Annotated in this window: 67 protein-coding genes and 5 pseudogenes (1 of these 72 only partly in view); 39 read left to right on the top strand and 33 right to left on the bottom strand. The window is 44.7% G+C overall.

Annotation, left to right across the window (positions count from 1 at the left end; genetic code table 11):
• A pseudogene (locus tag BP688_RS01095) lies at window positions 1-235 on the bottom strand (hypothetical protein); the annotation flags it as partial.
• A 140-nt stretch (window positions 236-375) separates the two neighbouring features.
• Between BP688_RS01095 and BP688_RS01090 the strand changes: the two are divergent.
• The 18 genes and pseudogenes from BP688_RS01090 to pyrI all read left to right on the top strand — a co-directional run bounded on the left by BP688_RS01090 (window position 376) and on the right by pyrI (window position 7,072).
• The gene (locus BP688_RS01090) at window positions 376-600 is read left to right on the top strand and encodes an antitoxin family protein (protein ID WP_290624469.1); all 225 of its coding nucleotides are present in this window, start codon (window positions 376-378) and stop codon (window positions 598-600) included.
• Window positions 578-1,033 (top strand): PIN domain-containing protein, encoded by a 456-nt coding sequence (locus BP688_RS01085; protein ID WP_290624467.1) that lies wholly within the window; start codon window positions 578-580, stop codon window positions 1,031-1,033. The genes BP688_RS01090 and BP688_RS01085 overlap by 23 nt, the downstream gene beginning before the upstream one ends.
• A 50-nt stretch (window positions 1,034-1,083) precedes the next feature.
• Window positions 1,084-1,287 (top strand): antitoxin family protein, encoded by a 204-nt coding sequence (locus BP688_RS01080; protein ID WP_290598018.1) that lies wholly within the window; start codon window positions 1,084-1,086, stop codon window positions 1,285-1,287.
• A 1-nt stretch (window position 1,288) separates the two neighbouring features.
• A complete protein-coding gene (locus BP688_RS01075; protein WP_290598017.1) occupies window positions 1,289-1,738 on the top strand; it encodes a type II toxin-antitoxin system VapC family toxin in 450 nt (149 codons plus the stop codon).
• Between the two features lie 39 nt (window positions 1,739-1,777).
• Window positions 1,778-1,961 (top strand): annotated as a pseudogene (locus tag BP688_RS01070) (antitoxin family protein).
• Between the two features lie 271 nt (window positions 1,962-2,232).
• Window positions 2,233-2,361, top strand: a complete 129-nt coding sequence (locus tag BP688_RS01065) for a PIN domain-containing protein (protein WP_290598016.1) — start codon at window positions 2,233-2,235, stop codon at window positions 2,359-2,361.
• Between the two features lie 37 nt (window positions 2,362-2,398).
• Window positions 2,399-2,581, top strand: coding sequence for an antitoxin family protein (locus BP688_RS01060; RefSeq protein WP_290598015.1), 183 nt, complete (start codon window positions 2,399-2,401; stop codon window positions 2,579-2,581).
• Window positions 2,581-3,009, top strand: coding sequence for a type II toxin-antitoxin system VapC family toxin (locus tag BP688_RS01055; RefSeq protein ID WP_290598014.1), 429 nt, complete (start codon window positions 2,581-2,583; stop codon window positions 3,007-3,009). The genes BP688_RS01060 and BP688_RS01055 overlap by 1 nt, the downstream gene beginning before the upstream one ends.
• A 35-nt stretch (window positions 3,010-3,044) precedes the next feature.
• The gene (locus BP688_RS01050) at window positions 3,045-3,197 is read left to right on the top strand and encodes an antitoxin family protein (protein ID WP_290598013.1); all 153 of its coding nucleotides are present in this window, start codon (window positions 3,045-3,047) and stop codon (window positions 3,195-3,197) included.
• Between the two features lie 84 nt (window positions 3,198-3,281).
• Entirely contained in the window at window positions 3,282-3,482 is a 201-nt protein-coding gene (locus BP688_RS01045) for a type II toxin-antitoxin system HicB family antitoxin (RefSeq protein ID WP_290598012.1), read from the top strand.
• A complete protein-coding gene (locus BP688_RS01040; RefSeq protein WP_290598011.1) occupies window positions 3,475-3,708 on the top strand; it encodes a type II toxin-antitoxin system HicA family toxin in 234 nt (77 codons plus the stop codon). The genes BP688_RS01045 and BP688_RS01040 overlap by 8 nt, the downstream gene beginning before the upstream one ends.
• Before the next feature lie 45 nt (window positions 3,709-3,753).
• Window positions 3,754-3,860 (top strand): annotated as a pseudogene (locus BP688_RS13545) (antitoxin family protein); the annotation flags it as partial.
• A 199-nt stretch (window positions 3,861-4,059) separates the two neighbouring features.
• Window positions 4,060-4,365: a type II toxin-antitoxin system VapC family toxin gene (locus BP688_RS01030; protein WP_290598010.1), complete on the top strand. Its 306-nt coding sequence runs from the start codon at window positions 4,060-4,062 to the stop codon at window positions 4,363-4,365.
• 152 nt (window positions 4,366-4,517) lie between these two features.
• Entirely contained in the window at window positions 4,518-4,709 is a 192-nt protein-coding gene (locus BP688_RS01025) for an antitoxin family protein (protein WP_290598009.1), read from the top strand.
• On the top strand, window positions 4,710-5,150 hold the full coding sequence (locus tag BP688_RS01020; protein ID WP_290598008.1) for a type II toxin-antitoxin system VapC family toxin: 441 nt from the start codon (window positions 4,710-4,712) through the stop codon (window positions 5,148-5,150).
• Between the two features lie 72 nt (window positions 5,151-5,222).
• Window positions 5,223-5,306, top strand: a pseudogene (locus BP688_RS01015) (antitoxin AF2212-like protein); the annotation flags it as partial.
• Between the two features lie 411 nt (window positions 5,307-5,717).
• Entirely contained in the window at window positions 5,718-6,614 is an 897-nt protein-coding gene (gene pyrB / locus BP688_RS01010; RefSeq protein ID WP_290598007.1) for an aspartate carbamoyltransferase, read from the top strand.
• Window positions 6,611-7,072 carry an aspartate carbamoyltransferase regulatory subunit gene (gene pyrI / locus BP688_RS01005; RefSeq protein WP_290598006.1) on the top strand — a complete coding sequence of 154 codons (462 nt, stop codon included), beginning with the start codon at window positions 6,611-6,613 and terminating at the stop codon, window positions 7,070-7,072. The genes pyrB and pyrI overlap by 4 nt, the downstream gene beginning before the upstream one ends.
• On the opposite strand, the gene BP688_RS01000 is transcribed toward pyrI, so the two are convergent.
• From BP688_RS01000 to BP688_RS00975, 6 genes are read right to left on the bottom strand one after another with little or no spacing between them, the layout of a single operon-like run.
• A complete protein-coding gene (locus BP688_RS01000) occupies window positions 7,065-7,862 on the bottom strand; it encodes a 2-amino-3,7-dideoxy-D-threo-hept-6-ulosonate synthase (protein ID WP_290598005.1) in 798 nt (265 codons plus the stop codon). The genes pyrI and BP688_RS01000 overlap by 8 nt on opposite strands.
• A gap of 46 nt (window positions 7,863-7,908) precedes the next feature.
• Entirely contained in the window at window positions 7,909-8,313 is a 405-nt protein-coding gene (locus BP688_RS00995; protein WP_290598004.1) for a YkgJ family cysteine cluster protein, read from the bottom strand.
• Window positions 8,297-9,028, bottom strand: a complete 732-nt coding sequence (locus BP688_RS00990; RefSeq protein ID WP_290598003.1) for a DUF2103 domain-containing protein — start codon at window positions 9,026-9,028, stop codon at window positions 8,297-8,299. The genes BP688_RS00995 and BP688_RS00990 overlap by 17 nt, the downstream gene beginning before the upstream one ends.
• Window positions 9,013-10,149 (bottom strand): GTP cyclohydrolase II, encoded by a 1,137-nt coding sequence (ribA, locus tag BP688_RS00985; protein WP_290598002.1) that lies wholly within the window; start codon window positions 10,147-10,149, stop codon window positions 9,013-9,015. The genes BP688_RS00990 and ribA overlap by 16 nt, the downstream gene beginning before the upstream one ends.
• A gap of 47 nt (window positions 10,150-10,196) precedes the next feature.
• The gene (locus BP688_RS00980; RefSeq protein WP_290598001.1) at window positions 10,197-10,412 is read right to left on the bottom strand and encodes a TFIIB-type zinc ribbon-containing protein; all 216 of its coding nucleotides are present in this window, start codon (window positions 10,410-10,412) and stop codon (window positions 10,197-10,199) included.
• A 34-nt stretch (window positions 10,413-10,446) separates the two neighbouring features.
• Window positions 10,447-11,178 (bottom strand): queuosine precursor transporter, encoded by a 732-nt coding sequence (locus BP688_RS00975; RefSeq protein WP_290598000.1) that lies wholly within the window; start codon window positions 11,176-11,178, stop codon window positions 10,447-10,449.
• Between the two features lie 87 nt (window positions 11,179-11,265).
• Between BP688_RS00975 and BP688_RS00970 the strand changes: the two genes are divergently transcribed.
• A complete protein-coding gene (locus BP688_RS00970; protein WP_290623780.1) occupies window positions 11,266-12,636 on the top strand; it encodes a PAS domain S-box protein in 1,371 nt (456 codons plus the stop codon).
• Here the strand turns inward: BP688_RS00970 and BP688_RS00965 are convergent.
• Together BP688_RS00965 and BP688_RS00960 are read right to left on the bottom strand one after the other, a co-directional pair.
• Window positions 12,633-14,042: an ATPase domain-containing protein gene (locus BP688_RS00965; protein ID WP_290623778.1), complete on the bottom strand. Its 1,410-nt coding sequence runs from the start codon at window positions 14,040-14,042 to the stop codon at window positions 12,633-12,635. The two genes, BP688_RS00970 and BP688_RS00965, sit on opposite strands and share 4 nt — an antisense overlap.
• A 71-nt stretch (window positions 14,043-14,113) precedes the next feature.
• The gene (locus BP688_RS00960; RefSeq protein WP_290597997.1) at window positions 14,114-14,956 is read right to left on the bottom strand and encodes a DUF166 domain-containing protein; all 843 of its coding nucleotides are present in this window, start codon (window positions 14,954-14,956) and stop codon (window positions 14,114-14,116) included.
• An 82-nt stretch (window positions 14,957-15,038) separates the two neighbouring features.
• On the opposite strand from BP688_RS00960, the gene BP688_RS00955 reads away from it, so the two are divergent.
• From BP688_RS00955 to BP688_RS00940, 4 genes are read left to right on the top strand one after another with little or no spacing between them, the layout of a single operon-like run.
• On the top strand, window positions 15,039-15,440 hold the full coding sequence (locus BP688_RS00955) for a YkgJ family cysteine cluster protein (protein WP_290597996.1): 402 nt from the start codon (window positions 15,039-15,041) through the stop codon (window positions 15,438-15,440).
• Between the two features lie 16 nt (window positions 15,441-15,456).
• Window positions 15,457-15,813 (top strand): DUF5658 family protein, encoded by a 357-nt coding sequence (locus tag BP688_RS00950; protein ID WP_290597995.1) that lies wholly within the window; start codon window positions 15,457-15,459, stop codon window positions 15,811-15,813.
• Between the two features lie 45 nt (window positions 15,814-15,858).
• Window positions 15,859-16,221 carry an AMP-binding protein gene (locus tag BP688_RS00945; RefSeq protein WP_290623776.1) on the top strand — a complete coding sequence of 121 codons (363 nt, stop codon included), beginning with the start codon at window positions 15,859-15,861 and terminating at the stop codon, window positions 16,219-16,221.
• Window positions 16,175-17,389, top strand: a complete 1,215-nt coding sequence (locus tag BP688_RS00940; RefSeq protein WP_290623775.1) for a class I adenylate-forming enzyme family protein — start codon at window positions 16,175-16,177, stop codon at window positions 17,387-17,389. The genes BP688_RS00945 and BP688_RS00940 overlap by 47 nt, the downstream gene beginning before the upstream one ends.
• On the opposite strand, the gene BP688_RS00935 is transcribed toward BP688_RS00940, so the two are convergent.
• Complete coding sequence (locus BP688_RS00935) at window positions 17,364-17,828, bottom strand: MaoC/PaaZ C-terminal domain-containing protein (protein ID WP_290597992.1); 465 nt, start codon at window positions 17,826-17,828, stop codon at window positions 17,364-17,366. The two genes, BP688_RS00940 and BP688_RS00935, sit on opposite strands and share 26 nt — an antisense overlap.
• Before the next feature lie 230 nt (window positions 17,829-18,058).
• On the opposite strand from BP688_RS00935, the gene yciH reads away from it, so the two are divergent.
• A complete protein-coding gene (yciH, locus tag BP688_RS00930) occupies window positions 18,059-18,364 on the top strand; it encodes a stress response translation initiation inhibitor YciH (RefSeq protein WP_290597991.1) in 306 nt (101 codons plus the stop codon).
• On the opposite strand, the gene BP688_RS00925 is transcribed toward yciH, so the two are convergent.
• Complete coding sequence (locus tag BP688_RS00925; protein WP_290597990.1) at window positions 18,354-18,806, bottom strand: hypothetical protein; 453 nt, start codon at window positions 18,804-18,806, stop codon at window positions 18,354-18,356. The genes yciH and BP688_RS00925 overlap by 11 nt on opposite strands.
• Window positions 18,807-18,871: 65 nt before the next feature.
• Here BP688_RS00925 and glyS point away from each other — a divergent pair, with 65 nt between their 5' ends.
• The 8 genes from glyS to BP688_RS00885 all read left to right on the top strand — a co-directional run bounded on the left by glyS (window position 18,872) and on the right by BP688_RS00885 (window position 26,492).
• On the top strand, window positions 18,872-20,569 hold the full coding sequence (gene glyS / locus BP688_RS00920) for a glycine--tRNA ligase (protein ID WP_290597989.1): 1,698 nt from the start codon (window positions 18,872-18,874) through the stop codon (window positions 20,567-20,569).
• Window positions 20,569-21,462, top strand: coding sequence for a 2-phospho-L-lactate transferase (gene cofD / locus BP688_RS00915; RefSeq protein WP_290597988.1), 894 nt, complete (start codon window positions 20,569-20,571; stop codon window positions 21,460-21,462). Before glyS ends, cofD begins: the two co-directional genes overlap by 1 nt.
• A gap of 23 nt (window positions 21,463-21,485) precedes the next feature.
• Entirely contained in the window at window positions 21,486-22,304 is an 819-nt protein-coding gene (locus tag BP688_RS00910) for a radical SAM protein (RefSeq protein ID WP_290597987.1), read from the top strand.
• A gap of 34 nt (window positions 22,305-22,338) precedes the next feature.
• The gene (locus BP688_RS00905; RefSeq protein ID WP_290597986.1) at window positions 22,339-22,803 is read left to right on the top strand and encodes a YfcE family phosphodiesterase; all 465 of its coding nucleotides are present in this window, start codon (window positions 22,339-22,341) and stop codon (window positions 22,801-22,803) included.
• Between the two features lie 43 nt (window positions 22,804-22,846).
• Entirely contained in the window at window positions 22,847-23,611 is a 765-nt protein-coding gene (locus BP688_RS00900) for an ABC transporter ATP-binding protein (RefSeq protein ID WP_290623771.1), read from the top strand.
• Window positions 23,581-24,678, top strand: coding sequence for a SufB/SufD family protein (locus BP688_RS00895; protein WP_290597984.1), 1,098 nt, complete (start codon window positions 23,581-23,583; stop codon window positions 24,676-24,678). Before BP688_RS00900 ends, BP688_RS00895 begins: the two co-directional genes overlap by 31 nt.
• 148 nt (window positions 24,679-24,826) lie before the next feature.
• The gene (locus tag BP688_RS00890) at window positions 24,827-25,948 is read left to right on the top strand and encodes a pyridoxal phosphate-dependent aminotransferase (protein ID WP_290597983.1); all 1,122 of its coding nucleotides are present in this window, start codon (window positions 24,827-24,829) and stop codon (window positions 25,946-25,948) included.
• Entirely contained in the window at window positions 25,929-26,492 is a 564-nt protein-coding gene (locus BP688_RS00885) for a GNAT family N-acetyltransferase (RefSeq protein ID WP_290597982.1), read from the top strand. The genes BP688_RS00890 and BP688_RS00885 overlap by 20 nt, the downstream gene beginning before the upstream one ends.
• Here BP688_RS00885 and BP688_RS00880 read toward each other — a convergent pair whose 3' ends face one another.
• From BP688_RS00880 to BP688_RS00870, 3 genes are all read right to left on the bottom strand, one after another.
• Window positions 26,493-27,314 carry a DUF362 domain-containing protein gene (locus BP688_RS00880; protein WP_290597981.1) on the bottom strand — a complete coding sequence of 274 codons (822 nt, stop codon included), beginning with the start codon at window positions 27,312-27,314 and terminating at the stop codon, window positions 26,493-26,495. It abuts the gene before it with no gap.
• Complete coding sequence (locus tag BP688_RS00875) at window positions 27,311-28,108, bottom strand: alpha/beta fold hydrolase (RefSeq protein ID WP_290597980.1); 798 nt, start codon at window positions 28,106-28,108, stop codon at window positions 27,311-27,313. The genes BP688_RS00880 and BP688_RS00875 overlap by 4 nt, the downstream gene beginning before the upstream one ends.
• Window positions 28,109-28,184: 76 nt before the next feature.
• Window positions 28,185-28,976 (bottom strand): SDR family oxidoreductase, encoded by a 792-nt coding sequence (locus BP688_RS00870; protein ID WP_290623769.1) that lies wholly within the window; start codon window positions 28,974-28,976, stop codon window positions 28,185-28,187.
• Window positions 28,977-29,055: 79 nt separating this feature from the next.
• Between BP688_RS00870 and BP688_RS00865 the strand changes: the two genes are divergently transcribed.
• A complete protein-coding gene (locus BP688_RS00865; RefSeq protein ID WP_290623767.1) occupies window positions 29,056-29,847 on the top strand; it encodes a DUF166 domain-containing protein in 792 nt (263 codons plus the stop codon).
• A 227-nt stretch (window positions 29,848-30,074) separates the two neighbouring features.
• Here BP688_RS00865 and arsB read toward each other — a convergent pair.
• From arsB to BP688_RS00845, 3 genes and pseudogenes are all read right to left on the bottom strand, one after another.
• A pseudogene (gene arsB / locus BP688_RS13505) lies at window positions 30,075-31,042 on the bottom strand (ACR3 family arsenite efflux transporter).
• Window positions 31,043-31,065: 23 nt separating this feature from the next.
• Entirely contained in the window at window positions 31,066-31,305 is a 240-nt protein-coding gene (hgcC, locus tag BP688_RS00850; protein WP_290623763.1) for an HgcAB-associated protein HgcC, read from the bottom strand.
• Between the two features lie 106 nt (window positions 31,306-31,411).
• Window positions 31,412-32,401 carry an NAD(P)/FAD-dependent oxidoreductase gene (locus BP688_RS00845; protein ID WP_290597974.1) on the bottom strand — a complete coding sequence of 330 codons (990 nt, stop codon included), beginning with the start codon at window positions 32,399-32,401 and terminating at the stop codon, window positions 31,412-31,414.
• 333 nt (window positions 32,402-32,734) lie between these two features.
• Between BP688_RS00845 and pheT the strand changes: the two genes are divergently transcribed.
• Both pheT and BP688_RS00835 read left to right on the top strand, forming a co-directional pair.
• On the top strand, window positions 32,735-34,378 hold the full coding sequence (pheT, locus tag BP688_RS00840; protein WP_290623760.1) for a phenylalanine--tRNA ligase subunit beta: 1,644 nt from the start codon (window positions 32,735-32,737) through the stop codon (window positions 34,376-34,378).
• The gene (locus BP688_RS00835; protein WP_290597972.1) at window positions 34,375-35,520 is read left to right on the top strand and encodes a cofactor-independent phosphoglycerate mutase; all 1,146 of its coding nucleotides are present in this window, start codon (window positions 34,375-34,377) and stop codon (window positions 35,518-35,520) included. The genes pheT and BP688_RS00835 overlap by 4 nt, the downstream gene beginning before the upstream one ends.
• A gap of 30 nt (window positions 35,521-35,550) precedes the next feature.
• On the opposite strand, the gene BP688_RS00830 is transcribed toward BP688_RS00835, so the two are convergent.
• The 4 genes from BP688_RS00830 to BP688_RS00815 form a co-directional block, all read right to left on the bottom strand.
• On the bottom strand, window positions 35,551-36,285 hold the full coding sequence (locus tag BP688_RS00830) for an MIP/aquaporin family protein (protein ID WP_290597971.1): 735 nt from the start codon (window positions 36,283-36,285) through the stop codon (window positions 35,551-35,553).
• 4 nt (window positions 36,286-36,289) lie between these two features.
• Window positions 36,290-36,499, bottom strand: a complete 210-nt coding sequence (locus BP688_RS00825; protein WP_290597970.1) for a DUF2180 family protein — start codon at window positions 36,497-36,499, stop codon at window positions 36,290-36,292.
• Window positions 36,500-36,534: 35 nt separating this feature from the next.
• The gene (locus tag BP688_RS00820; RefSeq protein ID WP_290597969.1) at window positions 36,535-38,037 is read right to left on the bottom strand and encodes a DUF2193 domain-containing protein; all 1,503 of its coding nucleotides are present in this window, start codon (window positions 38,035-38,037) and stop codon (window positions 36,535-36,537) included.
• 116 nt (window positions 38,038-38,153) lie between these two features.
• A complete protein-coding gene (locus BP688_RS00815; RefSeq protein WP_290597968.1) occupies window positions 38,154-38,804 on the bottom strand; it encodes a helix-turn-helix domain-containing protein in 651 nt (216 codons plus the stop codon).
• Between the two features lie 126 nt (window positions 38,805-38,930).
• Here BP688_RS00815 and BP688_RS00810 point away from each other — a divergent pair, with 126 nt between their 5' ends.
• Window positions 38,931-39,080, top strand: a complete 150-nt coding sequence (locus tag BP688_RS00810) for a 50S ribosomal protein L40e (protein WP_290597967.1) — start codon at window positions 38,931-38,933, stop codon at window positions 39,078-39,080.
• Here BP688_RS00810 and BP688_RS00805 read toward each other — a convergent pair whose 3' ends face one another.
• The 5 genes from BP688_RS00805 to BP688_RS00785 all read right to left on the bottom strand — a co-directional run bounded on the left by BP688_RS00805 (window position 39,081) and on the right by BP688_RS00785 (window position 41,233).
• Window positions 39,081-39,248: a hypothetical protein gene (locus BP688_RS00805; protein WP_290597966.1), complete on the bottom strand. Its 168-nt coding sequence runs from the start codon at window positions 39,246-39,248 to the stop codon at window positions 39,081-39,083.
• A gap of 256 nt (window positions 39,249-39,504) precedes the next feature.
• Window positions 39,505-39,921 (bottom strand): type II toxin-antitoxin system VapC family toxin, encoded by a 417-nt coding sequence (locus BP688_RS00800; protein ID WP_290623758.1) that lies wholly within the window; start codon window positions 39,919-39,921, stop codon window positions 39,505-39,507.
• Window positions 39,908-40,153 (bottom strand): AbrB/MazE/SpoVT family DNA-binding domain-containing protein, encoded by a 246-nt coding sequence (locus BP688_RS00795; RefSeq protein ID WP_290597964.1) that lies wholly within the window; start codon window positions 40,151-40,153, stop codon window positions 39,908-39,910. The genes BP688_RS00800 and BP688_RS00795 overlap by 14 nt, the downstream gene beginning before the upstream one ends.
• A 109-nt stretch (window positions 40,154-40,262) precedes the next feature.
• Complete coding sequence (locus tag BP688_RS00790; protein WP_290597963.1) at window positions 40,263-40,733, bottom strand: Mut7-C RNAse domain-containing protein; 471 nt, start codon at window positions 40,731-40,733, stop codon at window positions 40,263-40,265.
• Window positions 40,730-41,233, bottom strand: a complete 504-nt coding sequence (locus BP688_RS00785; RefSeq protein ID WP_290597962.1) for an HD family hydrolase — start codon at window positions 41,231-41,233, stop codon at window positions 40,730-40,732. Before BP688_RS00785 ends, BP688_RS00790 begins: the two co-directional genes overlap by 4 nt.
• Before the next feature lie 33 nt (window positions 41,234-41,266).
• Here BP688_RS00785 and BP688_RS00780 point away from each other — a divergent pair, with 33 nt between their 5' ends.
• The 3 genes from BP688_RS00780 to rtcA all read left to right on the top strand — a co-directional run bounded on the left by BP688_RS00780 (window position 41,267) and on the right by rtcA (window position 43,525).
• Window positions 41,267-41,812, top strand: coding sequence for an endonuclease dU (locus BP688_RS00780; RefSeq protein WP_290597961.1), 546 nt, complete (start codon window positions 41,267-41,269; stop codon window positions 41,810-41,812).
• 74 nt (window positions 41,813-41,886) lie between these two features.
• Window positions 41,887-42,492, top strand: a complete 606-nt coding sequence (locus BP688_RS00775; protein ID WP_290597960.1) for a TM7S3/TM198-like domain-containing protein — start codon at window positions 41,887-41,889, stop codon at window positions 42,490-42,492.
• Between the two features lie 31 nt (window positions 42,493-42,523).
• Window positions 42,524-43,525, top strand: coding sequence for an RNA 3'-terminal phosphate cyclase (rtcA, locus tag BP688_RS00770; protein WP_290597959.1), 1,002 nt, complete (start codon window positions 42,524-42,526; stop codon window positions 43,523-43,525).
• Here rtcA and BP688_RS00765 read toward each other — a convergent pair.
• The 7 genes in view from BP688_RS00765 to fbp are tightly spaced (at most 39 nt apart) and all read right to left on the bottom strand, a layout consistent with a single transcriptional unit that may run on beyond the window.
• Window positions 43,522-44,187: a flavodoxin family protein gene (locus tag BP688_RS00765; RefSeq protein ID WP_290597958.1), complete on the bottom strand. Its 666-nt coding sequence runs from the start codon at window positions 44,185-44,187 to the stop codon at window positions 43,522-43,524. The two genes, rtcA and BP688_RS00765, sit on opposite strands and share 4 nt — an antisense overlap.
• 1 nt (window position 44,188) lies before the next feature.
• The gene (locus tag BP688_RS00760; RefSeq protein WP_290597957.1) at window positions 44,189-45,115 is read right to left on the bottom strand and encodes a hypothetical protein; all 927 of its coding nucleotides are present in this window, start codon (window positions 45,113-45,115) and stop codon (window positions 44,189-44,191) included.
• Window positions 45,079-45,567, bottom strand: coding sequence for a YkgJ family cysteine cluster protein (locus BP688_RS00755; protein ID WP_290623756.1), 489 nt, complete (start codon window positions 45,565-45,567; stop codon window positions 45,079-45,081). Before BP688_RS00755 ends, BP688_RS00760 begins: the two co-directional genes overlap by 37 nt.
• Entirely contained in the window at window positions 45,501-46,616 is a 1,116-nt protein-coding gene (locus BP688_RS00750; protein ID WP_290597955.1) for an asparagine synthase family protein, read from the bottom strand. Before BP688_RS00750 ends, BP688_RS00755 begins: the two co-directional genes overlap by 67 nt.
• Window positions 46,617-46,655: 39 nt before the next feature.
• A complete protein-coding gene (gatE, locus tag BP688_RS00745; protein ID WP_290597954.1) occupies window positions 46,656-48,503 on the bottom strand; it encodes a Glu-tRNA(Gln) amidotransferase subunit GatE in 1,848 nt (615 codons plus the stop codon).
• A complete protein-coding gene (locus BP688_RS00740) occupies window positions 48,504-49,106 on the bottom strand; it encodes a hypothetical protein (protein WP_290623754.1) in 603 nt (200 codons plus the stop codon).
• Window positions 49,106-49,887 carry the 3' portion of a fructose-1,6-bisphosphate aldolase/phosphatase gene (fbp, locus tag BP688_RS00735; RefSeq protein ID WP_290597952.1) on the bottom strand. It continues 331 nt past the right edge of the window, so the window shows 782 of its 1,113 coding nt (coding positions 332-1,113); its start codon lies beyond the right edge, outside the window — the gene reads right to left on this strand; it ends in the stop codon at window positions 49,106-49,108. Before fbp ends, BP688_RS00740 begins: the two co-directional genes overlap by 1 nt.

Genomic DNA, 49,887 nt, shown 5'->3' with positions numbered 1-49,887 from the left:
TGGTTTCATCAATTCTTGCAGTCAAGGAATCCATTCTCCTATCTAAGTTATCCATTCTCCTCTCCATGCTGTCCATCCTTCTTTCCAAAGCATCCAATCTTTTGTTCATTGTTTCAACAGCAATCTTGAATCCCTCCAACTGCCCTCTAACCTCCGCCTTAAACTCCCTGAACTCCTCCCTTATAGACCCAACCACTAAGTCTCTGACCTTCTCTGCTATTTGCTGTGCATCCATATAACCCTATTTTTTGAGAATCATTATTTATTCCTTTCGTCGTGTACACTTTTGCATCCACCAATTCACTTTCTATTCAGCTGTTCGTAAATCACAACTGTCAGCGAAACCCTTTTCTTTGTCTGTGTTTACTCATATGTATGCCAAAGATAATCGAAGCCATCTATGAGGATGGAGTGTTTAAACCGCTGGAGAAAGTGGATCTGAGGGAGGGGGAGAAGGTTAGACTTAGAGTGGAGGAAAGGGGTGCTATAACACCCGATTTAATTGAAAAACTCAAACTCATGCTAAAGAATATTCCCGAGACGATGTCAGATGTCAAAGGTCTTGAGGAGCAGTACTATGCCGGAAAAATGCTTTATTGATACAACGGTACTTCTTGAGGTAATTCTGAGGAAGAAGTTCAGCGTTTTAGAAAGTCTGGCGAAGTACAGCGTCCACACATCTGTAAACGTTCTCGAAGAGGCGGCTTTCAAAATAATCTACGCAAGTGTAGTCGACGAACTCCAGACGGAGCATGCTGGCGTATTTAAAGTGAAAGGCAGCTTTGAAAAAGGCGCGGGTTCACATCTGATTGAAACAAGGCTCCACGCTCTGAACGTACTCAAGAGCCATCTTGTAGTTCTCGAGCTCGACGAAAATATATTTGACTTGGCGAAAGATATAATCCAGGTGTACAAATTTCTTCCCAACGACGCCTTAATAGCAGCAACCTGCAAGCACTACGGCATAGGAAAAATTGCAACCTTCGATGAGGATTTCAAGAGGGTTGATTTTCTTGAGGTTGTTGAAATTTAGCTCGTTCAGAGCAGCGAAACCCTTTTCTTTTTCCTCGACCAAATCAAGATATGCCCAAAATCATCGAAGCCATCTACGAGAATGGGGTGCTCAAACCCCTTGAAAGAGTGGATTTGAAGGAGGGGGAGAAGGTTAGGCTTAGGGTGGAGGAAGACATCCTACATTTGGCCGAGAGATACGCAGGTATCGGCGGCTACAAGGGTGATCTAACGCCAGATAAACTCTACAGAATAGAGGTGGATATTTTTGGATGAGGTGTTCGTCGACAGTAGCGTGTTCGTTACGCACTGCATGGCCGGAGACTCGACGCTTATAAAGCTGCTGAAAAGTTTCAAACTCCTGATATCGCCAAATGTCATTGAAGAGTCGTTCTACAAATCCATGTATTTACGAACCGAGACCATACACGGTAGAACGGGTAAGTACCTACTCAGGGATACGTACAAAAGAGACAAAAATGCCTATCGTGGGGTTTACCAGTACTTCCACGAGTTTATTCCAAAGCTCATCGAGGCCGGAGAGCTGAGAGTTCTCCCGATAAACGCCGAAATCGTTCTTGATTCCGTTAAAATCTCCTGGGAGTATTCACTTCTCCCAAACGATGCTTTGATAGCGGCAACATGCAAGCACTACGGAATCAAGAAGATAGCTACGTTCGATGAGGATTTCAAACGCGTGGATTTTCTTGAGGTCGTTGAAGTTTAACCATTCGAAACCCTTTTTTCCTCCTGACCTAATCAAGATATGCCAAAGACCATCGAAGCAATCTATGAAAATGGAGTGTTTAAACCCTTGGAGAAAGTTGATCTCAAGGAGGGAGAAAGTCAGAATAAGAATAGGCGGAATCGTGAGAAAAACGAAGGGAGTTATTGCGGGCAGTAAAATCGAAGAAATAATCGAGGAGATTGAGAGTGAGGGTATTCTTTGACTCGAACGTCTTTCTTCATCACTCTCCAATACACGGCAGAAAGCGACAGAACTTCTTGAGCAGGTTGAATCTGGCGAAGTAGTCGGTTACATCAATGACGTGGTCGTTTCCGAGGTGATCTATGGCTATCTTCGGGCTATCACAAACTTGAAACCTTTTAAACTTAGAAAAGAAATCACGAAAGTAAACATTGATCTCTCACTGGTGAAGGAGCTTCTTGATATGTTCAGTGTTCTTCCATGCAACTTTGGTGTTGGCGTTGTTGAAGTAATTGAAATATCGACTTCTCCCAAACGATGCCCTGATTGCAGCAACATGCAAGCATTACGGGATAAAAAAGATAACAACCTTCGATGAGGATTTCAAGCGCGTTGAGTTCCTTGAAGTCATTGAGGTCTGACGGCAAAAGCTTTTAGATTTGAAATTGAATTAAAAGCATGGGAAAGATAATCGAAGCAATCTACGAGAACGGGGTGTTCAAGCCCCTTGAAAGAGTAGATCTGAAGGAGGGGGAGAAGGTAAGGTTAAAGCTCGCCAAAAACCTTGCTGAGAGGCTGAAAAAGTATCAGATAGAGGTCGAGAGGGATTTAGTCGCAGAGTTCATAGCGGAGAGGAGATAATGAGCCTTGTTGTAGATACATCTCTCTTCGCCGATCTAGTCTTCAAATTCAATGAAAAAAGGACCAGGATTGCGGAAGAGGTTCTGAGTGCCGTTTCGGACATCGTAAACCCAAGGTTGTTTAAGGTTGAGATCGCTGGCATCTTGGCAAGGAGGCTGTCAGCACAGCAAGTCGAACAGATAGTTTCAGAGATCATGGAAGATGTGAAGCTCATCGATAACCCGGATGAACTTGCATTTCAAATCGCAGCCGAGACCGGTTCGAGAGCTGCAGATGCATACTTCATAGCGACGGCAAAACTCACAAACTCAATTCTACTAACCAACGACCGCATAATGGCTTTGAATGCAAAAAAGGTTGGAATAGAGGCTTACTACCTTATCGAGGAGTTCGATGCGGCTATGAAAAGAATTTCTGAGCCTGAATGAGCAAAACCCTTTTTCTTCCTCGACCAAATCAAGATATGCCAAAGATCATAGAGACCGTGTACGAGAACGGAGTCTTTAAACCCTTGCAGAAGGTTGACTTGAAAGAAGCTGGGGTTGCTCCTCCAAACGATGCTATCACTGCAACTTGCAAGCATTACGGAATGAGCAAGATTGCGACCTTTGATTAGGATTTTTTCAGACATTAGATTTCTTGACTTTATAGGGGGTGATTTACCTGCAAATTTTTTAAGACCTCTTACCAAGCTATTTTGATGAAACTCAATGTTGTGGTGTGGAAGGAAGATGACATGTTTATTGTCAGAGAAGTGTTTACTGGAGTTACAACGCAAGGAGAAAGTATAGAGGAGGCTTTGAAGAATATAAAAGAGGCAGTTGAGCTTTACTTGGAGGAAATGCCCGATTTGAAGGAAGAATTGGAAAGCAAAGAGATAGTCGGTGTTATGAATGTCTAAGCTACCGAAGCTTTCTGGAAATGATGTTGTCAAGATACTGGTTAAGAAATTTGGCTTTGAAGTTAGCAGACAAAAAGGTAGCCATGTAACCCTTGCAAAGTACGAATCTGGAAGAAAAATTGTTACAGTAGTTCCACTACACAAAGAACTCAAGCCAGGAACAATTTTGGGAATTCTAAAGCTTGCTGAGATAAGTAAGGAGGAGTTCATGGACGCCATTGAATAATCCAGCAATTCGAAACCTTTTTTCTTCCGTCAACAAAATTAAACCATGCCAAAAATCATCGAGGCTGTGTACGAAAATGGTGTGTTTAAGCCCCTTGAAAAAGTTGTCTTAAGGAGGGGGAGAGGATTAAACTACGATTAGAAGAAGGATTAGCTGACATTATCAAGAAGTACAGTAGAAAAGTTAACCACGATGTTTTAGAAGAATTCCTCAGGGAAAGAAGATGACCGTTGTTGACACATCCGTGTTTGTTGATGCCTTGTTCAGATTCGACGAGGAGAGATCATCAACAGCGAGCAAGTTGTTTGAAATCTACGTGAAATTACAATTTCAGAGCCGGAGATATTTAAAATGGAGTTAATCGGGCAACTCGTCAGGAGAATTCCGAAGAATGAAGCACTCGTAATTTATGAAGAGATCGTAAGTAAGATAAACTTCATCGAATTCAAAGTTCTAAACGAGACGGCATTTTCAATCTGCTTCGAAACTGGGTGCAGAGCAATCGATTCGTATTTTATTGCCACAGCAAAGCTCACGAACTCAATCCTTATCACGAACGACAGGATCATGGCGGCTAATGCCAGAAAAGCGGGGGTTGAAGCTTACTATCTGCTTGAGGAGCTCGATTCTGCGATGAGGAGAGTTGCTGGACTTTGACGCAGATCAAGATTCTACCTCTTATATTGGTTACTCATCCCATGACTTGCTGGACAGGTTTGTAGAATTTCTATCTGAGAGGCCTGCATTAATTGTACCCGAGCACAAACACTCGACGAAACCCTTTTTTACTTTCATCCAAACCATTCTTAATGCCGAAGATCATAGAGGCTGTGTATGAGAATGGAGTGTTCAAACCCCTCGAAAAAGTTGATCTGAAGGAGGGAGAGAAAGTCAGGCTTAGGGTGGAGAAAAACCTCTACGACGTAATTCTTCGATATAGGGAATATTTCGAGGACGTAGATGAGGATCTAACCACGGAGCTCGTGCGGGAGAGGAGGTAAATGATAGTTTTTGACACATCGGTAGTAATCGATGCCCTACTCCCAAAACTTGGCGACAGAAGTCGACAGGCAAGCGAAGCACTGAAAGCTGCAGGGGAGCGGGCAGCAGTTGTATACGCTCCAAGAATCTTCAAAATAGAGCTTGCATCGGTGCTGAGCAGAAGGAAAAGTGTGGAACTTGTGAAAGACGTAGTCTCTGATATTGCCAAATGGATAACTTTGATACCAGAAAGCGAGCTCTTCGATGTCGCATATAATCTGAGCTACACAACAAAAAGCCGTGCGGTTGATCTATACTTCATCGCCGCAGCAAAGCTCACGAACTCAATTCTGCTGACCAACGACAGGGTAATGGCGATCAATGCTAAAAAGGCAGGCATCGAAGCTTACTATCTGCTTGAGGAGTTCGAAGCGGCTATGAAAAGAATTGCCGAACTCTGACGCGGTTGCATTAAGTGTCAGAAGCGTAAGGATTTGCGAAACCCTTTTCTTCTTCCTCGACCAAATCAAGATATGCCGAAGACAATTGAAGCTATCTACGAGAACGGAGTGTTCAAAACCCTCGAAAAGGTTGATCTGAAGGAGGGGAGAGAGTTAGGCAGTAGATGAGTGTGCTTGAGATCGTAAGGAGATTGAGTATCCAGACATCTGGCATTCAGAATAGCACTTGAAACGGGATGCGTGACCATCGGAACTGCTCAAGATTGGAAAAGCCAATTCCTGCAGTAGATGTGATAATTTCGGCAATTACCATGAATAATAGTTTGAGAGTAGATGGACGAACACTTCTCATTCATCGAGGATGTTGAATGCTGTAAGTGAATTTGAAGTTGTTATTGAGGATGTAAAAATTAAGCATTCAGTCTGGTCATTCATTCCTCAGCTCGAAACTCGTTATCTTCTTAATTCAAGTAGGTGGCATCTGTTGGTGTATGTAGATTGTTTATTTTGATATTTATGCTACATCTTCGAAGTTACCTATATATTGCACCACTCCTACATTACTCGATGAGGCACCTCATTTCTATAAACGATCTTGATAGGGAAGACATAACCTATATCCTTAAAAAAGCGGATGAATTCGAGGACGTTGCAAGGGGTGAAAGAAACCTCAGAATCCTTGAAGGAAAAATTCTTGGAAATCTGTTCTTTGAACCTTCAACCAGAACGAGAATGAGCTTTGAGGTTGCGATGAAGAGACTTGGGGGAGACGTTTTAAACATGACTGCACAGGAGGCGAGCAGCATTGCAAAGGGAGAGACTCTGGCAGATACAGTAAGAGTGGTTTCGGGCTACTGTGATGCGATTGTGATAAGGCATCCACTGGAAGGTGCGGCAAGATTTGCAGCGGAGAATTCTTCTGTGCCTGTAATTAATGCTGGTGACGGGGCTGGGCAGCATCCCACACAGACATTGCTTGACCTCTATACTATAAAAAGGGAATGTGGGAAGCTGGACGGTATAACTATAGCCCTGGTGGGAGACCTGAAGTATTCGAGGACGATACACTCACTGATAAAAGCCTTAGCCCTTTTCGAGACCAAGATATACCTTGTCAGTCCGGATGCTCTTGCCTTGCCTGACGAGATGCTGGAGGAGATAGGAGGAGATGTGAGCAGAGCAAGGCTGAGTGAAGTTATAGGAGAGGTAGACGTCCTTTACGTCACGAGAATACAGAAGGAGAGGTTTCCGGATGAGGAGGAGTATAGGAAGGTGTCAGGAAGCTACAGAATAACCTTGGACACGATAAAGAATGCAAAGGATAGCATGATTATAATGCATCCGCTTCCAAGGGTTGATGAGGTTGATCCGGCTGTTGACAAAACAAAACATGCAAAATACTTCCAGCAGGCTTTTTACGGCGTTCCGGTGAGAATGGCGATTCTGAGTGAGGTGATGCTGTGAAGGAGCTTGTGGTCAGCAAAATCAGGGAAGGGACTGTTATAGACCACATAAACGCTGGAAAGGCATTGCTCGTTCTCAAGATACTTGGGATAGACGCTGGAACAAACTTAACAGTCTCGATGGCCATGAATGTGCCGAGCAGCAAGATGGGTAAAAAAGACATCCTTAAGGTCGAAGGAATGTATATTAGTGAGGAGAAACTGAACAAAATCGCTCTAATATCGCCCAACGCAACGATAAATCTGGTAAGGGACTACGAGATCGAGAGAAAGTTCAAGGTGAGACCTCCTGAGGTTGTAGAGGGGGTTCTAAAGTGTCCCAACCTCATGTGTGTGTCAAACGCGGAAAGAGAGCCAGTCAGGTCAATATTCTATGTGAAAATTGAGGAAAACGAAGTTTCAGCGAGATGCCACTACTGTGGGAGAAAGATAAAGGATTTAGCTAACCACATCATTTAGACAGATACTCAAGAGCATCTTTGACCTCAGCGTTATCGTGGACTATCATCGAGATAGCTCTGGTCATCTTCGTTGGGTTCTCTGCTTGGAAGATGTTTCTACCTATAGCCACACCTCTCGCTCCTGCATCCATTGCCGCCCTGACCATGGTTAAAATCTCCTCGTCACTTCCCATCTTCGGCCCACCCGCAACAACCACCGGAACTGGACAGCCTTCAACCACCCTTTTGAAGCTCTTCACATCTCCAGTAAAGTTAGTTTTGATTATGTCCGCTCCAAGCTCGGCTCCAGCTCTTGCAGCCAGACTAACAGCCTTTTCATCAAACTGGTTGATCCCGTTCCCCCTCGGATACATCATCGCAAGTAGCGGCATCCCCCATTCTCCAGCAATCCTCGAAATCTCTCCCAGCTCCCTGAGTTGCCTCGCCTCTGTATTGCTTCCCACGTTCACGTGAACACTCACGGCGTCAGCTCCAAGCTTTATCGCCTCTTCGACGGTGCACACTATGACCTTCTCATTCGGATCGGGGGAGAGGGACGTGGAGGCACTCAGATGGATTATCAGGCCAACATCCTTTCCGTAACCTCTGTGGCCAAATCCAACAACACCTTTGTGCAAGACTACCGCGTTAGCTCCCCCCTCTGCAACTGCATTTACGGTTTTAGCCAAGTCTCTTAGACCCTCTATCGGCCCCATGGACACTCCGTGATCCATTGGAACGATAACAGTGTTCCCGGATTCTCTGTTTATTATCCTCTCTATTCTTATTTTCTTCCCGATTTTATTCATGCTACTTAGTTTCAAAGTAGCAATTTAAATTTTACGGTTTTAGCCATTACCCGCACATTTCTTGCTTACACTCTACCCAAAACTCAAGTTCACCGATAATGCCCTCAATAGCCCTCACTCTCTCTTCAATCTCTCTGAGTGACGGACAGCCAATACCCCAATCAAGATGTTTGCCGAGAGGAAATTCTCTGCAACTTTCAGGCCTTATTGGGTGTATCGAACAATTTCCATCTCTTAGGAATGGGCACGGTTTTACAAGAACAGGACTATTGGATTCCACTTCAATCTCATAATATTCAAGTAGTCCAAGCTCACTCTCGGCAACGATCTTGCCCTCCAGAGGGTCATAAACGCATTGGCTCAGCACCTCGCAACACTTCCCGCACCGCTTACATTCAAAGGGTATGAAAACTTCAATTCCAATCTCCTTGCTCCTATAAATCGCGTACATCTCCGCTAAGGATTTTCAGTATTGTCTCCCCTTCTTCTCTCGTTGCTGCTGTGGTTATTACATGAATCTGCTGCACTGTCGCACCGTCAATCAGCAGAGCCCTCAGGTTTCCCCTATCATCGCTTCTCGTAAGCTTAAGCCTAACCCCTCCACCAACTGACGTTGCGTTCCCCTCTATGACGCCCGGTACAACCTTTTTAACGTAGGGCGATTTTGCAAGCCTCATTACTAAGGCGTATCCGTCCCTTCCTCCTATTATTGTCGAGTGGCTCCCCTGTATCTTTTCCTCTGGAAGCAAATCTACAGTCCTGAGGTCGCTTTTTGTCCTCAGAGTTTTTTCAAGTCTTGCAAAGAATTCATAGGAGTTTTCAAAAACATCGGTTGCTGAGATTGCAAAGGGGTATAGAAAGGATTTCAACAAATCAACGGCTTCGTAAATCAAATCATGGCTTTCACCCGACACGTAAATCTCCTCTATCCTTCTCTCGTAGACTTTCTCAGCGATAACTTCATAGAGATTTCTCAACGAGATTTCATCTTCGTACCTTTCAAAGGTTAAAAACTCGTTTCCATGCCTCCCTACAAGAAAAACCTGCGCCCTATCTTTTGAAACATAAATTCCAGAACCTAAGGAGTATCTCCTGCCACAAGAAAGGCAGTATTGGGTGGGACTTTTCAGCAGTTCTCCACACTCACATATCAATCGTTGAAGCATAGCATGTGACCCATTTTGTCCTTTTTAGCTTTAAGATACGGCAGATTTACGCTGCAAGGTTCGACTTCTATGGGTTCTCTCTTAATCCTGAAGCCGTACTTCTTTAGCTCCTCTATCTTCAGAGGATTATTCGTAAGGAGCCTGATGCTCTTAACTCCCAAATCCATCAGAATCTGAGCTGCAATTCCGTAACTCCTCATGTCGGGCGGGAAACCGAGCTCTATGTTCGCATCCACGGTATCAATTCCATCTTCCTGTAGTTTGTAGGCCATCAGCTTGTTTATCAGCCCAATCCCTCTTCCCTCGTGTCCCCTCATATAAATTGCAACACCCTTGTTTTCTCTGTCAATCATCTTGAGAGCACTCTCAAGCTGATCACCGCAATCACATCGCAAAGAGTGGAAAATATCGCCAGTTAAGCACTCGGAATGTATCCTTACCAGCACATCTCCCTCACTAACATTACCCCTCACAAGCGCCACGATTTCACCAAGGGGGGTTCTGTATCCCACAGCCTTAAAAACGCCGTAGAACTTTGTTGGAAGGGTTGCCTCAACAACTCTCTCCACGATCTTTTCTGACTTTATCCTGTACTCTATCATGTCTTTTATTCTGAAAATTGGGAGGTTATGCTCCTCAGCAAAACTCAGGGCGTATTCTTCACCCGCCACATTGCCCTCGGCAGTCATAAGCGGGGCATAGACTGCTGAGGATGAAAATCCTGCCATTCTGGCGAGGTCAACACAAGCCTCTGCCATTCCTGGTCTTTCAAGCACGCCCATTTCCTTCGTCTCCTCCACGAAAATTCTACCGGGGTATTTGATGTCCTCAACTTTCCCGCTCACGAGGTCTCTGATGAATCTCGCCCTATCCTCTGCTGATACTTTCTCCATATTTGGGTCTATGGGAATCATGTTTCCGTTCTGGAATCTGAATCTGTTTAAACCCAGAGAGAGAATCCTGCTCCAGGGGAGAGCTAAACGAATCTCATCGCAGTTTTTCATCATGAAATTGAGAATCTCACCTGTGATCAATTCAGCGGGTATGCAGATTACGCATTTTTCTGAGTCGAGAACCATTGCTGGTTTTCCAGATTTTACCTGTAGAGCCAGTTCATCCATACACCGAGTAGGGTGAGATGCATATAAATTTTGAGAAACATCTCAAATCAGTCCTCTCTCACACCCTTCGGCTTGATTTTGTCATCTTTTTTCTTTTCGATTTCCTCACCTTCGATTAATTGTCTGTATTCTCCCTCAGTCATCTCCAGAACATAGCTACCAATGTATCCACAGTTCTTGCAGTAGTATTTTCCGGTGTAACCTCCAGCATCAAGCTCCAAATCTTTTGATTTACAGACTGGACAGACAAGAATTCTCTTCATGCTTAAACTTAACCTGATAAAAGATAAAGTTTGCTCACACGTATTTCACGATCTCCCTATCATTCGCTTCCCTTCTAACCTTTGTCGCAAGATACACAAAAGGCGTGTCCAATGCAGCGACGACGAATTTCATGATATAGGATGTTACGAAAATCTCTGCTATGATCTCCCACGGGAATACCTGTTCCCAGAATATGCCGAATCCAACGAAGGCAATCCACGTGAAAACGGCATTGTCTATGAGCTGTGAAACCATTGTTGAGGCATTGTTCCTCAACCAGAGATGTCTCCCTCTTGTCTTTCTCTTCCAGAAGTCAAAAGCCCACACATCGTGAAGCTGGGACACGATGTAGGCTGTAAGGCTTGCGATAGTGATGCGGGGCATTATGCCGAAAATCTGCTCCAGCGCCGGACTAAGAGTGTCACTTTCGTCAGGGATGAAAGCCAAACATATTTGCATTAGTAGTGTAAAGACAATCAACGTGAAAAATCCTATCTCCACTGCTCTTCTTGCCTCCCTTCTACCGTAGTTCTCGCAGAGGATGTCAGTAACAAGAAAAGTGGTGCCGTAAACGATGTTTCCCATTGCAGTCACGAGTCCGAAGAACTCTATTGTCTTCATAACCTGAACGTTTGCCAGAATTATCGCCATTGCAGTCCACGCATACAAGCCTGTTCTACCGAAAAGCCTGTAGGCAATGGTTGTACCTGTAAAGCTCGTTATAAGTAAGATAAACCATAGAATTTCGTTCTGAAATGGTAGCATAGATGTATTGGAGAATGCAGGAGTTAAATTTTTTTGGGTTTCGAATCCGGAAACCTTATATACTTCATGATAGTAATAATAATGTATATGAGCACCAATATTAATGGTTTCGATGCAAAATTCTGGAGAGATGTTGTGGAGAATGCGTTGGCAGGAATCTTTATCATTGATGAAAAGCTGAGATTCAGGTATGTTAACAGAATTGTTGAAATAGCGACGGGGTATTCACGAGATGAAATATACAACATGAGTGTTTTTGACCTTGCTCCCGAAGAAGATCATCTGAAAATCTTAGAAGCCCGTGAGAGGGGTGTGAAGGGAGAACAGGTTTTTATGGAAAACCAGTTCATAACAAAGGATGGAAGAAGGAGGTGGGTTTGGGGTTTCATACTTCCCATTGAATTTAGGGGAGAGAAACTTGGACTGGGTAACTGGATTGACATAACGAGGGCAAAGAAGCTTGAGATGAAGCTGAAGGAGAGTGAGGAATTTTACCGCACACTTATTGAGGATTCTCTGACCCCCAATTATATAGTCCAGGATGGAAAGTTCATCTACGTAAACAGGGCATTTGAACAGGCTACTGGATTTAAAAAGGAGGAAATACTCGGAAGGGATGCGTTCTCGATAATTCACCCGGAGGATAGAGAGATGGTCAGGAGAAAGTATCTAAAAAGGCTCAAAGAGGGGGGCAGTGATATCTACAGTTTTAGGATTATTAACAAGAATGGGAGAGTAGGTTGGACAACCATCAGACCATCGAGGATTACGATAAAGGGGAGGGAAGCTGTTGCTGCAACGGCTCTGGACACAACTCAGATACACGAACTCACTGAGGAGTTGAGGAGGAAAACGGAGTATCTTGCTCTCCTAAATAAAATTCTCCGCCACGACATACTTAACGATCTGACCATCATCAGGGCCGCACTTGAACTAAAGGATGAGAAGTTGATTGAGACGGCAATATCCAGAGTTGACAGAATAAGAGATTTGATTACGGAAACGAAGAGTCTTGAAGAGGCAGGAGGAGAGAAGAAGACAATCAATGTTGCAGAATTCGTTAAGGAAATCGCTGAACTGTATGGCAAGGAGGCGATTATAAAGCTAAATCTTGAGGATGTGTATGTGAGGGCAAATGAAGGGCTGAAGACAGTAATTCAGAATATACTCAACAATGCTATACTGCATAGCGGCAAATCACCTGTTGAGGTGGAAATCAGCACCTACACCGAAAATGGTTGGGGAGTTATCAGGATCGCAGACGATGGGAAAGGTATACCCGACGATATGAAGGAGTTGATATTTCAGGAGGGATTTTCGACAGAGAAGGGGAGTGGTCTTGGACTGTTTATAGTCAAGAAAGTTACGGAGCTTTATGGAGGGAAAATAGAGGTTAAGGATAACGAGCCAAGTGGGGCTGTTTTCGAGATTAAACTGCCAGTCGAGAAATTTGGCTAAAGCCCCCTAAGGTGTCCGCTCATCAGGCCAGTATATTTTTTGAGTGGCTCCCCTATATTCAATCCCCCTCCAGTTATCATTTCCAGAATCCTGAAGGTGCGCTCATGATCTCCAAATCTGTTTTTCAAAACAGCGATGGCTTTCAGTATTTCCCCCTCAAGCTCGATGTGCCTTCCGAGAAGTATGTAATCTGCATACTGGCTCACTCCATAGCCCGAAAACTGGAACACATCTACGGCTTCACCCATTTCGTTAATCAGAACAGCTATTGCTCCGCTACGTTTCAGGTAGTTTTGAAGCAATTCGAGAACCATCAGAGCCTCACTTTTGCTGGTTGCAATTCTTTCGATTGCATTTACGGGGTCTATCACAACCAGAGAAGGTCTAATTCTTGTAAAATCCTTTATTGCGATGTTGTAGAACTCACCTACACTTGAGAATTCCTTTTCAACTATTTTGATATTTTTCGGCTCATAACCGAACAGCCTCTGAAATCTTTCCTCTATGTAATCACCGGGCTCATCAAAAGCATACATAATGCCCTTCTCACCCCTTCTATCGTTCTCTATCAGTAACTGCATGCTCATGTTAGTCTTGCCTACACCCGCCTTTCCACATATCAGCAATTGAGAACCCCTGTAGAGTCCTCCACCAAACATCATATCAAGCTCAGCATTTCCTGTGCTTACCATCTCGTTGTCCCATATCCTCTCAGCATCGTACTTTATTATTGGATATACCTCTATTCCATCCCTTTTTATGTCATAGTAGTGTCTGCCAATGTTTGCATCTCCCCTGAATTTTAGCAGGTTAAGAATTCTGAAAACCCTCCCCTCTCTCTCAATCATTTCGAGATTGATTTCACCACTCACCATGTAGCTTATCAAGCCTCTTCCAAGTTCTTCAAATGCCTCGGAGGATATAACGAGCGTTGAATCTCCAGAAAGTCTATGGATAACAGAGGAAATTATCCTTCTGCTTAGCCCTCTGTCTTTCACGCAGTCAGATATCACCCCAATCCCGTCAATGAATATTCTATCAGCCTTTCCAGTCTCGCTCTCAATCATATTGAGAAAGTCGAGGATTTCAGATGTTACATTATCGCTCCAAACAACTGCTTCCATGCTCAGCACGCTGAATTTGGAAAACATGTCCACAAATTCTATTTTGTCAACAGGTAAGCCAAAATCTTCAGCCTGCTTCTTTATTTCACGCACTTCCTCATCGAAGGTTATCAGAACTGCTCTTTCTCCACGCCTAACACCCTCTGCAAGGAAGTGCAAACCGAAAAGCGTTTTTCCGGTTCCCGGGCCACCCCTTATCAGGCATGAACCTCCTTTGATGAAGCCACCTTTGAGAACCTTGTCCAAGCCCGGGACACCAGAAGAAACTCTTTCGGCGGTCATATCCTCCCCCGAATTGTATGGTTTTTGATTTATCTTGCGAGTTATAAATATTTTTACTAAAAACAAAATTTTTATAAGACAATATTTTTTATGTGTTCTGGAATATCTTCATCTCCTTCGTACCCCAGAGCCTTATCCACTGCATGTCTCGCAATGTATCCGGCGATGTGCAGCAGAGTCTCATTGTATTCGTTATCTCTCTCCATGCTGGCAGTGCAGGGATAGGCGTGATGAGCTTCAGCAATAACATTCCACAACTCTCTCATCTCCCCCTCTTTTATGGGAGTAAAATCAAAGCTCCTGAGCTTTATACCGATGAAGTAGGCACAACCGCAAGGTTCACTCCTCAGAATTCTGACGTAAGCTTTGCCGTCCTCGAGAATCTCAATTTCAAACTCAGGATAGCCTATGCCCATCTCTCTAATCATCCTATTTATTGTGGGATGCTTATCACTCTCCCTTAAATTGCAGAAAGGCTTCGGAGCAGCAAATTCTAAGCCTATTTCATCGCATTTCTCTTTCATCTGTTTTACCAAACCAGGAGAACACCATCTCGGTTCCTCAACTGGCACTACAAGAGCTTTGACTTTCCCTTTGAGTTTCTCAGGTAGCACTGCAAGCACATCTGGATGGAGGTTTATGGCAATGGCAATGTCTGCTTCGGGGATAAACTTGGGAAGAAAGTCCTCTGCGTTCTCTATAAAGTCGGGCATCGTTGTTGGGTCAGGCATTGAGAAGACGGCAATTATATTCTTTGAGAAGTTGTAAAGACCATCTTTACACTGGGTGCATGCGTCAATACTGCACGCCCCGTATGAAGGACATGAGTTGGGGTAGTTCATAAGATTGGCTATGAACCTCTCCCCAAAGAACCCGTGCTGAAATACCACTAACCTGAGATCAGACTCAAACATGTGTTTAGGATTCTCACCGACAGATATAACCGTTCTCCCTAAGGCTTTCGAAATTTTTAAAAAATCAAGACAATTATTTATTGTGAAACTAATTCCATGGCGCAGAGTAGGGAACTGGAAATGCATCAGATGCGGGAAATGCTGTAAAGAACTCGATGTTATGGTCACTTCTGAAGAGGAGAACAGGCTCAGGAAGTTTGGTGACATCTTCAGGAGGGGTAAGGTGCTGGTATACCTTAAAAGGGTTGATGGGAAATGTGTTTTCTTCAGATCAGGGATTTGCGCAATTTATCTTGAAAGGCCTATGGCGTGTGTCAAGTATCCCTTCTACTTCAAGTCCACTGGCGAAGAAGAATCCTATTTTGCAGGTGTTCATGTTTATGTGGACTCAAACTGTCCGGGGGTTGTTCTGGGCTGCCCCACTAAGTCTTTTGTGGATACAATCCAAAGCCTATTGAGAAATGAAAAGCTTATAATAGTGTAATTACCATATTGAAATAATGGGAAAAAATGAAATGCTAATCGCATCCTTTACTGCGGTTAACCTTATGGACTATCTCACGACTATTCAGGGAATTCAGAAGGGGTTTCATGAGGTAAACAGCCTCGTCGCGTCAATGACTCCTTTTTCGTTTCTGTTGCTTAAACTTCTGATAATTTTCTCCATCTCTGCAGCATTTTTCGTGCTGAGAAATTTCAATCTTCACATTGCGAGAGGCGTTTATATCGGTATTGCGTTGGGCGTAGCTATCTCAACGATTTTCGTAGGAATAATTGCAGCCCACAACATGCTGCTTCTTGCAGGCTTTCCTGAGGTTGAGGTTCTTGCCAAGATTGTATCGAGGATTCTGATTTAGCATTGATGAAAGAAAAGATTAATAATTTTAAAAAAAGTAAGTTTTATGGAGTTCCTGTGGGAGTATTTGGATTATTGGGCGAAAGTGGATGCAAGCTACCCAGCACTGAAATTCAGGGGAAGGGAAATCAGCTATGGAGAGATGAAGGATGCTGTTGACAGGCTTTCTGCATCTCTGATAGAGCTTGGGGTTGAGAAAGGGGATAGGGTTGCCACAATACTTCCAATGTGTCCCGAATATGCTTACACATTTCTTGCCTGTTCGAAAATCGGTGCCATATGTGTTCCAATGGATGTAAGATACAGGACGGCCGAACTCAGAGGATTCCTGGGTCATGCGAAGCCTAAGGTGGTAATAGCGATTGAAAGTTTTCAACATAAAAAAGAATTTAGAAGCTGTAAAGGATGAGATTGGCAATCCGAAGCTCTTTTTCCTCGGTTCTGAACCATCCTTTGAAGAACTGCTTAAAGGAGAACCATTAAAAGAGACAGTTGAGCAGTCTCCCGACGATGACATTCTCATAATATTCACAGGTGGCACCACTGGCATTCCCAAGGCTACTCTGCTGTCCCACAAAAATGTCATTTCAATGGCAAGAGGTGAGCTTGAGAGCATTGTAAGATACCTTGGCAGAGAGGAGAGGATGAAATCTCTTGTTCATCTCCCGCCGAGCCACGTTGGGGGTACAACTGAGCTTCTGACCGTGGGGATAATAAACGGATCCAAAATGGTTTTAATTGATCACTGGAGGCCCGATGTAGTGCTAAAGGAGTTATCAGATGAGAAAATACCCTTTTTCGGTGCAGTTCCAACAATGTTCGCCCTAATCTTCTCTTTCGCATCAGCCTCCAACATTCCCTTACCGCCCGTTGAGCTGCTGGTAACTGCTGGTGAAAAGCTGAATCCTGAACTTCTGAAACGTATGATGGGTTGGTGTGAGAAAATTGGTGTGGGATACGGTTCAACAGAGACTGCAGGCTTTGCCACCTTCTCTCTGCCTGAAGATGACCCTGAGAAGTTCACTGAGGGATATGTGGGAGTGCCCTTTGAGGGTGTGGAGGTTGTGGTGGTGGATGATGAAGGGAACAAAGTTGAGGATGGGCAGATTGGAGAGGTAATGGTTAAAGGCCCAGTGGTCAGCAAGGGATACTTTAATCAGCCAGAGGAGACAGAAAAGGGGTTTAAAGATGGATACTGGGTGAGTGGTGACCTTGGGTATATGAAGGGGAAGGAGCTTTACATTGTTGGCAGAAAAAAGGAAATTATCAGGGTTGGGAGTTATACAGTCCTACCTTCTGAAGTTGAAGAAATTGCAATGAGGAACCCCAAGGTTGCCATTGCCGCTGCCTTCGGCTATCCGCATGAAATCTACGGAGAGGTTGTATGGCTTGTTGTTGTTCCAAAGCCGGGAGAGAAGGTGGATGAGGATGAGGTGGTGGAGGCATGCAAGAAGGAGCTTGCAGACTTCAAGGTTCCAAGAAAGGTTCTGATCAGAGACTCGATTCCTCTCACTCGCTTGGGGAAGGCGGATAGAATAAAGTTGAAGGAGCTTATTTTGAAGGAGCTTTCAGAATGAGGGCAGAGTAGAGAGCTGTTAAGACAACCTCCTCTCTTTGATTTTTTACCTCCAAGCTGTATGTAACAACTCCAGACTTCTCGTTAAAGTCCTCTTTGCCAACAGCTTCTGCCCTTGCCTTTATTGTGTCACCTATGAAAACAGGTTTGAGAAATCTAACCTCCTTTATTCCAAAGAAGGCAACAACAGAGCTCACATCGTAATTGGACAGCAAAACCTGATCAACCATTCCAAGAGCTATGGACAGAACAAGCATCCCCTGTGCGATTCTCTCCTTAAATATTGTCCTCCTCGCAAATTCCACGTCTGTGTGGAGGGGAAAGAAATCTCCTGTGAGGTAAGCGAAAGTCCAGATGTCTGATTCTACAATGGTTCTCGGAATTGACTCGATTGAATCCCCAATCTGGATGTTTTCAAAATATATTGTTTCGCGACTCATAATTTATATAAACCTGAAATTATTTAAGATTTGTCTGCATTGAGTCAGAGCTGAAACCCTCTAAGTATCGTAGAATATGCGGGAAATAACTCAGAGAGGAACTACGAAAGAAAACAGTTCTTGTTCAATTTAAGTTAAGTGAAATCCACTTACAGGTGTTCAACGTCAGGTGACCGAAAATTTAAAATTTAGCTCTGATTCACTTCTTAAAAAGGAGGTATTGCAAGAAGATGTCGGAAATCTGTCCGGTTTGCGGACTACCGAAAGATTTGTGTGTTTGCGAGGAAGTGGCGAAGGAGCAGCAGTTTATTCTGATAAAGGTCGGTAAAAGGCGTTACGGCAAAGAGGTTACCATTATCGAAGGCATAGACAGCGGAGAGATAAATCTTGAAGAACTTGCGAAGTATCTGAAATCAAAGCTCGCGTGCGGTGGAACTGTTAAGAATGGGGCAATAGAACTGCAGGGTAATCATGTGAACAGAGTGAAGGAACTGCTGATAAAAAAGGGATTCAATCCGGATAGGATTAAAACTTAGCCTTGTCCGAGTATTCGATTATTTTTCTCATAATTTCTATATCTCTATCCTTTTCCTTCAACCTAAGCTCAAAAATCTTTTCTCTGCATGCCATGTAGGCGTTAAAGGCTCTGAACATGAGTTCCTCAACTCTCAGGTTGAATTTTAACCTGTCTTCACCTCTCAAACCAATCCCATCGGCCATCATATCTCTCAACTCAGAGATCAACTTGATACTCTCTCCTGGACTCAGATTTCTATCAGTCGCCAAAAATCTCATCAAATCATCAATTGCATCATCAACATCAGCATTTAGCTCTCCACTCGTGTGCAATGTCAGGATTCCATTAAATATCTTCCTCGCTGCATCCTCAACATAGTCAACAACCTCAAAAACGGGCTTTACAGGATATCCGGCAAGAATTCTGTCCACCCACGCCTTTATGATTTTCTCCTTATCCATAGTTTGCTGTCTGTTGCATGGCATAAGAAGATAACCTTTTAAGTTGCATTCAGTAAAACCTCCACATGAGCGACATCATGGAGATGCTGGTAAGACGCGGATTCCTCTGGCAGTCATTTGAGATTTATGGTGGTATGGCTGGTTTCATTGATTATGCTCCTCTCGGAAATAACCTCAGAAGAAAGATTGAGAACATATGGAGGAAGTATTTTGTAATCAATGAAAGAGCAGCAGAGATAGACACGCCCACCATAGGTATCGAGGAAGTTTTCATAGCATCAGGCCACGCAACTTCCTTCACAGATGTCGCCATCGAGTGTGAGGATTGTGGTAGGGTTTACAGAGCCGACCACTATGTTAAGGAGAAGCTTGGAATAGAGGTTGACGAAACGGTGGAGGCTGTAAAAGAGGTTATGGAAGTCTACGACCTCAAATGTGAGTGTGGTGGGAGGTTTAAGGAACCTGCCCCGATGAACCTGATGTTTTCCACAAAAATAGGCCCGGGAAAGGGGAAAAATGGCTATCTTCGCCCTGAGACGGCACAGGGTATGTTTGTGGACTTCAAAAGACTGGCAGGCTATTTCAGAGAAAAGCTTCCTTTCGGTGTGGCTCAGATTGGGAGAGCTTACAGGAATGAGATAAGTCCGAGACAAGGTGTTGTAAGGTTGAGGGAGTTCAATCAAGCTGAGCTTGAATACTTTGTTCATCCAGCAGAGAAAACACACCCTGAGTTTCCTACGGTAGCAGGAGACAGAGTTAAGCTGGTTGATAAGTTCGATACCGAGCACGAGATAACACTGTCGGAGGCTGTGGAAAAGGGCATTATTGCGAATCAGATTTTAGGATATTTCATTGGCAAGACGAGGCGATTCCTGCTTGAAATCGGGATTAAGGATGATAAGCTCAGGTTCAGGCAGCACAAGGATGATGAGAGAGCGCACTACGCCACGGATTGTTGGGATGCTGAGGTTGAGACGAGCTATGGCTGGATCGAAGTTGTTGGGATTGCCGACAGAACTGATTATGATTTGAGAAGGCACTCAGCTTACAGCGGCGAGGACTTGACAATTTTCGTCCCCTATGCCCAGCCCGTGAAAGTTAAGAGAAAAAAACTTGTGCCAAAAATGAATAAAATCGGTCCTACATTCAAGGAAAAGGCGAAAAAAGTCGCTGAGGCCATATCAGACTTCGATGGGGAGCAGGCTGATGAGATCGAGATTGTGATTGATGGTGAAAGGATAAAGCTTAACAGGGAGTTTTTTGATGTTGAAGAGGTTGAGGAGGAGGTTGCTGGTGAAAAAATAGTGCCTCACGTAATCGAACCATCCTTTGGACTTGACAGGATAAGCTATGCGGTTTTGGAGCATGCTTTCGATAGGGATGTGGTTGATGGAGAAGAGAGGAGGGTTCTGAGATTAAAGAGAAGTGTGAGTCCGATTGAGGTAGCAGTCTTACCACTGCTCTCAAGAGAGCCCTTTGAGTCAAAGGCTCAGGAGATAGTGTCACTTCTGCGAACTGAAGGTATTATCACTGAATACGACGATTCGGGGAGTATAGGCAGGAGATACAGGAGGTTTGATGAGATAGGGACACCCTTCTGTATCACTGTTGACCATCAGACCTTCGAAGATGAAACAGTGACCATCAGGGATAGGGACACCACGAGACAGGTCAGGGTTAAAATAGGGGATTTACTGGCTATTCTAAAGGAACTGCTGAAAAGTGAGAGGGACATCACCGAATTCGGTGAGGTGTTCAGGTAGTGCTCGTTCTTTCAGGCGGAACGGGGACACCAAAGCTTTTGCAGGGGTTAAAGGAGGTTTGCAGTTTTTGGGTTGTTGTGAACACTGCTGAGGACGTGTGGGTTTCTGGAAACAAAATCTGTCCTGACATAGATTCCGTGATTTACGCCCTTGCAGAGATTATTGACGACGACAAGTGGTGGGGAGTTAGGAATGACACTTTCACAACCCATGAAAGGCTGAAGGAGCTTGGATTCGATGAGGGGATGAGGATTGGGGACATGGATAGAGCGACGCATATACTCAGGAGTGAGGCTTTAAGGAGCGGAAAAAGTCTTTGTGAGGCAACGCAGATCGTTGCAAGGGCTTATGGGGTTGAGACCAGAATTTATCCCATGTGCGAGGAGGAAGTTTCTACAGTGGTCGTTACGGATGAAGGAGAGATGCACTTTCAGGAGTTTTGGGTGAGTAGAAGGGGAGAACCAGAAGTGCTGGATGTCAGATTTGAGAATATCGAGAGGGCTAAAATACCTGAGATTGTTAGAGGGGAATTGGAGAGGGAGGAAGAAGTGCTTATAGGTCCAAGCAACCCGATAACGAGCATAATGCCAATTCTCAGTGTTGAGGATTTTTCAGAGAGACTGAAGGATAAGAAGGTGATAGCAGTTTCACCGATTGTTGGAAACAGACCCTTTAGTGGGCCTGCAGGCAAGCTGATGAGGGCGAAAGGATTTGAAGTCTCACCAAAAGGCGTTTTCGATGTTTACAGCAGCTTTCTGGATATGCTCGTGGTTGATACATTCGACTCCAGATTCGAGTCGGAGAACATTGTCTCTACCAACACGATGATGAGAAGCAAGGAAGATGCTGTAAGGCTTGCAGAATTTATTGTAAAACTGTTCGATCGCTTATGATCAACGTTGCCGAAATCAATGCTATGCTGAAGAAAATGAAGTATCCCAAGCACTGCATTTACTGCGAGGGCATAGATGAGAGCGTTGAGAACCCAGTCCATCATCCGAGCTATGAAATCACCCCAGCCTGCAACCTCAACTGTATCTTCTGCTACTCCAAGGTTGCAGAGGTGAAAGGCTCAGCCCCAAAACCCGGCTACTACGGCACGCTTGAGCCAAAGGCGATAACAATTTCACAGTATGGAGAGCCTTTCGTCGTCGGAACGGAGAAGGTTGTTGAGCTGATAAGGAAGCTGCGCGAAAGGTTTGGTGAGGTGAGGATAGACATACAGACCAATGGAACCTTGCTTGACCCATCAAAACTTGGTGGTGAAGCGGATATTGTGATGATAAGCCTCGATGCCGGGAGCAGGGAAAAATATAAGGAGATTACGGGTGCAGACTTCTTTGAAAGAGTCGTCGGTAATATCAAGCAGATGGCTGAGCAAACCTATACTGTTGTCAGGACAGTTTTCATGCCGGGTGTGAACGATGGAGAGCTTGAAAACATAGCCAAGATCGCTTCCATTGCTGACGAGCTTTTTCTCCAGCCGTTGTCAGTGTACAGGGAGAACAGAAGGCTTCTGGAGATGATTGAGATTGAGAGGGTAGAGAGCATCGGAGAGTTTCTTGAAGCCGCATACAGGTTATTGAAGATAACAGAGGTGAGAATTCCCGGATGTTTACTACTAAACATTCGAAGCTTTCTTGAGAAATATGATATAGGGGACTTGATGCTCGTGAAAAGGGACGCTTTCGGTAGTGTTCCCATCATGCAGAGGGAATGGAGGTTCAGATTTTAGTAAGCTATTTTTAACTTATTGCGCTTGGGATGATATGAGATTTGCCGCAATAAGCGACACCCATGACAACTTAGTGGCTGTGAGGGAGCTTGTTGAAACTCTACGCAGGGAAAAGCTGGATTTCATTGTCCATGCTGGCGATGTGATATCTCCATTTACGCTTAAAGAATTCGAATCTCTTGGATTGAAGATGTATATAGCCTTTGGAAACAATGACGGGGAAAGGAAGATTTTGACGCAAATTGCAGAAAAGAACGACTGGGAGATTGGGGATATAGTGGATTTTTCCCATGGAATTGTTTATCACGGCACTGACAGAAGAATCTTGGAGATTCTGAAAAAGACTGGGGCTTTGATCATTACTGGGCACACCCATGATCCCAAGATCATCAGAGAAAAGGCAACCATTCTGAATCCGGGCGAGGTTTGCGGATATCTCACGGGAAAAAGAACATTCGCCATTGTTGAAGATGGGGGCATAAATCTGATTGAGCTGTGAAAAACTGAAAAACATTAATTAAGGCACGGTCAAAACTTGAAACATGGGCATACTTAGAGTTGTAAATCTCGGTGTTGAAGTTGGTGAAAAGAAAATACTGAAAAACGTTAATCTCTTTATCAAGCCCGGAGAAACCTTTGTACTCTTCGGTCCCAACGGTTCAGGTAAGTCAACTTTACTGAATGCAATCATTGGGAATCCTGCCTACAGGGTTGTGAGCGGCAGAATAATGTTCAAGAAGATAGATGTGACGAACCTTCCAACGAATGAAAGGGCAAAGCTCGGAATCGGAATAGCATTCCAGAACCCACCAAAAATCAACGGTGTCAAGCTCATAGATGTGCTGAGATACTGTGCGAAAGTCGGAGGTCATTCCGAAGAGACAATACTGGAACTGGCTGAGAAGATGAAAATGACCGATCACCTTTATAGGGAGATAAATGTCGGTTTTTCGGGTGGAGAAGTCAAGAGGTCAGAACTGCTGCAGCTCATGTTGATGAATCCAGATTTAATTTTGCTTGACGAGCCAGATAGTGGGGTTGATCTGGAAAATGTTGCACTAATCGGTGAGGCAATCAACGAGCTTCTTGAGAGGGATAAGGATGCGGAGAGTAGGGAGAAATCCGGAATAATCATCACCCACCAGGGACACATTCTCGATTACGTGGATGCAGACTATGCTGCGATACTCTATAATGGCAGGATTGCCTGCATCGGTGAGCCGGAGGACATTCTGAATCAGATAAGGAGTGAAGGGTATGAGGGGTGTATGGCGAAATGTCTGAGGAATATGGAGAACTTGGAGTAGATAAAGAAAGGCTGAGAGAGGTGGGAATAGAGCTTGACGAATCCAAGAGATCGGGGACGTATTTACAGGAGGATCAGGAAGCTAAAACCTTCGCGTCCTTCTTTGAAGGGGTTGAAGTGATGAGCATACAAGAGGCGATGAAAAAGTATGAGTGGGTTAAAGATTACTTCTGGAAAATTTTGAGGAGGGATCAGGACGAATACACAAGGGAAGCTGACACCGCTGATGTCAATGGTTATTTCATAAGAGCGCTGCCAGATGCGAAGGTTGAAATTCCTGTTGAGGCATGTCTGTATCTGAAAAAGGCGGGGAAGCAGAGGGTTCACAACATCGTCATAGCCGAAGAAAACTCGGAGCTAAACATAATCTCAGGCTGCACGTCCCATCCCGGTGTTGCAGGTATGCATATCGGGCTATCAGAGTTTTACGTGAAGAAGAATGCAAAGCTATCTTTCACGATGATCCACAGCTGGGAACCCACTGTTGAGGTAAGACCAAGAACGGCAATTCACATAGACGAGGGAGGGAGTTTCATCAGCAACTACATTCTGCTGAACCCTGTAAAGCTCGTTCAAACCTATCCCACTGCTTATGTTGAAAAGGATGGAACTGTTGTGTTCAACAGCATAATCGTTGCCCTCGAAGATAGCGTGGTTGATTCTGGAGCGAGAGCAGTACTGAGAGGAGAGAACAGCAGTGCAGAAATTGTTTCGAGAACGATTAGCAAGGGGGGAAAGGTTATCGCGAGAGGACACATCATCGGTGAGGCTCCGGAAGTCAAGGGGCACTTGGAGTGCAAGGGTTTGATGCTTTCCGAGAATGGGCTGATACACGCAATTCCTGAGCTTGAGGCCAAGTATCCCAACGTTGAACTCAGCCATGAGGCAGCTATTGGCAAAATAGCGGAGGAGGAGATATTCTATTTAATGTCGAGGGGTTTGAGCAGGGATGAGGCGACTTCAGCCATCGTTAGAGGATTCATGGAGATAGAGATAAAGGGGTTGCCCGATGCGCTGAAGGAGGCGATAGACAGAACCTTGAAGATGGCAGAAAAAGATTTGCTGTAGTCAGAGAGTACAGCCATCATCATCGCAAAGCTCAGCTTCTGCCAGATTCATCATCAGTCCCTTTCCCCTTAACTCGCTTAAAGTTTTTTACCAAAATGGTAAAGGTGTAGGGGGAAAAATTTTAAGGCTCGATATTAAACCCAGCACAATGAGAGAAGCAGGAAGACTTTCCCAGATTTCGACCTCAATGATACGCAGGATGTTTGAGATCGTTGAGAAGGCAAAAAAGGAGGGCAAAGAGATCGTAAGCCTTACCATTGGTGAGCCGGATTTTGACACTCCAAAGGAGGTTGTTGAGAAAGCCTGCAGAGCTATGAATGAGGGATACACACATTACACATCAAACTTTGGCCTTGAGGAGCTGAGGGAGGCCATAGCGGAGAGGTACGGGGCGCATTTATCGAATGTGATGGTTACTGCAGGTGGCAGCGAAGCTCTGATTAATGCATCCCTTGCCTTCATTGAAGAAGGGAGTAGAGTTGTAGTCCCTACCCCAAACTTCCTCAGCTACTTCACCTATGCCAAAATGTGTGGAGCAAAAATTGAGCAGGTCAGAACGCATGACACAGCCTTCATTCCTGACCCTGACAGGGTGAACGAGGTAATGGGAAGAGATGTAAGTGTCTTATTCCTGAACTATCCCAACAATCCCACCGGGGCGGTAATGAGTGGGAAGGATGCGAAGGCTATTGTCGAAATTGCAGCAGACAACGGTGCGATTGTAATCAGCGATGAAATTTATGATCAGATATACTACGATGTAAAGCCCACATCGCTTGTTGGTTACGAAAACGTTGTGTGTGTAAATGGTTTCTCCAAGTCACTCTCCATGACCGGATGGAGGATTGGATTTACGATAGCAGATGAAAGGCTGCTGGACTCCATGTTAAAGGTTCATCAGGTGAACGGCGTCTGTGCCCCGGCATTCGCCCAGAAGGCCGTTGCAGAGGTTCTGACAGAAGGTATTTTCGATGAAGTGGTCTCCAGAATGGTTTCTGAGTTCAGAAAGAGGAGAGATTACGTTTATTCGGAGCTAAGCAAAATTTACGATGTTGTAAAGCCGGAAGGAGCCTTCTACATGTTCGTAAACGTTAAGGAGGATTGCATGGCTTATGCCGAGAAACTGCTTGATTACGGGGTTGCTGTGACTCCGGGACTGCCGTTTGGGAATTACAATGAGACCTATGTGAGAATAAGCTACGCCAACTCGATTGAGAACCTGAAGAAGGCTGTTGAGAGTATAAAGAGCTATGAGAGTCAGAAAGCTTGAAGAAAGTGATGTAGGGGATGCGGTTAGAATTCTGGTTTTATCATTTGAGAGGGAGTTGAACTTTATTTTCAAGGACATAGAGCTTGCAAGAGAGTTGTTTTTTAAGTTTTTTTCAGATTACAATGAAAACTGCTTCGTTGTGGAGGAGGAAAGGGTTTTGGGCTTTGCTTCATACTCAGTCAGAAAAATGCCTATCTCAAAGCTCCTCAGAAAAGAACTTGGATTCGTGAATGGGTTTAAAGCCTCTCTGCTAATCAGCTATCTCTGTCCGAAGCCCAAGAGGAAGGAAGGAGTAATCAATTTTATTGCTGTATCACCCCTCAGAAGAAATCGCGGTGCAGGTTCACTTCTTCTCAGCAAAATAATTGAGGATGCAAGGGATAAGGGGGTTAGAAGGCTAAAATCCTATGTTTCTCTTGAGAATGACGCTGGGATAGGATTACTTACCAAATTCGGATTTGAAATTGATAAAATGCTGGATAACAGCTTTGCGGAGAAAAACTTCGGTCAGAGACAGTGGTATTTGATGAAGTTAGAGCTTTAGCTAAATCCCAAGTCTTCTGAGCATTCTGCTTGAGAGGGAAAGGGAGTACTCTTTTACCAGCTTCTCTATACCCGGATTGGATATTACTTCTACATCCGACTCCGAAATTTCGAATCTTTCCATTGCAAGTCTTAAATGCTGGATTTCAGATGGATCAAAGCCCATAAGCCTCGCGCCTATGATGTCCGCAGCCACCACATTATCACTTGCAATCATCACCTCATGCTTTACGGGTTTTGGGCGCATTTCGGAGTTTGTGCCTCCTATTATACCATCTATTATGGTAAGAGATGGTTGGAAAAAGCTCAAAAGATCAATGAGTTTCTGGTGGATGTTTCTGTGCATGTAGATTGCCGGCTTCTTCAGAAATCCCATGTTGTTCTTGATTCCCAGCGTAACCGTCGCCAAATGGTGAACTTTGAGCTTAGGCACCGTTAAGTAGCATTCTCTTGCTTTCAGAGAAGTTTTTGCAACCTCCACACTTTTCAAAGCTTCTCCACTTATATTTACATCTACAAACTCATCGGCGTTTAGATTTACGCATTCGGCAATTTCTCTTAATCCAAACCTTTCAAAACACTTCTCTGCAGAATCCTTATAAAAACCACCCTCAACAATGATCGGCTCCATTCCGTATTCTTTCGCCGCCTCTACTATCGCCCTTACCAACTCTGGGTGAGTGATGCAGCCATTTTCCGGACTGTCAAGTTTGAGGAAATTGGGTTTGACATACTTAAATTTGGGATTGAATAGCTCGAATGCTCTCTCAATGAACTTTCCAACCTCCTTGTAGCTTTTGACCCTTTCCACAACAACTTTCATTTCAGGAACTCCAGCACCAGCTTTAAAACCTCTTCTCTCTTCTCCACAATAACACCATGTCCAGCATCCTTTATTATAGCAAGCTTGGCATTTGGAATAGCCTTGGCAATTTTCACACTGTTCTCAGGTGGAACAAGAATGTCCCTCTCAGCGCCGATTACGAGGGTGGGGATTTTCAGGTGTTTCAGTCTCTCATATGCGCTGAAATTGACGATCGCCTTTAGCTGCTTCAGATGATTCTCGTAGGTAATCATGTTCTCCATAAGCTTTTCTTTGCTTATCTCTGCTACAATTGGATATTTTTCAACAAACTCTGGCGTAAACAGAGCTTTCAGCCATAGGCCTACGATTTCCTCTGGTGCGTGTTCTCTCCAGTCCAGTGTAATGAGGTCCATTATTTCAGGCTTGGGAGGAATGGCTTCAGCACCACCGGGATGTGTGACAGCAAGAACGAGCTTTTCTACCCTTTCGGGGTAGTTTAACGCAATTTCCTGAGCGATCATCCCTCCCATTGAAAGCCCGAAGATGTGTGCTTTTTCGATTCCGAGGGCATCCATGAGTCCAACCGTGTCATCAGCGAACATTTTTATGGAGTAATCCCCTTCCGTACCACCAGTCTTTCCCGCCCCCCGGTTGTCGAAGATTATCACCCTGAAATGTTCTGAAAGACCGCGAACAAGCAGAGGGTCCCACCAAGAGGTGTTTCCGTCAAGACCCATTATCATGACAAGTGGAAATCCACTGCCATATTCTTCATAATACATGTTCAGGTCTTTAACCCTTGCAAATGGCATGAAGCTTAATGACGTTTAATTTCTATTAAATATTTTGTTTTTGGCATCTCAGCTCTTAGTTACTGAAAACAGTGTGTTATCCAATTCCATAGTTCCTCATAACCAGCTTTTCAAAGATACCGTCAGGTATTACTCCCTTCAGGTTTGCCGCAACCCTTTCCATGAATGGACCAACCCTGTATCTTGGTTTGGGATTTTTTGCCTTTATAACTCTCTCAAGCAATTTCGCAACCACTTCTGGTGGAGGGCCACCTCTTTCGTTCCTCTCAACGATGCTCATAACCCTGTCGAAATAGGGTTTGTAGTCAGGAATTCTGTTCTCTACAATTTTTCTGTTGTCAACGAAGGGCGTGTTTATATCGCCCGGTTCTATCAACACAACTTTTATGCCAAAGGGTTTGACTTCCATCCGCAAAGCCTCGCTGTATCCTTCGAGGGCAAACTTGGCTGCACTGTAGAAGGGCTGGAAGGGAAGGGCGATTAGACCCATTATGGAACTTATGTTCACGATCAATCCACTCCTCTGCCTCCTCATAATCGGTAGAACAGCCCTGCACACTCTGTGAACGCCGAAAAAGTTCGTTTCAAAGATATTCTTTGCCTCCTCTATTGTCGTCTCCTCAACCGCTCCCGCAATACCTATTCCGGCATTGTTAACGACAACATCTATTCTCCCCTCCCTCTCAATGATGTAATCAATGCATTTCCTCACAGAATCGTCATCTCTCACATCCATTTGGATCATGTGGCCTTCAGGAGGAAATTTTGCCTTCCTGCTCGTCCCGTAAACCTTGTATCCCTTCGAAATAAGATGTTCAGCGCAAGTCTTTCCTATACCCGAGGAGGCTCCAGTTATCAGCACGATCATGAAGCAATTTTAATTCTTAATTTAGTTAAATTTTTTGAACCACCAAAACCATATTAAAGTCTCTGAATCATTCCACCATGTGGAGGTTGGGATTATCTACAGCGGAGAATTCGGAAGAAGATTTGTCTGCAACCTCTCTTCCCCTTATCTCTGTCCAACCTTCGGTGCATGTGGAATAGACGGTTGTGATTACTGCAAGAAGTATGATTTTAGTTCAAGCATTGTTTACGTTCAAGAGCTACCAGAACCTCCTCAGATTGGTCTATACGTTGAAGAGCCTGAAAATTACGTTGAGAAGTTTACCTGTGAAATTCTCGTTGCGATAAACGTCCATCCTGACATTCTCGTTTCTCTGCCAGAGGTGGGAGATATTGAAGCTCTGATTGTCCCTGCGTGCAACCAGAACTGGTGTTTGCCCGGATTGAGGAAGCAGCTTGGTGAGAAATGCGAAGAATTAGGGATTGAGTTTGCTTCTCCCAAACCCTTTTGCTCTCTGAAACCTTCAGGCAGCTCCCTGATCTCAAAGTTCTGCGAGGATTTCTCAATGGGCAAACCGGAGTTTTCCGTTTTAGTGGACGGAAAGACCATACGAAGGGCAGAGGTGGTAAGAAGCGATCCATGCGGTTCTGCTTACTATGTGGCGAAGAGTATGAGTGGCTACGTTATTGATAGTGTTGGCGAGTTCTGGAAAGAAATTCATCAGCATCAGTGTGCCTATCCATGTATGGCAAGTATGGACAGAGATGTCGAGCTTGGAGAAGCACCTTTCCATCTTGCGGGATACATAATGGTCTACCAGTTCAGCACCGCTGCGGGAATTGAGGCGAACGAGTTCGTTCCTGAGCATTTCAAGAACATTGTTTGCGTTTGAATTTGGGCACACGTTACATGAGTATGTCTGGTTTATGAAATCACCCAACATCGAAGTAAGGGCAGGCGTTTTGGCAAACGTATAGAAAACGAGACGCCATTGCTTATGAATGATGCCCAAAGAAGTGCCGATTGCAATTAAACATCCACCGCCAAGCCACCCGAAATCACTTCATTCTCCCCGAAAAACTCTGTAAATATTTGTAAATTAAAGTGTTTGTTTAAAAATTAAACTAAAAAACTGTAAAGCCTTCTCCTCAGCTTCAATGCAACGTTAACTAAGCTTATCAGCACTGGCACCTCTATGAGCGGCCGTGAATGATACTGCAGCAGTCTTCGAATAGTCCACGCCTAACCTGTAGGCGATGAAGAACGTAGTGAACCACATTATCAGGAAGTAGAGAGTCAGTGGGACAGCAACTCTGATCACTTGGAATGGCAGTTCAACAATATATTCACCCTTGAGAGAGAACATTACCACAATCGTGAAAAGCAGAGCTGCTGGAGTGAGCAGGCTGATTTTTGGCGCCAGATCACTCTCGAGCCAATCCTTACCCTTTACCTTGAAGCTCCCATACCTCGTCACAACTCCTGCTATAAATGGAATGCCGAGGTAAATGAAGACGGTTTTTGCTGCCTCAACAATACTGACGTTCGCATCAATTCCCCCAACCAAACCGAGTCTGTTCAGTGTAAGGGTTATGAAGATGTAGGGTGTAAACTGCATAAAACAAAATCTGGAAGATCGCGTTGAAGGCAACGAGTCCAACAGCAAGTTCTCTGTCACCCTCAGCAAGCTCGTTCCAGACTATCACCATGGCGATGCATCTCGCAAGTCCGACAAGAATTACGCCGATTATGAACTCTGGCATATCCCTAAGCAAAGCTATAGCAAGAAGGAACATCAATATCGGCCCGACGATCCAGTTCTGAGTAAGAGAGAACGCCAACAGCTTGAGATTTCGGAAGACCTTCCCCATCTCCTCATACTTTACCTTTGCAAGCGGAGGATACATCATCAAGATGAGCCCTACGGCGATGGGAATCGAGGTTGTGCCGATGCTCAGCGAGCTGATGATGTTTGCGATGTTAGGATAAGCGTAGCCCAATACAACGCCACAGAGTATAGCGAGGAATATCCAGAGAGTCAGGTATTTCTCGATTACCGATAGCTTCTTTTTGTGCTCCTCTGAAATCTCCTCAACTCCTTCAACGACCTTCAAGAAAACACCTCTCTCAGCATCGGTGATATTATTCTGCTCACCTCCCTATCCAGTATCTCCGCCTTTACGAGGATGAAGCAGCATATCTCTCCATCTTCGTCACATCCTGTTATGATAGCAAGCCTATCTCCCGTCTTAAGCTTCGCCTTCTCCCTCAACTCCTTTGGCAGTAGAATCTGCCCCTTACTGTCAATGGTCAGAATTGCCTCAATTTTCGTAGCTTTACAACTTTTCATAATTTTAGGAATTTTCGAAGTTTTTAAAAGTTTCCCCGAACGTTATACTCTCAAGCGAATGTACAGCCCGGATAAGTGCGAAAAGGCTTATTAAATAGTTTTAATTCTAAATCTGCTTTTTTCCATAATGGTTCCTCAGAGCTTTGACAGCCACGTCATAAAACCCGACCTTCCCGAAGGTTTTTAGAAGCTTCCAGTTTTTTCTCAAGAAAGCAAAGAAGTTTGCAGCCATGTAGTGCAGACTCATGAAGTCAAAGTATCGTTTCTCATACTCGTAAAGACGGGAATTGTTGATGCACGAACTCAGGATTCTTGCAGAAATTACAGCTTTCGACATGCCTTCTCCCCCACCCTTATCTACAAGGCCCGCAGCGTCGCCAACAAGGGCAACAGGAACCTTGAACTTCCTGAGCAAAGGTTTGTTGAGGTAGCAACCTACCGGTGATGCTGTAAACCCTTTAGCCCTCATTCCTTGAGATTCCATAAACCTACCGAGAAGCTCCCGCATTCTCACATGTGGGCTCTTGGAAAAGAACCCGACGCCGGCCTTGCAACCCCCATACTTCATCGGGAAAATCCAGAAGTATCCGTCAAATCTCTCTTTGAAAAAGACATGAACTGAATCAAAATCATTGCTGGCGAAGGCCTGAATGGCAAAGCCGTAGGGCTTCTTACCACCAAACTCTCTGCACCACTGTGAGGGATAGCCCGAAGCATCTATTATTAAATCAAACTGCTCTGCAGCATCTCTAATTTTCATCTTCTTACCTGTAATTATCTCTGCTCCCATCTTTTCGGCAATTTCAGCCATTTTCTGTTCCATTTCCGGCCTGCTGACGATTTGCAGGGCGTCCCCCTTTGCAACAAAGTTGTCAACAACACGGAAATTTTCTCCAAGCAGGTTCATATGAACTTCTTTGACCTTTCTACCTTTAACATAAGGCTCAACACCGCTGAAGTTAATCCATCCTTCAGCACACTTCAATGGGAGACCGATTTCCCTGTGTTCCTCGTAAATTGCTACATCATGTCTTTCAGCAAGATTGACGCCACATTCCAGCCCTGCAACACTGCCACCAATTACACAAATTTTCACATTAAATGATACTCAATAGATATATTAATTTTTTCGTGCTGCCTCACCGCAAGCTTTCCCTTAGAGAATTCATAATGACAGCGTGATAAATACATGATCGAGAGGTGTCTGCTTGCCTATGCATTACTTCTTACAATGCAGGTTGTTTCTGCACCACTTATGCCCGAACGACAATCGCTCAGCCGTATTATGCAGCTTAAGCTTCGCCCGATTATTCAACCACGTTGAGGACGGAAGTTTATCAGGGGGTGGTTCACGAATAATTCCTGTGAAGTTTTTGAGAGATCAAATGAATGGCAAAAATTTTATTCCCATAACTTAGCCTTCTCTCGGATGCCAGTAATCACGCTTTACTGGGATGAACTGGAAAGACTTGTTGGTGCTGACCGAGACACGATTCTCTCCCGTCTACCGATGCTCGGATGCGATATCGAGAGGGTTGAGGACGACCATATTGACGTCGAATTTTTCCCAAATCGTCCTGATTTGTATAGTGTTGAGGGGGTTGCGAGAGCTTTGAGAGGATTTCTGGGGATTGAAAAAGGCATCAAAACCTATTTTGCCGATAAAGGAGAATGGAAAATAACGGTTGAAGAAAGTGTGCTTGCTGTAAGGCCAAGGATCGTTGGGTGTGTTGTTAAGGGCATTGAGATGAGTGATGAGGTTATAAGAAGCCTCATGGAGGTTCAGGAAGACTTGCACTGGACGATAGGAAGAAACAGAAGGAAGATGGCTATTGGAGTACACGATCTGAGCAAGGTTTACTTCCCTCTCCGGTATAAAGCTGTGGATGCCAGCTTTTCCTTCGTCCCTCTCGACTTTGACAGAGGGATGACAGTTGCAGAAATTTTGAAGGAGCATCCCAAGGGCAAAGCCTATTCCTTCATTCTGGAGGGAAAAGATAGATATCCGATGATTGTTGATTCAAAGAATGAGGTCATTTCTTTCCCTCCAATAATAAACGCCGAGAAAACAAGAGTAACTGAGAAAACGACTGATCTGTTCATAGACGTCACAGGCTTTGATGAGAATGTTGATAGAGCAATTGCCATTCTTGCCTGCATGCTTGCGGACAGAGGAGGAAGAATTGAGAGGGTTGAGGTTGTGTATCCTGATCATGTCGAATTTACACCCAATCTTGATACTAAAACGATGGAAATAGAGGTTGAGGAGGTAAGCTCTCTTCTTGGCTTCGATCTCACGCACGAAGAGATAAAGGATGCCCTTGAGAGGATGCGTTTTTCATGTGATATTCTCGACTCAAAGGTCAGAGTAGGAATTCCACCCTACAGGGCAGACATAATGCACGAATGGGATGTAATTGAGGATGTTGCAATCGGTTATGGGTATGATAATATAGTGCCTGAAATACCGAAGACGCTGACCTTTGGCCAAACCCATCCGTGGAATGAAGTTAGGGGTATGGTGAAGGAGGTAATGGCTGGCCTTGGCTTCCTTGAGGTGATAACCTTCACACTCACCAACGAGAATGTGATGTACAGAAAGATGAGGAGAAAGGGCAGAGCATGGGACGATTACGTTCCGGTCATGCACCCTTTAACAACAGAACACACAATCCTAAGAACCCACCTCTTACCAAAGCTTCTGGAGCTTCTGTCCTACAACAAACACCACGAGATGCCCCAGAAGGTTTTTGAGGTTGGAGATGTCGTCGTGAACTCAGAGAACAGGTTACATCTGGCTGCTTGCGTGACACACTCAAAAGCTAATTTCTCCGAGATAAGGAGTTACGTTCAGGCGGTGATGAGAGAGTTTGATCTCTCATGGAGTGTTGAAGAGCCTGAAGACGACGCATTCATTGATGGAAGAAGGGGAGAAATAGTGGTGGATGGTAAAAGAGTTGGAGTTTTTGGAGAAATTCATCCTGAGGTTCTCGAAAGCTTCGAACTCACGATGCCAGTTGTGGCGTTTGAAGTTGATCTCAGCGAAATTTTCGACACGGGTTATCTGCTATGAAGTATCTGATTTTAATTCCAGACGGAATGGCTGATTGGAGGGTTGAGAGGCTTGGAAACAGAACTCCTCTTGAGGTTGCGGAAACCGAAAACATGGACTTTATAGCGAGGGAAGGAGCGTGTGGCATTGCCAAGACTGTTCCAAATGGTTTTGAGCCGGGGAGCGATGTTGCAAACCTGACAATTCTCGGTGTTGATGTTAGAAAGCACTACACGGGCAGGGGGCCAATAGAGGCTTTAGCGAGAGGAGTTAGTGGAGAGATTGTCTTTCGCTGCAACCTCGTGAGAGTAGATGATGGCGTGATGGTGGACTACTCTGCTGGCAGGATTAGCGATGAGGAAGCGAGGAAGGTTATAGAGGTGCTTAACACGGAAAAACCCCACGAATTCGTCGAGTTCCATGCAGGAAAAAGCTACAGAAATCTCCTTATTTTTAACAAGCGGTTTGAAGACAAGGTCAGAACTTACCCACCCCACGACATACAGGGTAGAAAGATCGAGCCTTACATGCCCTCGGATGGAGAGTTGGCGGATATCTTGAGAAAGCTGATGGACTGGTCGGCAGAGGTTGTGCCGGGGGTTACAGAGAAGGCAAACATGATCTGGCCATGGGGAGGAGGCAAGATGCCACAGTTCCCCGACTTCAGGCGAAGGTATGGTATTAGGGCGGCAATGATCACCGAAGTTGACCTGCTTGAAGGTATAGCGAAGGGTATGGGCATGGACGTTGTTGAGGTTGAAGGTGTTACAGGATACATTGATACTAACTATAGGAAATTGGTTAGAGAATGCATTAAAGCTCTAAAGGAATACGATCTCGTTCTTCTTCACACGGAAGGTATTGATGAGGTCAGCCACGAAGGGGATGCGGAGCTTAAAGTTGAGGCCATAGAAATGTATGACGAGAAGATCGTGGGCAAAATTCTCGACAGAATCGAACTCGACGAAGTGAAAATCCTCCTACTTCCTGACCACCCTACACCGGTAAAAGTGAGAACGCACGTCGCTGAACCTGTGCCTTTCGCCGTCTATGGAGTGAGAAAAGATGACGTTAAAGTTTACAGCGAGAGAAGCTGTGCAAAAGGAAGATTTGGAAGAATCAACGGACTTGAACTCATGAATCTTCTGACAGCTAAAAATTAATTATTTGGGGCTTTGAAAAAATTAAAAAATTCATCCTTCAGCCAGAGACCTGTATAACCATGCAGCAACTACTGCTCCAACTATCGGACCGATGATGTAAATCGGGAAGTACTGCCAGAGGTTTATCCCCATCAGCGAGTCGCCCAAATATGGTCCAAAAGTTCTTGCCGGGTTAAGTGAAGAGCCTGTTATGTTGCCAATAGTTATAATTATTCCTCCGACTGTCAGACCTATCACAAGTCCCGCGAACCCCGGAGGAGCGCGCTCATCAACGGCAACGCCCATTATGACCAGCATCAGCAGGAAGGTTCCTATCGCTTCAGCCAATATTGCCTGACCATAACTTATTCCCGGAAATGGTGCTGTAGCCCCCAAACCTCCTACTGTTGCAGCAGCAGGACCAACGCAGGCAAGGAACAGCAGGCTTCCCAAACTTGCACCGATCAGCTGAGCAACTATATACGGTACTACATCCTTTGATGGAAACTTGCCGATACTCCACAGGGCAATTGTGACTGCCGGATTTATGTGTGCGCCACTGAGCCTTCCAAAAGAGTAGATGACGGCTGAAATAGCTAATGCAAAGGCGAGACCGATTGCCAGCCAGTCTCCAAGACCACCAAGTGCACCGATACCGATGTTAAACTCGTTAGGTTTTTCTGCCCCATTTGCAATCATAAGTGTAATCACTGCTGCACCAGGGCCAAAGAAGACAAGAATGAATGTTCCAACAACTTCCGCTGTAAAGCGCTTGGCAAGGGACATTTTTTCACCCTTTCTCGTATGCCTCGTGGCAGATCACGCAGAGAATTCTTGGTATAGTCTTTTTGAGCTTCTTTGCGGGGAACGGATAGTCTCCCTTCCAAACCTCAATTTCCTCCTTCACAAGATGTTCCATGCAAACTCCCATACCACAGACAATGCAAATGGCGACAGCATCAGTGTCCTTTCCCTGCTCCTTGCAGATATAACACTTCACAATAATCACCTCTCAAAAAATTAAAAAAGTGGAAATTAAACTGCCTCTCTCCACTGGCAGTATGCGTGTCTGAAGTCAACAAGGGCTGCAGTTGCGCAGTCCTTACAGACCCTTGCTGGGGAAGCTGGCCTCTCCTTGTGCAGTGCGATTATGTTCGTCATCATTGTTGCTGTTACGGGCTCGCTTGTCAGCAGACACGGGTAGTCTGCAAGCCTCATCAGAGCCGAAAATCTGACGCTTATTGCACATCCTGGATACGCATAGCGCTGCGGGTTCATCAACACCTCGTTTTCATGTATTGGGTCGAGATTAACCTCAAACTTTCCGACCTTTGGCACGAGCTTGTCTGAGAGTCCATTTCTGTCTCTCCTCGCCTTGTCAATGTATTTCCATCCCCTGTAAATCATGTCCATGAAGTCGTGGTTATGCAACTCTGCTGCTCCACCTCTCGTTGGGTAGAGCTGGACATAGTTGTGGAACCTCTTCGTCAGCAGGTCAACAATCATCGGAGCGTTGAATCCGTCAAGCTCCAAGATGTACTCCACAGCAACAGCTCCAGAACCGGTTGCAACGCTCAATGGCTGGTATTCGTTTTCAAATTTGTCCAGATTTGCGTTCAGTGTTGTATCCATAACTGCACTTGTTGCCTCTATCACTGCCATCACAACGTCGTCTTTACACATGTTGAAGGTTGATTGAGCGATGTGGTGGGCTGCATCTCCAACACAGTAGGCAGGTACTGTAACAATGTTTCCGTAATGCACACCATCGTCCATGGCTTCCTTAACTGCCGCCTTCATCCTGTTCTTGTATTCCGACATGTATTTTCTTACATCAAAGCTCTGGTGGCCATGCTCATCCATCAACTTTGCCTGTGCCTCGGTCGGCTGGTCATACACGAGCTTGATCATCTCAATCTCCTTCTTTATCGCATCGCTGAGCGTCGCACCCTTTTCAATTTCATTTGCAAAAACCTCGCCGAAGCCGTAGGATGTGTTCATTCCCCAAGATTTCGACGCGAGAATTGCCTGCGCATGTTCTTTGGGTATCTCGACTGTCTGCAGTATTCTGTTGACGATGTTGCTTGTGCTTCCCGGAATGAGGGCAAAGTCAACCACACATGTAGGCCCATAGAAACCGCCATATCTTCTAACTACTTCAAGACCAATCAGGGCTTCTGCCCTCTCAATCCCCTCTATAAACTTATCCACACTCTTCTTGAAGCCATCATCCTCCTCGTACAAAATTTCCATAATTGCTGGAGTCTGATAGTGCTCCACAAAGGGGTCGTCTTCAGGTCTTACAGTCTTTGTGAGATTTCTCAGAATCTCATAATGCGCGTTGACTGAATCAACATGGAGTCGTATCACAGCTTTACTTTGATTTCCTACAGCTTTCATTTGATTTACGGCATCTACATAGGGTTTTACATCGTCTATAACAAAATCCTTGCCCCTCTTCTCCTTAACTACGTTAACGTCTGCCCATTGGGCAGCCATAGCTTCTCTAACCATTTTTTCTACTACTTCCTCTGTCATACCTTGAATTAGTCACAACCAACCATTACAATTTTGGCGGACATGTAAGGGTTTAAAAATAGTATATGGGTCGAAATATTGGTGGACATGTCTGACAGATGGTTGTAATTATACTATCATATTGGGATGGTATTTTCGATTTCCCTCTCTTTCATGTATCTTTCAACGAGCTTTGCTACCGCCAACTTGAGATGTTTATGTGCGGTGCTTTTTGCAACCCCAAGAGCCATGGCAATATCACCAATCGTAACTTCTTTCTTCTCCGAAAAGTATCCCATTTCCCACGCAACCTTTATCGCCCTCTTCTGCGCGTCAGTGAGAGTGGGTTTCTTCTTACCAATATTTTTGATCTCCAGCAAGGTCCAGTCTCCGACAGAATTCAAATTGGAATATGCCTGCGGAAGGTAGGCTGTGCTGGGAACTATTATCTCGTAGATTTTGCATCCATTCTCTATGTGGATAGGGGGTTTGATGAAGCAGTATGAGTTCTCGAAGGCCTTAATTCCCGTAGTGTCGCTCACCACAGCTATAAAGCTCGCTCCAATAGGGGTTTTTTCAAGGATTTGGATAAACTTGGTGTTTGGATGTCTTTCAACTTCTTTAATATACTCTGTAACGTCTTCACCCTCTGATGTACGGACGAGAAAAAGGGCATCCTCGTCGTTGAGCAAAATATAGGATATTATTTCCGCTTTAACCGACTTTTTTCTCGTAACTGCTGCCAGAGAGCAGCGTGACTGATTGACTCTAACGCGGAGGAGATACATAATGTGTTTTATCTCTGCATCTTAATATACTTTTTCAAGAAAAATAATAATTTTACCAGTATATTATATACACTCAAAATTTTTACTTCAGGTAAGGTTTAAATAACGCATAAATTGGGTTGAAGCATGGCAAGATTTCCAGAGGCTGAAGCAAGATTGTTCAACGTCAAAATATGCATGAAATGCAACGCAAGAAATCCGATGAAGGCAAAAGTGTGCAGGAAGTGTGGGTATAAGGGATTGAGGCCGAAGTCAAAGGAAAGGAAGGGCAGATAACTAATTTTTTGTAGATTTGTTCAATTCATTGTTCAGGTAGTTGGATATCGTATCTCTTTCCCGTGAAAATATCTCTTTAATCCTACTGTTAGCACTTTTAAGCTCATTTTCAACTCTTCTTAAAATCTCAAAAGCCACCTTCTCAAGCAGACCTCTTTTCCTCAGCACAACCACAACATTTACGCTACCGTTTCTGATATCCTCTTCGGCATCCTCGAAGTCCTCTCTGAGAAGCTGCGCAATCTGGTCGAATGATAAGAGGTTGAAAGAGCAAGATGTTGTTAAAATTTACACGACGCAGGAAATTTTCCAAATACTTGAAGCCTGAATTGTCTACACTCTTTTCCAGTTCGTAATCTCATCTTTTTTTGGTATATTCCTGATTTCCCTTAGACCTCTCCAAGCTTGGAGATTGTTGGAGAAGTCAGTTCGTAACTCTTTCCACACCGAGTCTATCAAAATCCCCATCAAACGAATATATCTCTCCTACACTATTGTTTGTCATTATTACATATGCTATTGCATCGCTCAGTCCAACCTCCCTTTCCTTGGCGACTTTCAAAGCTTTTAGACAATCTTTTTTCGTAACGTCAAATACCTTTACATTTCCAGCCAATAAAAGAAATTCCTCAACTTTCATAGCCTCACTTAGTGGTAAATAGCTCTCCAGTAGGTTTGCTATCTCGGCTACTTGAACGATTGTTATGCCGACCTTTTCACCATCACTGATCCTCTTCACAATCTTTTTAGCAGACTCTTTTATCTTTGTTTCATGAGGTTTCAGCTCTCTTTTTGGCTTTATGAACGCGTGAACAAAAACGCTCGCATCAACGAATCTCAAGTAATTCCCTCCTCACAGATTTCCAGTTTGATATATCCGATTTTACATCTACCTCAATTTTGTCGAAAAACTCTGTAAGGTCTGCCAGCTCGTACGGCTTTATGATGATAGCGTCCTCTTCTACTCTTAGAATGACTTTTCCTTTTTTAGCATACCTTTCTCTCCAATTTTTTGGTAATACCAATCTACCCTGTTTATCCAATTCTTTGATAATTTCCATATTGGATGTCATGGTTAGATATTTGAAGTGGGAATTATTTAATTGTTACTACTCGTATTTTATGCCAGCTGAAAGAGGCAAGAGAACATCTACGCAATGCAGCGAATTGAAACTTAAATTTTTAGTCCTCAACTTTTCTGAGAAACCTGCTCATATTCTTCCAGTGCCCGCCCATCCAGTAAAGTTTTCTGCATTTCTCGCAATACCATAACTCGAAATCAAGCATGTCCTCGGATAGCCCTTCTCTGCGGATAACCTCCAAGGCTTCATCTCTGCTCGGCTTGCGGAGTTCCGAGTTGCACACACTACATCTGTCCATCACGAGTCTGAATTTTACACCTATCCTCGTTAGCTCTCTCATCTGCCCCGCCACATCGTTTGATTCTATCAAAAAAACATCCCTACCCTGCTTGACGCATTTTCGATAGAGGGTTCTATCCTTCGTTAGCAAAATTCTGTCTTTGAGATTTTTCAGCATGAATTCATCCTCATCTCCTTCAACATTCAGATCAGCTATGCTTACAGTGTCGTAGCCAGAGATTCTGAGCCATGTGGTTAATTTTCCGAGCATCCTGTCCGTAAGAAACTTCATCTCCACCAGACCGGGTTCTTTCTAACCATCAGCGCTTGATATATCTCTTTTGCAATCTCTGTTTTCAATTCAACCTTCTCTGCGAGTTTTAGGGCATAAGTTGCCTGATCCGCATACTCAACAGCCTGGAAGGCAAGTTCGAGCTTATCTGCATCGTCTACATAGTCCTCAACCTCAGAAAAGTCCGGCTCGAACTCCATCCAAGATAGCTGGTCTTCTTTGGCTTTCTTCTCGTTGGCAATCACGTATCTCTGTGCTATCTTGTGCAAATCCATGGTTCTCGACTCGTGCAGGTCGTGGAAGAGCGCTGCCGTTGCAGCCTTACATGCCACCTCCAAGCCTTCACCATTTTTCAAAGCAAGAATGAAAGCTATTAACGCCGTTCTGAAACTGTGCTCCGCGACACTCTCAGGCAACTTTATTCCGAGCTTCAACCATCCAGACCTTGGAACAAGTTTGAGCGATCCAGCCTCGTGGATAAACCTGACAATATCTTCCATACCATATTAATAGTCCTACAGCCAATAAGTTTTATGAAAAAGTGGAGGTTTCTTGGAATTGATGACAGCTTTGACGAGAGAAAATGCTGTATAGTCGGCTGTGTTACCTGCGATGGATATGTGGAAGGATTTATGTATGAAGAGATAGAGGTTGATGGACTTAATGCTACTGAGAAGGTTGTAAAAATGGTCAAAAAATCAAAGTTCAGGGATCAGCTCCGCTGTATCTTTTTACCCGGTTTAACCTTTGGAGGGTTTAATGTTGTTGATATCCAGAAGGTTTACGATGAAACTGCCATTCCAGTCATAGTTGTCATGCGGCGAATGCCGGATATGGAAGAATTTATGTCTGCCATCGAAAATTTGAGTGACGCAGATGTGAGGAAGAGTATAGTCCAGAGAGCAGGTGAGATTTACAGGACAAAAACGCTTTACATACAGATTGCGGGGACAAGCTTTGAAGAAGCCGAGAATTACTTGGGAGCTGCGACAATAAAGGGAAACATGCCAGAGGCTGTGAGAATTGCTCATCTCGTGGCTTCTGCAATCATCCACGGTGAATCGAGAGGGAAAGTGTGAATTCGAACGATTGTTTGCAGAGATATATATTTGCTGAGACCTAAAATTTATATGTCATTTATCTTACTGATATCATGCAGCCAATAGAGATTGCGGAGATTCTGACGAGTCAGGCGGCTGTTCTGACATCTATGGTTATAATCGGACTTGTGCTATGTTTCGCCGGATACAGAATTTTCAGTATTTACTCGGCAGCGATAGGATTTCTCATTGGTTTGCTTGTGGGAATATACATTGTGATGGACTACTTCAAGGAGAATCCTTTCCTTGTTCTGCTCATTTCAGCGATTTTAGGGGCTGTGGTTTTCGGCCTCGTTTTCGAGCTTGGGCTTATTGTTACTGGTGCTGCCTTTGGCTACTTCTTTGGTCTATATCTTCTACCCGACTATCCGATTTACTCCTACATTCTTGCAGGTTTATTTGCCTTCACAAACCTCTTTCTCGAAAGAGCACTGACTGTACTCATCACTGCGGTTCTTGGGGCATCTTTCATAATGCTCGCTACCCACATGGCAGTGAACGGGCTGCACATTTACGACATCCTCACTGACTTAAGGGACACTTTTGACATCATGACCAGAAACATATTCCTCGACCTCCTGTGGTTTGTGCTGGTTCTGACAGGGATAATAACCCAACTTGTGCTACATAAGGAGGAGAAGGAAGAGGAAGAAGAGTAAGTCTTTTTTGCCCTTTTACAAATATTTTTCTGTGATCGAGATAGACGGCAGTTTTGGGGAAGGAGGGGGACAGATACTTAGAACTGCGATTGCTCTATCGTGTGTAACGGGAGAAGAGGTCAGGATTAGGAGCATCAGAGCTAATAGACCGAAACCCGGATTAGCGGCTCAGCATCTGAGGGGAATTGAGGCTGCAAAGTTAATAAGCAATGCTGAAGTCGAAGGGCTGAGGATTGGCTCAACAGAGGTTGTTTTCAAACCCGGAAGGGTGAGGGGAGGGGAACTGAACATAAACATCGGAACTGCTGGAAGTATTACCCTCATTTTCCAGACTATACTCCTCCCACTTCTTTTTGCAGAAAGAGAGAGTGTTGTGCGTGTTACAGGAGGGACTGATGTGGCTTGGTCTCCGCCGATTGACTATTTCAGAAATGTGACCCTTAAGGCGCTGAGGGACATGGGACTCGAATATCAGCTTGAAGTTCTGGAGAGAGGCTACTATCCTAAGGGTGGTGGTAGGGTGGAGTTGAAGGTTTCACCCTGTGAGCTCAGAGGTAAGAAATTTGAGAGGATTGAGGAGGGAGTTGAGGGGATAAGCCACTGCCAGAATTTGCCAGAGCATGTTGCTGAGAGGCAGGCAAAGGCGGCAAGAGAGTTCCTACTCGAAAAGGGAATTGATGCGAAATTAGAGGTTCAGACTCTCAGAGGGTTCTCGACGGGCAGCGGTATAACGATCTGGAGTGGCTATAAGGGTGGCAGTGCTCTTGGAGAGAAGGGGAAAAGAGCAGAGTTGGTTGGTAGAGAGGCTGCAGAGAACTTCTATGTCGAGTTCTCCAACTCTTCGGCCTTTGATTCTCATCTTGCAGACCAGATCATGCCCTTTGCCGCTGTAGCCAGAAGATTGACTGAGTATACGACCAGCAAAATTACGCTGCATCAGAAGAGCAATGCCTATGTCATAGAGAAATTCCTTGGCGAAGTCGTGGATATTGACGAGAAAAACAGAGTTATAAAAATTAGAGGGAGAGCTTAAAGCACTCCCTTCTCCTTCCAAAACTCGTAGTCAGCTTTCATCAGGTCTCCATAGTTTTTGATGAGGGTCAAAAGCTGTTTCTGAAGTTCTATGTCTTCTTCTGTCACTTCAGCTTTCAGTTTCTTCTCGAAGGCATTGGCTATTTTATTTCCAAGCTCTTGTGCCTTGCTGATATATTCGTCACCAACGTCACCCGGAATCACACCAAATCCAATGGCATAGCCTACGGGAACAACTCCCCACGCCTTCAGAACCCTGTTAAGATATTCTGCAACCTCTTCTGGCTTACCCACTCCTGCGTAAACTACTATACTTCCACCATACTTTCCCTGAAGTGTTGGTCTGTGTCCGTAGGGGAGCATTCGGTCTATAAAGGTCTTCATCTGCGCTGTAACGTTGAGATAGTAGACCGGTGAGGCAAGAATAACCGCATCGCACTCCTCAATCATAGTCTTCAGCTCGTCCATGTCATCTCTCTGCACACATTTCCCCTTTGCAAGACAGGTGCCACAGCCTATGCAGTAGTTTATCTTTTTTGACTGCAGATATACCTTCTCCACCTCGAATCCTTTGTTCTCAAGCTCTCCCAGAGCTGCATCGAGCATTTTTGAGGCATTACCATATTTTCTCGGTGAGCCGAGAATTCCCAAAGCCTTCAACATATCACCCCAACTCTCCTGCCAAGCCCCTGAGTTTAACCCTCATTCTCTTCGACTTTTCAAGGACAGTCTTGAAATCGGAATCCACAATGATATATATTTCGGTTTCAGGTAGGTCTAAGTTACTTAGCTTTGAATATGCTCTATCACCTTCTGTAAGAAAAAGCTCGATAACAGCAGCCTCACTCATCGCCGTGGAGCTAACTATGGCAACATCAGCGTGTTTCAGAGCATACTCATTTCCATTGAAGGCAACAGCAACTCCTCCGAGGTCTCTGGCAACATCAAACATCTTGTAGTCAGAGATGCTGTCACCAACCACAACCGGAAACTCCACATTTCGGGACTCACAATACGCTCTTACGATCTCAGCTTTCTCTCCAGCCCCAATAGCTTTAACAGATTCCAGCACCTCTGCAACATCTTTCATCGCAAAAACTTCATCGAGCTTCCGATATAATCTCTCACCTCTTAAACTCGCAATCTCGTCTATCAGAGCGAGAAGATTTCTCTTTGTTGACTCGGATAGCCTGATGGACTCGAAATCTACCTCAGTTCCGTGAAGGTGACCCTCTATTCCGATCATGGAGGCTGTCTCTTCCAGATACTGCAAGTAGCTCGTTGATATAACGATAGGTGTCCAATTTTTCTGAAGTTTCATCATTGCCTTCTTCGCATCTGGCACAAATCTTGCTGTGAGTTCTGCTATTTTTCTCATCTTCTCATCTGTAACTTCTGCGGCAAGAAGGAAGGGTGCGAGCAGTTTTAAAGTGTAGCCCGCCTCGTAACCTTCTCTCTTAACTTCGTAGGCTAAATAGTCATCGTAAAGACTCAGATTTCTGAAAAAACGCTCATTGTTGAAAACAGCCATTGAAAGTTCGAGGGCAAAGTCCGTCAGTATCCATGGCCCTTCCCAATCCGTGAAGAACATGCCATTCTGTGGTGTTGTGGATTATTAATCTTGTCTCCGTGAACCCTTTTTATAAGGGAGAGCAATCTCCTCTTCGCAACCTCACTTACTTTAACATCTTCCCACACAGGGCATAACCTGTCCACCACCACGTCCTCTCCATCAAATACCGCTGGATAGAGCCTGCACCCTTCGGGGTGATGTTCGTATATTCTGCACGCGTTTCTCTCATCAAGAAAGTAGCATTTACCCTTCACATTTCTCAACCTAAGGATATCTCCGTCGCTGACAGAAAATTCCTCTCTTGAAAAACCCAAACTCTCGATTCTGCTTAAATCTTCCTCAGTGAGCGGCATTTCAGTCTCTATGCAGCATTTTCCGCAGTAACTTCCGTTCTTCAAACATTTCACATATACTTCTTCAGAATCTTTGAAATCCCTGTCGAGTACTGAATTGCCCTCTTCTCTCTCCATGCAATCTCACCCGGAAGATATTTCTCGGCAATTTTCCTCAGAACGTATTTCCTTACTATCTTTCCATTCTCTCTCTTTATCTTATACTCTGGAGGAATTTTGATGGCCGCACCGATAACCTCCCATCTGAGATAAGGGGTTACGAGCTTTATTTCGTTCCTGTAAGCCAATTTATTGTCTCTTACAAGGTTCGCGTCTCCAATATTCTTCAGGTCAGTAATCAGAGCATCTTCAAGTTCATACTTGTCCATACCTTCGTATCTCTTATACCCTCCGAAAAGCTCGTCTGCACCCTGCCCGAAGACTATTTCTGTAAATCCAAGCGATTTTGCGAAACGCATTGTGAGATAAATCGGGACTGCAATCGAAATCTGGAGGAAGTCACTGCTTTCTACGGTTTTCCTCACAACATCAACCGCATATCTGACCTCCTCCTCGCCGACCCTTAAAATTTCGACCTCTCTGCCGAGCATTTTTGCCGCTTCTCTCAGCCATTCCTCCTCTCTGCTGCTTGCGGTGACCGAAACAAGAGGTAAATCGTAGAGGGCTGCGAGCAACGACGAATCGACCCCACCGGAGAAGGCGATGCACCCAATCCTGACCCTTGAGCTGCCAAGGGATTTCTCAATTTCTTCTGTCATTTCATCAACATCTGCATATTCAACTCTGAATACGTCCTCAAAGGTGTATTTTTTCCTTTCCAGAACTTCGCCAGTGTAATCCAGCTTAACAACTTCACCCGGCATCACTTCGTAAACGTCTCCATCTATGTATGATTTGAAGGAGGATACGCTCATATCGCTGCCGTAGTAGAGCGGCTTACCGCCCAGCACATCACGGGAAAGGAAGATATGAGACGGACGGAAAGCGACGATGGAATATAGAGATTTAAGCTTTAATGGCATCTCGTCAGCGTATTTTAAGTTTGGCACCTCATCAGAATCAAAAAAAATATTGCCTTCCTGCTTTGAAGGATATCTTGCACTCGCGTATATCCTGCTCGCCCTTTCTCCCTCCTTCTCAAATTCCGGGAATGCGTATATCGCCACAAATATGATTTTGTTTCGCTTCTATTAAATTTTGGGATTTCACGATATACCTGAGATTTTCTCTTCAATCGCCTTCCTCAACTTCTCCGCAACAACCTTTCCGTCAACCTTGCCCCTGAACTCTTTCATAACAAGGCCCATCAGAGGCTTGAACGCACCCTCTCCCCTCTCCCTGACAAAGTCTGCCCTCTCTTCCACCAGTTTCCTGATGAACTCATCAACATCCTCAGCACTGCCCAGCTTTTTCAGCACCTCTTCTCCACTTGCTGACGGATTTTCAGCCAGAATTTTCAGCGCTTCCTCTGCCCCCTCCTTTGCCATCTTCCCATCAGCAATCAAGTCAAGAACCATCCTGAAATGTTTCTCTCTCAGCCTGCCGATATCAACACCATCCTTTCTCAGATATGCTGGAGCTGTGTGAAGAACCCTTGCCACAACTGTTGGCTGCAACTTCTCCACATACTCCTCAAAAAGCCTGAAGTGGGGTGAATTTGCCATCTCCCATGCCAAATCGCGAGGCAACAGCTCCTCATACCTCTTAGCCCTTTCCTCGATGAGTTCTGGAATCTCTACCTTCAGCATTTCTTCTGTTATAACAACCGGAGGAACATCAGTTTCAGGATACATTCTCGCAGCTCCGGGCAATGGACGGAGATATGAGGTGGTTCCATCTTCATTAGCCTTCCTCGTTTCCTCCGGAACTCCAACAAGACAGAATTTTGCTCTTTCGATTATTCTCTTCAACGCTCTTTCAACCCTCACGGCATCTCCAGCAGCCATCACAACAGCATCTTCTCCACCAGCTCCGACAAACTCCCTCAGCCTCTCAACCTCTTCACCACTTATACCATAAGCTGGAAGTTCATCGGTGTGAAATATCCCACCAAGGCCGAAGGATTTGGCTATATCTGCAAATTCTGTTCCAAGCCTCCTTCCCGGCTGAATTTCTTTTCCAACAAGTCCTGCAAAACCCTTCAACAGAATAGCATTAACAGTCTTGTTCCTGATTATCTTCGACTTCGTGTTTCTGAATACCTCTGTAACGTCGAATATCTCATCGGTAACCTCTGCTCCCCTCTTCTTAAGCTCTTCTCTGATTTCCAGAAGTCTGAGCTGTCTGATTACCTCATATTCCACAATCTTGTCCAGAATGTCCAGTTCCTGCACACCCTTAATCTCAACTCTTGCCCCGTCCTTTATGCTGATGTTCACATCCTGCCTTATCGTCCCCAATCCCCTTTTCACTTTTCCTGTGGACCTCAGAATCATGCCGAGCTTTGCTGCAACTTTCTTCGCCATCTCTGGCGAATCTATGTCCGGCTCAGTGCCTATCTCCACAAGCGGAATGCCGAGCCTGTCAAGTGAATAAACAGCAAAACCCTCTCCCTCCCTCACCTTTCTGCATGCCTCCTCCTCAAGACAGAGGGTAGCGACTCTGACTCTTTTACCTTCAACCTCCAAAAATCCATCTAAAGCCACCAGAGCCGTCCTTTGAAATCCAGTGGTATTGCTTCCGTCAATAACTATCTTCCTCATCACATGAACTTCATCCGCAACCTCCATGTTCAGCATTTTCGCGACTTGAATGGCAATCTGCAAAGCTTCTTTATTAAGCTCTCTTGGCGGCTCTTCGTCAGCCTCGACGAGACAGGTTGTATCGTAATACTTGTAAATAAACCTCCTGCTCCTTTCAACCTCCTCTTTTGCCGCTCTGTCCTCCTCACCAATCTCGCTCTTCTTGAGCCTCAGATACCGGAAAAACTCGAAGTTTGACTCCTCAACCTCTCTGTGAGTTGTGGGGCAGTAGCAGAAAAGCTTGTGTTTGGTATCAAGCTGCTGGTGGATTTCAATCCCAACTTTCAGTCCAACCATTCCGTAGTCTACCATTTATCGTCTCACCTTCAGCGTTATTTTCCTCAGGTAATTTTCGCTCCTCACATCCACAACATAGGCTTCGGGAGCAATCGTCGGCAGGTGATAACCGGTGAATATCCTCATCACCTCTCCCGCCTGAATGCTGCAAGTCAATGCGTAGGCGATCGGGTCTCTTTTAACATGTGGATACTCCACCTCGCAAAATTTGATGCCGTCGGGTAAAAAAGTGGTGATTATATCGGGAATAAAGGGAGCACCGATTTTTTCAGCCATCTCTGCCATGAATTCGATGTTTTTGTGTGCAACAACGACATCTATTCCTCTCAGCAGTTTTTTCAACTCAGCCTCACTCTCAGGGTACAAGTAGGAAATCACACACGAATCGCTGGACATAGGATGAACGATATCGTAGTTATTCGCCTCAAGCGGGTCTATTGTGCAGTCCAGCCTTGAATCAACTGGAGAAACGTAATCGGATATGTATCTGATACACCCAACTCCACTTCTCCAGAGAATCTCCATCAGCATCCTGCTTCCAACGACAGCTACGCTGAATTTCCTGAGATACTCTATTTTCTCTTCCTCAGCCATTCCGTGCCAGAATATGTGTTTCATCAGACTTCTTCAAATCTCCCCTTGAGCTTTTCAAGCACTTTGGGCAGAGTTGTGTATTCCATATCTTCACTTGGTAATCTGTGTGGTTCAAATGGTCCGTGACGGCGCATATATTCGGCAACCTCAAGAGCCTTGTTTCTTGTGTAATCAAAGGCTGGATCATCAAACATGTCCACTGGCCCCACGAGCTTTCCATTGGCAATCTGGAATCCCGCAGCAATGCACCTTGGTGGACCATCAAATCTTGTGCACTTTGAATACTTGAAGGGAACTGGCATTATTGGCCCATTGTGGCTACCCCTCATCCACCCGCTCACGAGATGCGGAAAGGCAAAAGCTTCAAGAACTTCTCCAACTGCTGGCAGACCGCTTTGAGCCCTCACAAGTGCTACTGGGTCATCTTTTCCGACATACTCGCCAGCAACCTCATACAGCTTTTCGGTGCTCACAACTGCTACAGGCTCATCGGCAGGTACTTTTCCACCTTCCTTCGGATATACTCTCTTTATAACAAACCTACTCTTTCCTCCGATCAGTGCGAGGATGTCATACATTTCTTCTGGAGTTCTCATAAACACTCTCTTGCTTTCTTTTATGTCCCAGATTTCGAATACAAATCCAGAATGCATCGAAGGATCAATAACAAGTCCGGCTGTGTTGAAGGGGTCGGCAAAGATTCTGAATATGGGCATGTTAAAGGCTCCGGGCTCGGTTTTGTCCATCATGAATGCTATCAACGGCTCAGCTTTTCTTTCAGTGAATTCCATCTCTGCCACACCCG

The organism is Archaeoglobus sp. UBA230, from assembly GCA_002507545.1.
In the GTDB taxonomy this organism is placed as follows: Archaea; Halobacteriota; Archaeoglobi; order Archaeoglobales; family Archaeoglobaceae; genus Archaeoglobus.
Note: the sequence above shows the minus strand (reverse complement) of the source record. Positions and strands in the feature narration are given on the sequence as shown.

Bases quoted from the DNA above. Each gene is read 5' to 3' on its own strand.
- BP688_RS01090 (WP_290624469.1), top strand. From the start codon at position 376: ATGCCAAAGATAATCGAAGCCATCTATGAGGATGGAGTGTTTAAACCG.
- BP688_RS01085 (WP_290624467.1), top strand. From the start codon at position 578: ATGCCGGAAAAATGCTTTATTGATACAACGGTACTTCTTGAGGTAATT.
- BP688_RS01080 (WP_290598018.1), top strand. From the start codon at position 1,084: ATGCCCAAAATCATCGAAGCCATCTACGAGAATGGGGTGCTCAAACCC.
- BP688_RS01060 (WP_290598015.1), top strand. From the start codon at position 2,399: ATGGGAAAGATAATCGAAGCAATCTACGAGAACGGGGTGTTCAAGCCC.
- BP688_RS01055 (WP_290598014.1), top strand. From the start codon at position 2,581: ATGAGCCTTGTTGTAGATACATCTCTCTTCGCCGATCTAGTCTTCAAA.
- BP688_RS01050 (WP_290598013.1), top strand. From the start codon at position 3,045: ATGCCAAAGATCATAGAGACCGTGTACGAGAACGGAGTCTTTAAACCC.
- BP688_RS01045 (WP_290598012.1), top strand. From the start codon at position 3,282: ATGAAACTCAATGTTGTGGTGTGGAAGGAAGATGACATGTTTATTGTC.
- BP688_RS01040 (WP_290598011.1), top strand. From the start codon at position 3,475: ATGTCTAAGCTACCGAAGCTTTCTGGAAATGATGTTGTCAAGATACTG.
- BP688_RS01030 (WP_290598010.1), top strand. From the start codon at position 4,060: ATGGAGTTAATCGGGCAACTCGTCAGGAGAATTCCGAAGAATGAAGCA.
- BP688_RS01025 (WP_290598009.1), top strand. From the start codon at position 4,518: ATGCCGAAGATCATAGAGGCTGTGTATGAGAATGGAGTGTTCAAACCC.
- BP688_RS01020 (WP_290598008.1), top strand. From the start codon at position 4,710: ATGATAGTTTTTGACACATCGGTAGTAATCGATGCCCTACTCCCAAAA.
- pyrB (WP_290598007.1), top strand. From the start codon at position 5,718: ATGAGGCACCTCATTTCTATAAACGATCTTGATAGGGAAGACATAACC.
- BP688_RS01000 (WP_290598005.1), bottom strand. From the start codon at position 7,862: ATGAATAAAATCGGGAAGAAAATAAGAATAGAGAGGATAATAAACAGA.
- BP688_RS00995 (WP_290598004.1), bottom strand. From the start codon at position 8,313: ATGTACGCGATTTATAGGAGCAAGGAGATTGGAATTGAAGTTTTCATA.
- BP688_RS00990 (WP_290598003.1), bottom strand. From the start codon at position 9,028: ATGCTTCAACGATTGATATGTGAGTGTGGAGAACTGCTGAAAAGTCCC.
- ribA (WP_290598002.1), bottom strand. From the start codon at position 10,149: ATGGATGAACTGGCTCTACAGGTAAAATCTGGAAAACCAGCAATGGTT.
- BP688_RS00980 (WP_290598001.1), bottom strand. From the start codon at position 10,412: ATGAAGAGAATTCTTGTCTGTCCAGTCTGTAAATCAAAAGATTTGGAG.
- BP688_RS00975 (WP_290598000.1), bottom strand. From the start codon at position 11,178: ATGCTACCATTTCAGAACGAAATTCTATGGTTTATCTTACTTATAACG.
- BP688_RS00970 (WP_290623780.1), top strand. From the start codon at position 11,266: ATGAGCACCAATATTAATGGTTTCGATGCAAAATTCTGGAGAGATGTT.
- BP688_RS00965 (WP_290623778.1), bottom strand. From the start codon at position 14,042: ATGACCGCCGAAAGAGTTTCTTCTGGTGTCCCGGGCTTGGACAAGGTT.
- BP688_RS00960 (WP_290597997.1), bottom strand. From the start codon at position 14,956: ATGTTTGAGTCTGATCTCAGGTTAGTGGTATTTCAGCACGGGTTCTTT.
- BP688_RS00950 (WP_290597995.1), top strand. From the start codon at position 15,457: ATGGGAAAAAATGAAATGCTAATCGCATCCTTTACTGCGGTTAACCTT.
- BP688_RS00945 (WP_290623776.1), top strand. From the start codon at position 15,859: ATGGAGTTCCTGTGGGAGTATTTGGATTATTGGGCGAAAGTGGATGCA.
- BP688_RS00935 (WP_290597992.1), bottom strand. From the start codon at position 17,828: ATGAGTCGCGAAACAATATATTTTGAAAACATCCAGATTGGGGATTCA.
- yciH (WP_290597991.1), top strand. From the start codon at position 18,059: ATGTCGGAAATCTGTCCGGTTTGCGGACTACCGAAAGATTTGTGTGTT.
- BP688_RS00925 (WP_290597990.1), bottom strand. From the start codon at position 18,806: ATGGATAAGGAGAAAATCATAAAGGCGTGGGTGGACAGAATTCTTGCC.
- glyS (WP_290597989.1), top strand. From the start codon at position 18,872: ATGAGCGACATCATGGAGATGCTGGTAAGACGCGGATTCCTCTGGCAG.
- BP688_RS00910 (WP_290597987.1), top strand. From the start codon at position 21,486: ATGCTGAAGAAAATGAAGTATCCCAAGCACTGCATTTACTGCGAGGGC.
- BP688_RS00905 (WP_290597986.1), top strand. From the start codon at position 22,339: ATGAGATTTGCCGCAATAAGCGACACCCATGACAACTTAGTGGCTGTG.
- BP688_RS00900 (WP_290623771.1), top strand. From the start codon at position 22,847: ATGGGCATACTTAGAGTTGTAAATCTCGGTGTTGAAGTTGGTGAAAAG.
- BP688_RS00895 (WP_290597984.1), top strand. From the start codon at position 23,581: ATGTCTGAGGAATATGGAGAACTTGGAGTAGATAAAGAAAGGCTGAGA.
- BP688_RS00890 (WP_290597983.1), top strand. From the start codon at position 24,827: ATGAGAGAAGCAGGAAGACTTTCCCAGATTTCGACCTCAATGATACGC.
- BP688_RS00885 (WP_290597982.1), top strand. From the start codon at position 25,929: ATGAGAGTCAGAAAGCTTGAAGAAAGTGATGTAGGGGATGCGGTTAGA.
- BP688_RS00880 (WP_290597981.1), bottom strand. From the start codon at position 27,314: ATGAAAGTTGTTGTGGAAAGGGTCAAAAGCTACAAGGAGGTTGGAAAG.
- BP688_RS00875 (WP_290597980.1), bottom strand. From the start codon at position 28,108: ATGCCATTTGCAAGGGTTAAAGACCTGAACATGTATTATGAAGAATAT.
- BP688_RS00870 (WP_290623769.1), bottom strand. From the start codon at position 28,976: ATGATCGTGCTGATAACTGGAGCCTCCTCGGGTATAGGAAAGACTTGC.
- hgcC (WP_290623763.1), bottom strand. From the start codon at position 31,305: ATGAAAAGTTGTAAAGCTACGAAAATTGAGGCAATTCTGACCATTGAC.
- pheT (WP_290623760.1), top strand. From the start codon at position 32,735: ATGCCAGTAATCACGCTTTACTGGGATGAACTGGAAAGACTTGTTGGT.
- BP688_RS00835 (WP_290597972.1), top strand. From the start codon at position 34,375: ATGAAGTATCTGATTTTAATTCCAGACGGAATGGCTGATTGGAGGGTT.
- BP688_RS00830 (WP_290597971.1), bottom strand. From the start codon at position 36,285: ATGTCCCTTGCCAAGCGCTTTACAGCGGAAGTTGTTGGAACATTCATT.
- BP688_RS00820 (WP_290597969.1), bottom strand. From the start codon at position 38,037: ATGACAGAGGAAGTAGTAGAAAAAATGGTTAGAGAAGCTATGGCTGCC.
- BP688_RS00815 (WP_290597968.1), bottom strand. From the start codon at position 38,804: ATGTATCTCCTCCGCGTTAGAGTCAATCAGTCACGCTGCTCTCTGGCA.
- BP688_RS00810 (WP_290597967.1), top strand. From the start codon at position 38,931: ATGGCAAGATTTCCAGAGGCTGAAGCAAGATTGTTCAACGTCAAAATA.
- BP688_RS00795 (WP_290597964.1), bottom strand. From the start codon at position 40,153: ATGACATCCAATATGGAAATTATCAAAGAATTGGATAAACAGGGTAGA.
- BP688_RS00790 (WP_290597963.1), bottom strand. From the start codon at position 40,733: ATGAAGTTTCTTACGGACAGGATGCTCGGAAAATTAACCACATGGCTC.
- BP688_RS00785 (WP_290597962.1), bottom strand. From the start codon at position 41,233: ATGGAAGATATTGTCAGGTTTATCCACGAGGCTGGATCGCTCAAACTT.
- BP688_RS00780 (WP_290597961.1), top strand. From the start codon at position 41,267: ATGAAAAAGTGGAGGTTTCTTGGAATTGATGACAGCTTTGACGAGAGA.
- BP688_RS00775 (WP_290597960.1), top strand. From the start codon at position 41,887: ATGCAGCCAATAGAGATTGCGGAGATTCTGACGAGTCAGGCGGCTGTT.
- BP688_RS00765 (WP_290597958.1), bottom strand. From the start codon at position 44,187: ATGTTGAAGGCTTTGGGAATTCTCGGCTCACCGAGAAAATATGGTAAT.
- BP688_RS00760 (WP_290597957.1), bottom strand. From the start codon at position 45,115: ATGTTCTTCACGGATTGGGAAGGGCCATGGATACTGACGGACTTTGCC.
- BP688_RS00755 (WP_290623756.1), bottom strand. From the start codon at position 45,567: ATGGAGAGAGAAGAGGGCAATTCAGTACTCGACAGGGATTTCAAAGAT.
- gatE (WP_290597954.1), bottom strand. From the start codon at position 48,503: ATGGTAGACTACGGAATGGTTGGACTGAAAGTTGGGATTGAAATCCAC.
- BP688_RS00740 (WP_290623754.1), bottom strand. From the start codon at position 49,106: ATGAAACACATATTCTGGCACGGAATGGCTGAGGAAGAGAAAATAGAG.